This window comes from Solibacillus sp. FSL W7-1464, from assembly GCF_038004425.1.
In the GTDB taxonomy this organism is placed as follows: domain Bacteria; phylum Bacillota; class Bacilli; order Bacillales_A; family Planococcaceae; genus Solibacillus.
In genome coordinates, this window is the sequence record NZ_JBBORC010000001.1 from 282,672 (window position 1) to 340,342 (window position 57,671).

Sequence of the window (57,671 nt, forward strand, 5' to 3'; positions counted from 1 at the left end):
TCAGGCAGGTGCAACAATTGTCGGTGCCGGCATCGTAATTGAAAAAGGTTTCCAAGAAGGCGGGAAAATTTTACGCGAGCAAGGACTGCGCATCGAATCATTGGCAAATATTAAATCATTGGCAAACGGCAAAGTAGAATTTTACGATTAATTTAGCAGCTCATATTTTAAAAAGGTAATACGTTCAGACGATGTAAATTGACTCAGCAAGAGTACACATATATTGGAGGAAAACTTTTTATGAATAACACGAAAGCAACCATGCTTGGAATTCAGCATTTGTTGGCAATGTATGCAGGAGCCATTTTAGTACCGTTAATTATTGGTGGGGCATTAGGGTTCAGTTCAGCACAAATGACATATTTAGTAGCAATCGATATTTTCATGTGTGGAGTAGCAACACTGTTCCAAGTATGGAAGGGGAAAGTAATCGGCATTGGTTTACCTGTTGTATTAGGCTGTACATTTACAGCGGTAAGTCCGATTATCGCAATCGGTTCTGGCGGCGGCTTAGGTGATATTTACGGAGCGATTATCGCATCGGGTATTATCATCGTATTAATCGGTGGTCTTTTCGGGAAATTAATTAAATTCTTCCCGCCTGTTGTAACAGGTTCGGTTGTAACAATTATCGGAATCAGCTTAATTCCAGTAGCTATCAACAATATGGCTGGCGGACAAGGGGCAGCAGACTTTGCATCAGGGTCAAATGTGGCGTTAGCGTTTATTACGTTATTAATTATTTTAGTAATTTACCGCTTCACAGTTGGTTTCGTTCGTGCGATTGCCATTTTACTAGGTATGGTGTCAGGTACAGTGATCGGTATTTTCATGGGCAAAGTAGATTTTGCTCCAGTTGCCGAAGCATCTTGGCTTCACATTATGCAACCATTCTACTTAGCAACACCGACATTCAATGCTTCCGCTATTTTAACGATGACATTGGTGGCAATGGTATCACTAGTGGAATCAACAGGTGTGTACTATGCATTAAGTGATATTACAAAAAAAGATTTAACTTCAAATGATTTATCAAAAGGGTACCGTGCAGAAGGACTGGCATCGATCATCGGTGGTATTTTCAACGCATTCCCGTACACAACATTCTCGCAAAACGTGGGACTGATCCAAATGTCAGGCGTACGCGACCGCAAAGTAATCTTCATCACGGGCGGTATGCTGGTAGCACTTGGATTCCTGCCAAAACTTGCGGCATTAACAACAATCATTCCAACACCTGTACTTGGTGCAGCGATGTTGGCAATGTTCGGTATGGTTATTACACAAGGTGTTAGAATGCTGGCACCGGAAATCGCAAAATCAATGGAAAACGCAATGGTCGCAGCACTAGGCGTCGGTCTAGGAATCGGCGTTGCTACAGTACCAGGAATTTTCGAAAACCTACCATCTTGGATGTCGATTTTAACTTCGAACGGGATTGTAGCAGGGTCTGTAACAGCGATTTTCCTGAATGTTTTGTTTAATATGATCGGGACGAAGCGTGTTGATCCGATGCATGTGATGGAGTAGGAAGAGCAAGGAATAATACAGGGGAAAAATAATCCTCCAGAAAAGTTGGGTAGATAGCTTTTCTGGGGGATTTTCAATTCTATTTTTATCTTGATTTGGGAAGTGTATATTCTAGTTCATGCAACACATTTTTATGAATTGTATTAAATTATCATAATTAGTGTATGACCGGTGTGGGAAATCAAAGCTAAATCTCAATTAAATTTTGTTCTATAATTAAATCTGGAAGGCTATAATCAGGCGTTTTATTATCATTTGGGAGTGGGAGGAGGCCAGGTGCATATATTACCTTACTCCCACCGCTAGAAGAATAAGAGTTAACGATTATGACTCCTTTAAGTTCACCATCAAGATGTTCAAGGTGTGCATTTGGCGCTAAAATATACTTCCCAGTAGTTCCACTACTACCACCTACACTTATGTGCGTGCCGCCTGATATTATATTTCCTGATATAGACATACCATTATTTAATTCAAAATTAGAGGATTGAATATATAAAGAAGCGGCAATCAGTTGGCTATTATTATTTATTGTCGGGGTACTACTGCCAGCATAATAAATATTTATATTTTCCGGTTTTTTGTCTGGAGTGTTGAGCGGACCCCTAATTGTCATTTGATTTTCCACGTATATATTCAACGTCCCGGAACCGATTATTTCTATACTGCCCGATGAACCTAACGAAAAATTATTTTCAACTAGTAAATTAACATGATTGTTGCCGATATCAATTTTAATACTCCTGCCATCTGGAATAATAAAGTCTTTAAACTTTGCGTCTTCTTTCAGTAAATAATTACTTTTAGAGTTCCAATCAGCCGTAAAAGCGCCATTATTCAATATAAAATCACTAGGGTAATTAACACTCTTTAAAGCTTCCATAGTATCTGTAGGGAATTCTGGAAGTGAATATTCAGCAACTTCTACACTTTTTACTCTGTCTTCAGCAATGATTTTATTCCCGTTCAGTGAATTTGTCCCTTTTATAAAATTTTCTGGGGCAACTCCGACTATCCCAGTAATATTCACACCATCATTGTTATTCATTATAACTTTTCCATTTGAAGAGGAAACACTACCATTGATTGTAGCCCCTCCTTTTAGAAAAATATCTCCCTTTGCCTGTACTGCTAAATCCGGCAAGTTTATGGGAGGAAGTCCTCCACCATATAAAAATTTTAAATCTATAATAACTTCTATAGATTGCGAAACGGTACGTTTATTTGACTTTCTATCTGCAAAAAAACCTGTTGATTCAATGTTAATAGTTAATGGGTTTGTTTCCTCGACTGTTGCAGTGATTTCTGCATAAGGCTTAACTGAGTTCTGCAATTCGAAGCTGTCAAATTCTCTTGGTTTGATAGTTGGTGGATCTTCAGCTGATGTGTATCTTTTTCCAATATCATCAATTATTTTATTTATAAAAAAGGATTTGTAGTAGTCATCATTTTCAAAGATGTTACTATCTAAGTTAGATTTATGCTCTTTACCTGTTTCAACGTAAGCATTTGTTATTAACTCATTAATCTCTTCTTTTTCATAGTTAAGACCTGCCTCGGCGATATAAAATATAGCCTGATTAACCTCTTCATATTTCGAAGTTTTTAGCGAGTTAACATTCATTGTTAACAAACCCAAACCAATAACAGAGATAAGTGCAGTGGTGAAAATAACCAGTAACATTGCATAACCATTATCTTGTCGTAAATGTTTCATAATCAGTTACCACCTTCACCTTTTCTAAAATGAATTTCAGTACTTTGACCCTCTGAGCAATCACTTGTATTAGATAATTTAATTGAGATGACGCCATTAGCAGTAAATTCTGTACAACCTATACCATCTGTAATTAATTCAATTTTTTCTCCAACTTCTTTTATTAGTTGAGTACCTTCTAAAGAATAGGTTACCACACTACCATCGGGGAATTCTAACTCTAGTTTCTTGTCAATAATGTCAGCATTTTTAGAGCGACGAATATCCTTGGTTACTACCTTCAATGCATAAGTAACATCATTAAGACTAGCTGTTTCTCTTGTTTGTTTTACTTGTTGCGTAACGCTCAAGTGAATAATACTAAAAACTAAAACAGCTATAATTGATGTGATTACTGTGACAGCTAGAATTTCAATTAAAGTCATGCCACGGGTGTTTTTTATTAATGATTTCATGGATAAACACCCCAACGGAAAATAGATTCCATAGTTACAGAATTTAAACCATTTTCTTTAGGTACATTTACTATTACATTGACTAAATTATGGTATTTATTATTTACAGCTAATTGAACATAATGTTCTTCATTACTGACGGATAAGAATTTTTTACACTTATTTTTACAAGCAGTATCTGTTGGATCATAGATGAATTCCATATTATTTAAAGTAACTTGAGTATTGTTGGGGTCTATTAACCATTCGAGACTGCTAGCTGAGATAAACCCGTACAGCTCCTCCATTTCTTTCTGTGCCATATAAGTAGCATCTACAATTGATTCAGAAGTAACATGTGTCTTTTTAGACTGTATAAAAAAGCTAAAAAACGATATTAAAATAATCGTAATTAATACAAGTGAAGCCACAACTTCCACTAAAGAAATCCCACACTCTTCCTTTAATAATCTCATAAGATAACCCCATCCCTTTTTCTCTTAAATACAATTAATCTAAATAATGACGGTAAATACCATACTTTTAATACTTATATATATGCAAAAAACAATTTTTGAGTATTCTAAATTGAATTTTATAGGTAATTAGAATGGAGTCAAAATAAAATTTCTTGATTTAACAAAAATGAATAGTCATAAAGTAATCTATCATGTATTATAATAGTAACATAAGTAGACATTTGGTAAAAGGGATAAAAATTAGTACATATAATGAAGTTTATGAGATAATATGTAATATTTACCATAAATTATCTATATGAAATAATAGTATAAATTAAATTTTTCCATTATATATCATTTTATTAAATGAAATTTTAGTTATAAAGTCCTTAATTATATTTGAAGAATTAAATTGATCAGGCGGGGTGAGTAAATGAAAATTATTTTTAGATCAATGATCCCATTAACTTTGCTAATAGTCCTTCTATCAATCTGGATTCCTAACTTTGTAGTAAGCTCCGTAGCTTCCGCTGATAATAATGCAGTCGGTTCCACTATCGGTGGGGTAGATACAGGCGATCTAAAGGGCAAGGAGTTAGAAGCATTGCTGACTAATGCCGTAAATGAATGGTATACCCAAAACCTGACTGTCACAGGCGGGGGGACTTCTGTTGAATTGAGTTCATCCGCATTTCAGTTTGATATTGAGAGTACAGTCGCAAATTATGAAAACCAGGTACATAAGTCATGGTTTGCCTTTTGGAAAGATACGCCGACAGTGCATCTTCCTCTCATTGTATTTCCTAGTGAGATTGTAAAAAACGAGATTAGTAATGTTTCATCATGGGATACAGAATTGACATACAGCAGTGTAGAACTGAATGCCGCGTATTTAAAAACAGATCCTGTGGAAGCAGTTGTCATAGATGTCTCGGTACTGGAAACAGACCGAATTTCGTTGTCAGTCGAATTGATGCCGGAAGGGGCAATGGGCATTAATGAACTCGTTTTGGCACTGCATGAAACAGTAATAGAACCGCAGATGGCTTTTTCGATGATTGAAAAGCTAGGGGATACGATGAACTTGGCGAACCGTGAAGCAATTAATTTTGTTGCATCAAATTTATATAATGCCGCACTGAATATTAATGCGGAAATATTGGAACGTCATTCGCAAAATGAAATCCCTTCCTATTTAAAACCTGGCTTGGAAGCGAAAGTGGATGCATTTACAAATGAGGACCTCAAATTCGCAAATACTTCATCAAATCCAGTCGTTTTAAAACTGATTATGGAAGAAGGGGAGTTGAAGACCGAGGTATATATCCCTGTAAAGGAAACGGAAGTAAGTGTAATGGTTTCGCAGGATGAGGAGATTCAGCCCCGTACAATCACACGTTACTCCGCGGACCTGGCGATCGGACAGACGGAACAAATCCAGGAAGGTAAAAAAGGTTTACGCATCTCGGTCTATCGTACAGCTTTTGATGAGCAGAAGCGTGTGAGCCGCGATTACTACCCACCTGTTGACCGGATTATTGTGAAATCATCCAAACAACCGGAAGTGAAGGCACCAGCAGAAAACTTAAATAATAATCCTTCCTATGAAGTGGATTTAGTTGGAGACGGTTTCCAGGATATTGATACAACGAACGGAAATGGGCAAAACAATGCATCGACTACACCAGTTAATGGATCCCAAAATACTGGCTCTAATGAATCAAACAATTCCGCAAATGACGTTGCAGAAGGTGAAGAGAATCTACCGCCTGGCAGCTATTACGATAAAGGCGGAAATTTAATCACTCCAAAATAAAGGAGGACGTAAATTATGAAGTCGAAATCGAGAAAACGCTTAGGAGACTTGCTTTTAGAGGCACGAGTTATTACCGAAGCACAGCTTACTTACGCACTGGAAAATAAAAGCCGGGATGAAAAGCTTGGGGATTTTTTCATAAAAGAAAATATACTGACGGAACAGCAGTTAATCGAAGTACTGGAGTTCCAGTTAGGTATCCCGCATATGACCCTAAGCAACTACGTCATAGCACCTGAGCTTCTCCAGCTTGTACCGAGGGAACTGGCGAAGCGTACGAATATTATGCCGGTGCGTCGGGATAAAAACAAACTGCTTATTGCAATGGCAGACCCGATGGATTATTTTGCGATAGAAGAAGTCCGCATGGCGACAGGTTGTCAAATCGAAACAAGTATAGTTGCGAAGGACGACCTGTACCGGACGATTACGAAATACTATGATCTGCAGGCTTCAATGGACGCAGCCTTAACTGAGATTGAAGTGACTACACCGGAAGTGCAGCAGGAAATTACCGATGAAGACTCGGCTATTGTACGGCTTGTAAACCAGATTATTAACAACGGGGTAGCTCAGCGTGCATCGGATATTCACTTTGATCCGCATGAAACAGAATACAGAATTCGATATCGTGTCGATGGTGTGCTTCGTACCGAACGTTCTCTGCCAAAGCATATGCAAAATATGATGACAGCCCGCGTAAAAATTATGGGCGGACTGAATATTACTGAAAACCGTATTCCACAAGATGGCCGGTTTAAGGTTAATATCGAATTCAAAAGTGTTGATATTCGTCTTTCTACATTACCGACTGTTTATGGCGAGAAAATCGTTATGCGTATATTGGATATAAGCAATGCAGCAACAGATATAGAGCATCTAGGATTTACAGAAAATAACGAAGCAATTTTCAGGAAGATGATTGAGAAACCGAATGGTATTGTGCTTATTACAGGTCCCACAGGTTCAGGGAAATCATCTACGCTACATGCAGCGCTTTCCAACCTAAATAATGAGGGCGTAAACATTATTACCGTCGAGGATCCCGTCGAATACCAGTTAAACGGTGTGAACCAGATTCAAGTAAAAGAAGAAGTCGGGTTAACGTTCGCAGCAGGATTACGTTCAATCTTGCGTCAGGACCCGGATATCATCATGATTGGGGAAATCCGTGATCTAGAAACCGCGCAAATTTCAATCCGTGCATCATTAACAGGGCATCTTGTATTAAGTACATTACATACAAACAGCGCGATTGATTCGATTTCAAGGCTGCAGGATATGGGAATTGAACCGTTTCTCATTTCATCTTCGCTTGTAGGAATAATGGCGCAGCGTCTTGTACGTCAAATTTGCCGGGACTGTACGACAGAGATAGAACCCACAACAAGGGAAAAACAGATTTTTGCCAATAACGGATTTGAAGTTAAAAAAATTCGGAAAGGTCGCGGATGTGCGGCCTGCGGAAATACCGGCTACCGCGGGCGGCTCGCTATTCATGAACTGCTGCCTGTTGATCGCGGGTTGAAAGACCTCATTCTAAACAGTGCTAGCGGCTATGAAATTAGTGATTATATGCAAAACGCCGGGCATAATACATTACTCCAGGACGGTTTACTAAAAGTGCTGGCGGGTGTCACGACGACAGAAGAAGTGCTGCGTGTAGCGACAATCGACTAGGGAGGAATGGACATGACAATGAATATACAGGATTTACTGCAGCGTGCGTATGATGAAAATGCATCCGATTTACATGTCACTACCGGCATCCCTCCTGTTTACCGAGTAAATGGCCAGTTGAAGCAATATGGTGATGTAATTGTAACGGCAGAAATGGTAGAGCAAATGGTAAAAGATATTTTACCGGCTTACAAAGCAGAAGAGTTTGAGGGAAAAGGAGAAACTGATTTCAACTATTCTTTGAAAGACTTGTGCCGTTTTCGTGTAAATGCATATCATCAGCGAAATGTCGGAGCGATTGCAGCTCGTCTTATTTCGAGTGAAATCCCGACAATTGAAACATTGAATATGCCGAAAGTTCTGTACGATTTAGCTGAAAAACCTCAAGGGCTCATCTTAGTAACAGGTCCAACTGGTTCAGGTAAGTCAACTACACTCGCGGCAATGATTGATTATATAAATGAAACAAAATCAAAGCATATTATTACGCTGGAAGACCCGATTGAATATTTGCATTCGCATAAAAAATCGGTAGTGAATCAGCGTGAAATCGGAGTTGATACAGGATCGTTTGCGAATGGCTTGCGTGCCTCGCTCCGTCAAGATCCGGATATTATTCTAGTTGGGGAAATGCGAGATTTAGAGACGATTTCAACTGCCATTACGGCAGCGGAAACAGGTCACTTAGTATTCGGCACACTTCACACATCAAGTGCACCGACAACTATTGACCGCATTATCGATGTGTTCCCGCCGCATCAGCAAGGGCAGATTCGAATTCAGTTAGCCAATGTATTGCAAGGAATTATTTCACAGCGATTATTTATTCGTAAAGATAAAGCAGGACGGGTTGCTGCAACAGAAATTCTCGTAAGTATTCCGGCTGTCACTAATTTGATACGAAATGAAAAAATCCATCAAATTCCAAGTGTGATGCAGACAAATCGAGCGTTAGGGATGCATACATTAGAGACATCCATACAAGCGCTTGTTTCTTCCGGCAAAGTTTCGTTGGAGGAAGTACGGCCATATTTGAATGTGGGTGATTACAGTTGACCGTATTTAAATATGTAGGGCGTACAAAGATGGGGGCAACTCAAAAAGGGACAATTGATGCAGCAAATAAAGCAGCTGCCATTTCAAAGCTTCGTGAAAAGGGCATCAACCCCCGGGAAATCGAAGAATCGAAAAGTATATTGCATATGGAAGTCAGCCTTGGCAGTAAAAAAGTAAAGACACAGGATTTTGTTATTTACTGCCGTCAGTTTGCAACGTTAATCCGAGCGGGTGTTTCACTCGTAGAAGCAACGGACATTTTAGCGAAGCAGGCGACAAGCAAGCCGCTGAAAAAAGCGCTTGAATCAGTGGAAGAAGATATTCGTTCTGGTATTCCATTTTCGGATGCGGTCAGAAAGCATCCGAAAGCATTTCCCGAACTGTTCGTCAATATGATGCGTTCGGGTGAAGCGACAGGGAATATCGACGACACACTGGAGCGTCTCGCAAATTCGTATGAAAAGTCTTTCCGTTTAATAAAAAAAGTTCAGTCGACGCTGACTTATCCGGCGATGCTTTTAATAATGATTGTAGTTGTCGTGTTTTTCATGCTGATTTTTATTGTCCCGACGTTTGTTGAATCGTTTGAATCGATGGATGCGGAACTACCGACTTTAACGGTATGGACGGTTGCTTTAGGAGGTTGGCTGAGAACATACTGGTGGCTGCCGATTGGAGTCTTCGCTATCGGAGTTGTGGTATTTCAGTATTTATATAGGAATAATGAGCAGTTTCATTACACCGTCCATTATTTGATGCTGAAGATGCCGATATTTGGCCCGCTTTTGCAAAAAGCTGCGATTGCGAGATTGACGCGTAATCTTTCATCTTTATTCAGCAGTGCAGTGCCCATATTGCAGGCATTGACGATCTCCCAGAAAGTATCAGGGAACCCCGTTGTTGGAAAAGTCGTACTGGATGCACGGGCAAGTTTGGAAAGAGGAAGCTCACTGACAGAGCCGCTAGAAAAAAGCTGGATTTTCCCGCCTATGGTGACGAGTATGACACGAATTGGCGAGTCTACAGGGTCGCTTGATTATATGCTTGAGAAGATTGCGGATTTCTATGAAGAGGAAGTCGAGCGAACAGTCGATACACTGAAGTCGCTGATCGAACCATTGATGATATTAATTCTAGCAGGAGCAGTCGGTCTCATAGTAGCAGCGATTTTCCTGCCGATGTTCAGTCTATACGAAAATATGTAAAAAAGAAAAGGCGTTTTGCAAGGAGGCATCGAAGCAAATCAAAGCGTCAGTGCAAAAAACAAAACTTGATATTAAAATAAAGAGGAGGATTTGGTATGTTTAGTACATTAAAAAAGCGTATTAAAAATGAAAAAGGTTTATCTTTAGTCGAGCTTTTGGCGGTAATTGTTATTTTGGGTATTGTAGCAGCAATTGCGGTTCCGGCTATTGGGAATATTATTGATAGTTCACGTGTTAAGGCTGCGAAGGCAGATGCAGCAAATATCTTAAGTGCTGCTCAAATTTACTTCACTGAAAATTCGGGTGTAGAAACATTTTCTAATGCGACAGATGGTTATACAGACTATTTGTCAGATCTAGGTACGGTTACAACATTTACAGTAACTAAAGTAGCTGCTTCGGGTAATGACGCTGCAAAAACTACAGTTGAAACTACTGGTACTTCTGGTGGGAAGGATTATTCCATTACGGCATCAACTTTAAGCGAATTAGAAATAGATAATGGTAAGGCTGAAGCTCCATTCTCTTGGACTACTACATCAACAACACCAACAACACCGGGGGCTGATGATTAATCATCCCCCAAAGAACACCCAACCCAACAGCGTTTGGGTGTTCCATTGAGTGATGATTGCGCGCTTACAGATGGGCGCTTCTAAAATTAGGCATTACATTAAAGGTTAAAGGGGAGGATCCCTCTATGTTCAATATGAAAAGAAAATCGCATGTATCCATTGTCATCAATGATTATGTGATGCGTGCACTCGTTTTAAAAGGCGCAACAGTGGATCAGCCCGTTATATACGAAACGCCTTTACCGAAAACTGCTGTCCAGGAAGGGTCCATTAATGATGAGATGGCGCTGTATGAACTAATGAAAGCAAATGTCCAAAACTGGGGCGGAAGAAAGCAAAATGTGCGCTTCCTTGTGCCGGATACATCGATTTTATTGAAAACATTCGAACATCCTGCTGATATCAGCGGTAAAAACCTGAAAGAATATGTGCAAATGGAAGTCGGCCAGTCGATTCATCTGCCGTTCCAGGAGCCTCTTATTGATATACATGACCCGATTGAAGGAGACGGAAAGGCGGTTTTGTTTGCCGCACCGCCTGATGAAGTCGGCAAAATGATCGGTCTGCTGTTGGACAACCATCTGCATCCGCAAGTCGCCGATATTCGAGCTTTATGTAATTTAAGGCTGCTTGAACATATCGAATTTATCGATACGAAGCGAACATATTTGGTGACGGACTGGTCAATCAATGAATTGTCGATTTGCATCTATTCTAATGGAGAAGTAGAGTTTCTACGGTTTCAGACGATTGAGACGGATCCGGATAACTGGCAGCAAAATATTGTTGAAAATGGCGAAGTCGAATTTAACTATACAGCTGATTTGGATGATTTCCGTGCAGCAACTACCGACCAGGTGCTGGAAATCGATCGTATGATGAACTTCTTTAAATTCTCGCTCCATAAAGGAGAAAGAGAAGTGGATGAAATTGTCGTTATGGGGGATCACCCGCTACTACAGTCAATCGAAGTATTGCTGAGCGAAAATCTGCCTGTACCAATATGTCTTGTCAATGACGCAATCATCAGCAAGCATTTTCCGAACTGCAAAGCAAAGCATGCGACTTTGCTGGGACTTGCTTTAAAGGAGGTTAACGAATGATTCCTGATATTAACCTTCTGCCCAAAATTGAAAAGGGTACGACGAGTTTAAAGTTAGCCTTTATATTAGTTGGGATTTTATCGATATTGACACTAGGCTTGCTGGCAATCACTTATTTCAGTGCAAAAGGCGAAATAGCGAGTGCTGTACAGGAACGTGATTCGTTATTGCTGACAAGAGATGCATTAAACGCTGAAGTTGCTTCATCTCAAACAGGAAGTCAAGGTTCACTGGAAGAATCGGTTGCTTTTGTTGAACGTGTTTCATATTCGGTCTCGCCGATTATAATGGAGACAAGAAATTTATTGCCGACGGATACATATTTGCGTTCCTATTCATTTTCTGAGACGGGCGTACAAGTAACGATTGATTTCGAAACATTGAATGCTATTTCAACATATGTACGCCAGCTGGAAAAAAGTCCGTATTTTGATGACGTTCAAGTGGGAACAATCCAAAATTTTGAATTCAACCCAACTGGTGAGGAAGTTAATGAGACACAGCAATTCACGGAAGTACCGAGATATAGCGTAAGAATTTACCTCGTCATCAATCAATTGCACGTAGCTGCTGGAGGTGAAGAGTAATGAATTCCATCTCAAGTAGTAAAAACGGGACACTCCTTATCGTGATTGCATTGGCGATGGCTTTGCTGTTTGCTATGTACTACTATGTCGTCAAGCCGAAACAGGACGAGGAACAGATGATTCGTTCTGAGATTAACAGCCTTCATACAGAAATTGCAGCAATCGAAGAAACGATTGCAACAAATCAGTCACAGCAATCTCAAACGAATGTAAATGTATTTGCACTACGCCAAAAAGTGCCGGAAAACCGGGAAATTGATGAACTGATTTTATCGATTGAGGAAATGCAGTATGTAACAGATTCACGTATTCAAAGCATCGATTTCAACAACTATGATGCACTTGTTTCCAGTTCGGGACTACAAGACCCGCTTTCTGCACCGGAAACGGAAGAAGGGGCTTTATCTGATTTAACACAGAGTGCTATTGATCAAACAGAGGGTACAGGGGCTTCAGAAGAATTACCGGTTTCCACAATCGCTGTAGAAACATTACCGCCTTCACTGAAGCTGGTTACATTTAACATCAACGTCGCTGCACCAAATGACGTAAAATTGCTGCAGTTCATTGAAGAAATTGAAAAGAAGGAACGCGTGATGCGAATCGATATTATTGATTTCGCGCTTCCCGGTGAAGAAGATAAATTTACAGAAGAAGCATCGGAAATCGTAACAGCTAATATTCAAGTCACTACTTTCTACTACGAATAATAAAAGGGCAGGTACAAGTAAGGAGCATCTGAAATGGAGATTATGTATACAATATTTGCGGGGATTTTCGGATTGGTTTTCGGTTCGTTTTACAATGTAGTCGGATTACGGGTACCGAAAAAAGAGTCGATTGTGACACCGCCGTCTCACTGTGTCCATTGCAATCGACGTTTAAAGGCTTTTGAACTCGTTCCTGTTTTTTCGTACATATTTTTACGAGGGAAATGCCGGACATGCGGTGTGAAAGTATCGCCGATTTACGCGTTTACTGAACTTGTAACAGGTCTGCTGTTTGCATTTGCTACATGGCAGCTCGGCATCACATGGGAATTGGCGGTAGCCTTACTGTTTATTTCACTATTGGTCATTATCAATGCTTCGGATATTGCGTACATGCTCATTCCGGATAAAATTTTATTGTTTTTCCTGCCGCTGCTGATCATTGGCAGAATTCTTTCTCCGCTTGAACCATGGTGGGATAGTATTATCGGCGCCGCAATCGGATTTTCAATTCTACTGTTAATCGCGGTCATTTCCAAAGGCGGAATGGGTGGGGGAGACATTAAGCTGTTTTTACTGATCGGTTTAGTGTTGGGAACGTTCAATACGTTATTAACCTTATTTTTAGCTTCGGTCATCGGGATGATTGTCGGAATCGTCATATTAAAAGTTCGCGGAAAAGGGCGAAAAACCCCTGTGCCGTTCGGACCATCGATTGCCATTGCCGCCATCATTGTTTACTTTTACGGTGACCAGCTTATCGATATGTATTTAAACTTACTATAATGTTAAAAAGGGGTGTCCTGAATTCATCTTCGGGGCATCCCTTTAAGTATTTCTTAATAATCGATTATGACTTTTTCAAATGGGTGATTAGTCAGAAGTTCATATGTTGCCAGTTCCACTACTTTTTCCACAGTATCTCCTAAAACCAATATGCGGTAGTTGCCAAAATCATTATAATAGGCTTCTGCTTCAACATATTTAGTCATTTCGTTCTGTATATTCCTGCGAATATTTATGACGATTTCATAACCATCCTTTACAAATTGGATTTTTTTCAATAAAAACAACCTCCTCAACATTAGTTTATTACCGGATGAGAGTAATTGACTAAACTTGTTGGAAGGTTGTGTAGGATAGCTAAAAATTATTCGGCATTTGGATATATCATCGTTTTTGGATCAACATAACGGTCAAATTCATCTTCTGTTAAAAGACCTGATGCAATGGCTGCTTCTTTTAATGTTGTGCCTTCTTTATGCGCCGTTTTTGCAATTTTCGCCGCATTTTCATAACCGATATACGGGTTTAACGCAGTAACAAGCATCAACGAATTTTTCAGGTTTGCGTCCAACACTTCCATATTCGGCTCGATGCCGACTGCACAATTGTCGTTGAATGATTTCATCGAATCGGCCAACAGACGGGCTGATTGCAGGAAGTTGTAGATGATTACCGGCTTGAATACGTTCAATTCGAAATTACCTTGTGATGCTGCGAAGGCGATTGTTGCGTCATTACCGACAACTTGTGTCACGACCATTGTCATCGCTTCACTTTGAGTCGGGTTTACTTTACCAGGCATGATCGATGAGCCTGGTTCGTTTTCAGGGATTGTGATTTCACCGATACCCGAACGCGGGCCACTTGCCAGCCAGCGTACGTCATTGGCGATTTTCATTAAATCTGCAGCCAGTGCCTTTAATGCACCGTGCGCTGTCACGACTTCATCATGACTTGTCAGTGCGTGGAATTTGTTTTCGGCAGATGTAAATTCAATGCCTGTCAGCTTGCTGATTTCTGCGGCTGTGCGGGCACCGAATTCCGGATGGGCATTAATGCCTGTACCAACGGCAGTACCGCCAATCGCAAGCTCCTTCATGAACTGCGTGTTCACCATAATCATTTTTTCGCATTTCAACAGCATATGATGCCAGCCGCCAATCTCCTGGCCCAATGTAAGCGGTGTTGCATCCTGTAAATGCGTACGACCGATTTTAATAATATCGTTAAACGCTAATGCCTTTTCTTTTAATGTCGCTTGTAACAGCTTTAAGCGCGGCATTAAATAGTTCTCTACGATTTCGACTGCAGCAATATGCAGCGCAGTAGGGAATGTGTCATTCGAGCTTTGTGATTTGTTCACGTCATCGTTCGGATGAACTTTCTCATCGGAGCCGGCCGCCGTCAGCTTTTCATTCGCCAGGTGGGCAATCGTTTCGTTCACATTCATGTTTGTCTGTGTACCGCTGCCTGTTTGCCATACGACAAGAGGAAAGTGTTCATCCCATTTGCCTGCAAGAATTTCATCGGCTGCCTCAACAATCGCATCTTTTTTCGCATCGGACAGCTTGCCCAACTTATTATTGGCAATCGCCGCTGCCTTTTTCAAAATGGTCATGGCGCGGATAATTTCAATCGGCATTCTTTCTGTCCCGATTTGGAAGTTTTCCTTGCTTCGCTGTGTTTGTGCACCCCAAATTTTATCTGCCGGTACACGAATTTCACCTAAAGTGTCTTTTTCAATACGGAATTCCAACTAAATCATCTCCTTTAATATATGTATACCCAACTTTCCATGAAAAAATGGCAAATCGTGTGAGGGGATTTGCCATTCTTCCAGGAGAAAAGATCAATTACGCCTCGGCATAATTGTGTCCAGATTTTTTAGGCCCACCGGATGTGGGTCAGTCAGCCGTTGTCACACGATGTGACGTATTTAGGCTGACTTCATTATGCCTTTAAAAATCTATGACATCCGCCGGAGGCTTATCTTCATTCAGCGGGCATTTGAAACGCCTGCTGAATCCAATAGAACAAGCATTCACCACCCACGAACAGAGGGGAGTGTTTTCTACTGAATGAAGATAAATGTGTTATCTTTCCGAAATATGAGAAAAGTAATTAATGAGTTTCGAATCTGAACTGGGGGGAACAGTATCGAAAAGGTTTTGCTAACCTTACAATGATAATGATAATCTTTATCAATTAGGAAGTCAATGCTTTTATTGAATAAATTTTCGGAAAATTCGATTTGCTGAATCTCCAATATGTAAAACAACGTCTACAGCACCAGTGAAATAGGGTACTTTAGACGTTGTTATTTTTGGTATTCACTTAGGAAGTCATCCCCTTAATTGAATTAAACAATTTTTACATAAAAATCCCGGCCATTTGTCAGTTCAGGAATTTCCAGATTTTTTTCGTTCTTATAATAGTCTGAAATAATATTTGCAAGGCCGGCATAGCCATTTAATAATGTACCTTGCTTAATCTCTTTAGCGATATTATGGAATTCGAAATAGTGAAGCGCATCATCGCTCAACCCGTATAAAATTCTTTCGATATCTTCGAGGGGAATGTTGATGCCTCTCGTATATCTGCACTCGCGCTTATACGTGTGGTGCGCGATATTTATCGGTGTCGTCTCATTGATCATCGTCAATTGGTTCATAATGTGGCCCCCTTAAATAGTAAAATATAATTTGTTTAATATATTATACCCCAAAACAAACAGCTGTAATCAGAAAATTTACTAAATTTAGACATTTACATATTTTTTACCAATCATCTCCTTGCTGCATTTCCTCAGCCACCATTTGTAAATCATAGGCATTGATCATCAGCAGCTCGTAATCATCATGCTGCTCCATATACTTTTGGATGAGGCGAAGCACATATTTTGGGGACCCTTCATTTTCTTCATCGTAGACGAGCAGTGTCGCATCCGTGTTATCGATAATGAACTTGTCCTTTTCGATAAACTGCCATGGAGCTTCATAAGGGCGCTTCGTCACGCTTGTCACAAAATCGGCCTTACTTACTATATGCATATAGGTCTCTTGTTTATGCTCGTTCCAATTTTTTTCTTGTTCCAAGAAGGGGGTGATAATGGAATATTTGAGTACCGGATAGTCGTTTTTAAGTTCAAGTACAACTTGTGCCGCCCATGTTTCAATACCTTGCTGGCCGCTGATCACGACCCACTCGAGGCCATCTTCTATAAGGATGCGCAGCTGGTTTTCCAGCGCCTTTTTAATAACAGGGACACCGGGGTGCTTGTCATTGAATATCCCTAGTTCATGGGTACGGTAGCCCGTAATATAAAGTGATTTCATCAGTAGTCATTAGTCTCCTTTGCTTAACCATCAATAAAATAAGGGCACTATGCATAACACAGCGCCCTCTTAATATACTATTTATTCACCAAAAACAGCTTTAATCTGCTCGATTGCCCAATCCAAGTCTTCTTTTGAAATGATTAGTGGTGGGGCGAAGCGGATTACGGTGTCATGTGTTTCTTTGCAAAGTAATTTTCGTTCTGCCAGTTTTTCGCAATAGGGACGAGCTGATTCGTGTAGCTCAACGCCTATGAAAAGACCGCGCCCGCGAACTTCTTTAATAACCGGATTATCAATTGTCTGAAGCTGTGCTTTAAAGTAGTCTCCAAGCTCCAATGAACGCTTCGTCAGCTCTTCATCTAGTAATACATCAATCGCTGCGATCGATACGGCACATGCAAGCGGGTTACCGCCGAAAGTCGAGCCGTGTGAACCTGGATTGAACACACCAAGTATATCTTCATTTGCAACAACTGCGGAAATCGGATAAACACCGCCGCCCAGCGCTTTACCTAAAATGTAGACGTCCGGTGTAACATCTTCCCATTCGCAGGCAAATAGTTTTCCTGTTCGTGATAAACCTGTTTGGATTTCATCTGCAATAAACAGAACATTATTTTCTTTACATAAGTTATACGCTGCTTTTAAGAAGCCTTCAGTCGGGATGATGATGCCTGCTTCTCCCTGAATCGGCTCGACGATAAATGCCGCTGTATTCGGTGTAATGGCTTCTTTCAACGCATCAATATCGCCGTAAGGAATTAATGTGAAGCCTTCCAGCATCGGACCGAATCCGCGCTTATATTCCGCTTCCGAGGATAAAGACACAGCACCCATTGTACGGCCGTGGAAATTGCCGTTACAGCCGATAATTTGCGCTTTGTTGGCTTCGATGCCTTTTACTTCATATCCCCAGCGACGGGCTGTTTTAATGGCCGTTTCGACAGCTTCAGCACCTGTATTCATCGGCAGCACCATATTTTTGCCTGTTAGCTTACTGACCTTTTCATACCAGACACCTAATGTCGCACTATGGAATGCGCGTGATGTAAGTGTCACCGTGTCCGCCTGATCTTTTAAAGCCTGAATGATTTTCGGGTGGCGATGACCTTGGTTTAAAGCGGAATACGCAGAAAGCATGTCTAAATACCGGTTGCCTTCAGGGTCTGTCACCCAAGAACCTTCTGCTTTTTCGATTACGATCGGAAGTGGGTGATAATTATGTGCCCCGAATTTTTCCGTAGTTGAAATAAGTTGTTCTGATTTTGTTGTCATGATGAAATCCTCCTTAAGCAAATTTACTTGTAAAACAGATAAATCCATTGCAAAAGACAGAAAAAATTTACATATACGATGCAGGTTTCTTCCAAATTAATGTTAACAGAATACCGAAGAAGATGACAACCGTTGCAAAGTAATATGGATAGTTAATATCAATATCGAATAACATCCCGCCTAAAATAGGTCCGAAAATATTGGCCAAACTTGTAAACATCGAGTTCATCCCGCCGACGAAGCCTTGCTCGTTGCCGGCAATTTTTGATAAATAGCTCGTTACGGCAGGACGGAATAAATCAAAGCCGATAAAGACGATACATGTGACGAGTAAAATAGCAAAATAGGAGCTGACAACAGTCATTAAAAATACGAGAATGCCCGATAAAATCAGACTGTAGCGAATGAGTTTGATCTCTCCCCATTTTTGTGCAAGCCGGTCAAACAGCATAACTTGTGCAACTGCTCCGAAAATCGCGCCTCCTGTAATAATGATCGCGATATCCATTGGGGTAAACCCGAATTTATGATCGACAAACAGACTGAAGAACGATTCGAATGCCGCGAGTCCGAATGATGCGACAAAAATTAAAATAAACGCGATTAAGTACATCGGTTCCATAATACGTTTGAATCCGGATGTTTGTGCCGGTGCATTTTCCGTGTTTTCCGCATTACGTTCCGGTTCACGCAGTAAAATAATCGATAAAATCGCTGCTGTTGTACCGAGCGCCCCTGCGAAGTAGAAAGGCACACGTGTACCGAAATCGGCTAAAAATCCGCCGATACCTGGTCCGATAATGAAACCTGTACTAATGGCCGCACTCATATAGCCAAGTGCTTTTGGACGTGTTTCCATCGTCGTGATATCTGCAATAAATGCTGTAACAGCAGGCATAATAAACGCCGCACTGATTCCGCCTAATACACGGGAAATGAAAAGAACTTCTATCGTTTTCCCTAAACCGAATAGAAATTCCGAAATACCGAAAATAAATAATCCGAGGACGATCATAATTTTACGTCCGTATTTATCAACCGCTTTACCAGCGAGTGGTGAAACAATCAGTTGTGCAATTGCGAATGCTGCCGTTAAATAGCCGATAACCTTGCCGCTTAATTGCAGTTCATTCATTAGAGTAGGGAGTACCGGGATCACTAAACCGATTCCTAGAAAGGCGATGAACAGGTTTAATAATAGTAGCCCTAATGTTATTTTATAGTCTTTCATTGTTATTGCTCCTTATTAAGTTGTGAAAAAATCGTTAATCCGCACTTATTAACATAAACCCTGCAGTAGCTATAGAGTCAATAGAGCTGTTTTAAGTAATAGTAAAAATTAATTAAAGCAGCTTAATCTTTAATTCCACGATGAACTGGTCTTCTTCGTTTGGAGAATAGTTAAGGGGCATGAAGATTTCATAGACAACCGGAGCAACCTGTAAATGCCGCTCTTCTATATAATGATAGAGCTTTTGGTATTGTGTTAAATACGTGTCCCGTTCAAAAATAAACGCAATGCATACATAGCGTCCAGCAGGTATCGTTTTCACATCCATATCAGTTGTTAAATGGGTAATAAACCGGTCTGTAATGAGCGGTGTAAAAACATGACTGTAATGCAGGTCATTCAGACTGTCATATTGCTGATAAGGGAAAATGCATCCATACCGGTTGCTCAGCAAGCTGTTTTCAACTTCCAATGTTTTAATTAAGGAACTGTAATATGTGTTTGGAATATAGTACGGTGTCAGTTCATTTGTTTTAATCGACAAAATACGGACCGATTCTTCATTTTTGAAATAGACCGTATTCATTACATCGATCGCGAGCTGTTCTTCCATCTGCCTTTTTGTTTTATATAAGGACTGCTGAATTTCGTACATGCGATTCATTTGCTGTTCGATGACACTTTCCTGCTGCTGCAAAAAAGAGAGAAGTTCGGCAGGGGTAAACTGCTGTGCTGCTTTAATTTCCTCTAATGATACACCAATATATTTCAATGATTTAATAATGTCCAAATGATAAAATTGTGAGTCTTTATAGTAGCGGTAATTTGTTTTAGGATCGACATAGGAAGGTTTGAATAAGCCGATCTGATCATAGTAGCGTAATGTTTGGATAGAGATGTTCGTCAGTTTAGAAACCTCACCGATTGAATAATGTTTTTCTTCCATAGGATGTCCTCCGAAGTACAATGTTACCGGTATCGTAACATTAATGGGGGACAGGGGTAAATTATTTTGGGAAACCCGAAAAATCACATCTCTGAAGTTTCATGAGATGTGATTGAGTTTCAATATTTTATATCCGCAGCTAAATGAACCGTGCTTTTCCTGCTGTAGAAATACCCGATGAGTAAAAGTACAAGCGCGAGTGTAACAGTACCGCCTGCAAACAGCAGGGGAGCTTTAAACGTGCGGAAATGAGTTTCAAGACGAGATGCAATGACCGGTCCGATAATTTGTCCGGTAGCATAAAATGTAGTCAATATAGATACGACATAGTTGCTTTGCTTTGGAAACAGCTGTCTGGCATAGGCAGTCGACATCGTTACGAGTCCGACAAACGTAAAGCCAAATGACATCGCCGACACTAGTACGCTCCATGCCGATTGTGATAAAACAGGAAGCAAAATGCCGATGATCTGTAAGGAAAAGGCTGTAGTCATCATTGAAACCGGAGAGAAACGGGTCATGCATTTCATCCAGATCGGTGCTGAAGGAATAGCTGCCAGCCCGGCCAGTACCCAACTATATCCTGCATAGGCACGCAATGATTCGATATTATAAATAATGTCGACCAAAAAAGTTCCTGTAATGATATAGCCGAGCCCTTCCAAGCCATACGCAATGATCAGCCATGGCATAAATCCGCGCCAAATATTATTGTCCGCAGACTTTGGCTGTTTTGTATGATTCGCCACGTTTAGCTGTCGCCATAACAAGATGGTCGCTGTCAAAAATAAAAAAGATAATGCACCCAGTCCAAGCCAGGCCCCTTGCCAGTTAAAGAATGCTTCAAAAAATGGTACAAAAAGACCGGATAATGCGATACCTAATCCGATTCCGCTAAACAAATAGCCGCTCCAGCGTGTTAATAAATTTGCTGCTAAATAATCCATGACAATACTTGATGTAAGAACAAATATGAAGCCGCTCGTTAAACCGGCCATAAAACGCAGCATTATCCAGATTATATAAGATTCAACCAATCCCATTAAAATAATCGAGAACACATTAAGAAATACATTTATTAATAGGAAGTTCTTTTTTGATTTGGAAACAAGGCCGGCCCCTAAAGCCCCGATGAAGTATCCGATATAATTGCTTGATGCGAGCCAACCGCCTTGTGCAAACGATAAGTTTTCATCAACACGCATAAATGGTAAAACCGGTGTGAAAGCAAAGCGGCTAATTCCCATTGCAACAGCTAAAAATAAAATGCCCCCTAAAATAACACTGAAATGTTGACGGTTCATGAACATCCCCCCCTGGAAAAAACATCCCTTGCAGTAATTGTAACACTCTTAAATTCAAGAGTAATAGAGAAAATACCCGCATAAATGAGAGAAAAATAAAAAAGAGATGAACCGAAAGTAGAATACTTCCGTTTCATCTCTATATAATCCCCTTATGAATGAGCAGGTGCTCCCTGTTTCCCTTTGTTGTTGGCGCTTGCATCTTCTTTTGCACGCTGTTTTTTCATTTTGTTTAAATCTGAACGTAAAAGTAAAGATATACCTAATGAAATTGCGATTAAGAAGCTGAATAAATAGAATACTGGAATATAGCTGTTTGTCGCTTCGTGAATTGTCGATACGATAATCGGACCAAAAATACCACCAAGTGACCATGTTGTTAATAAATAACCGTGAATTACGCCAAGTTGCTTTGTACCGAATAAATCACTCGCGAATGCTGGTAAGTTCGAGAAGCCACCGCCATAACAACTAACTACTAAGAAAATGAACAGTTGTAAAAGAAGGGCATTTGTCGTAAATGGTAATGTAATAAAGGCAATCAATTGAATCGTGAAGAAAATCACGAATACGTTGGAACGCCCGATATAATCTGATCCAGCCGCCCATAGTAAACGACCGCCCCCATTGAATAATCCCATTAAACCAACCATTGTCGCAGCAGCGGCAACTGATAGACCGGCAATTTCCTGAGACATTGGCGAAGCAACAGAAATCATCATTAAACCAGATGTAACGTTAATTAAGTGCATTGCCCAAAGCATCCAGAACTGCTTCGTACGAACAGCTTCACGTGCTGACATTTGAGCGATTTCCTGAGTCTTAGTTTTACCTGTAGCAACAGCTTCCTCTACTTCACCTGGCTTAGGTGGAGCGATGTAAAGTGCACCAATCATCATTAATACAAAATAACTAATACCTAAAATAAAGTACGTGTTTGAAATTCCTACAGCATCCATTAGACTTACGGCAACCGGTGCTGTAATTAATGCACCTGAACCGAATCCTAATACCGCCATCCCCGTTGCTAAACCACGGCGATTCGGGAACCATTTAACAAGTGTTGATACTGGAGCGATATAACCGATTCCCATCCCGAGACCGCTTAATAACCCGTATGTTAACCAATATAAGACAACCGAATCCATAGCGATTGCAATCCCTGCGCCACCTTGACCTAAACCAAAAAGTACTGCAGCAACCATCGCTGCTTTTCTCGGTCCTAATTTCTCTACTGTACTACCAAATAGTGCGGCAGCAAAACCTGCTAACCCCATCATAATTGTAAACGCGATTGTAATTTGCGATGCATCCCATCCAAGCTCTGCGGCGATTGGATTTTTATACACACTGTATGCATAAGCTCCACCGATTGAAAGGTGAATAGCGATTGCTGATGCAGCAATTAACCAACGATTCTTTTTCAAAAATATTCCCCCTCACACAAAAATAAATATCAGTTATACGACATTTCTCTACTTGAAGTAGTTATGTCAAAAATATGAACGTCCATGTACATAAACTTAACACTAACTTATTATTTTGCGCAAGTAGAATTTACTAGAAATAATTATCTCGAAAAAACATATATTTCTCTTTTGTGTAATGAAATTGTGCTTAAAGTAAATATTTTTTGATGGTCAAAATGCGTTGTAACGTTGATAAATCAAGGTTTTGTGAGGTTTTAGTATTAGTTTAATATAACAATATTTGAGCGGGAGGATAATATTGTAAACTATAATAAATCGTATTTAAATAACTAAAAATACTTAATTGTGCTCATTTTTTCTCTTATATGCTTAAATGAGATGAACTGAAAATACTTTTGGATTCATAATATAACAGTTACTAATACACGTGAAATTAACTCGAAAGATACTTTATGCATTGGTAAATCAACGTTTTGCCTACAACTAAGCCCCGAAAAACTATTGTTATTATTAATTTAAAAGAATTAGGCAAAACTGTTTATAACAGTTGAAATAAAATGAAATTTTTGAAGTTAAGCCGAAGAATTTTGTTTAAAAAAGAAATTATTTTGAGAGATGAAGGAGATTCTTTACTTTATTTACCTTAAAAAAGCCTGTAAATAGGGGCTGAAATTCACATAAAAAATGGAACTGGAGGGATATGTATAAAAATGCTTAGCCTCTATTTAAACTTAAAGAAATTAATTGACGTGTTACGTTCTGTTCTCTAAAGTCAAATTAGTGATAAGAAAAGAGGCGAATTTTTATGAAAAAAATAGATCCAAAACTATTATCCGAACGTGAAAATTATAAGTTTTTGATTGGCTCCATTATTCCGAGACCGATTGCTTTTGTCACATCCGTTTCCAAAGAAGGTGTTGTAAACGCGGCACCCTTTAGTTTCTTCAATATTGTATCTTCAAATCCGCCGATGATTTCGGTAAGTATCCAACGAAAAAAAGGGGATCAAAAAGATACAGCGAGAAATATTTGTGAAAATGAGCAATTTGTTGTTCATATTGTCGATACTGATAATGTAAAGCAAGTAAATGAAACTGCAGCGAACTTGCCGCCAAACGAAAGTGAAGTAGCACTTGCGGGAATGACATTGGTAAAGAGCGAAAAAATCGATGTCCCGGGTGTGAAGGAAGCAAAAGTCCGACTGGAATGTGTCCTTGAAAAAGCATTGGAACTTGGCGGCGATGATGAAACTGTCGGCTGTGATCTGATTATCGGAAAAGTCGTGTACTATCATATAGAAGAAACTCTGTATGAAGATGGTCGAATTGATCCGGACGGTCTTGGCGCAATAAGCCGTCTTGCGGGAAATGACTATGCAAAAATCGGCGAGCAATTTACAATTGAGCGCCCGCGCTAAATAAAGGAGAACAATGGAAAATGCAAATCAAAACAATTGAATTATTTAATATTGAATTACCATTAATTGAACCATTTATCGTGAGCTACGGGACTTATCCGAACATGCCATCCATTATTGTAAAGATGACATCACAATGCGGGTTAGTCGGCTGGGGAGAGGCAGTGCCGGATGAACATGTGACAGGTGAAACATTGGAAGGCACGTATGCTGTATTAAAACATACGCTTGCCCCAGCAATGATTGGGGAAAACGCGATGAATTTTGAAAAGATCCATGCCAAAATGGACGCGCTTATCTACAGTGCTCCGGCTGCCAAAGCGGCAATCGATATCGCTTGCTTTGATCTGGCTGGGAAAAAACTTGGAATGCCTGCCTACCAGTTAACAGGCGGACGTTACTATGAGAAGTTTCCGATTACACATGTGTTAAGCATCGGAACACCTGAAAAGATGGCAAATGAAGCGGCAGAACGTGTGGAAATGGGATACAACTCATTCAAGATGAAAGTCGGACGCGATGTTGCGAGTGATGTTGCCCGCATAAAAGCAGTACGTGAACGTGTCGGAAATGAAATTGCAATTCGTGTTGATGTTAATCAAGGTTGGGTAAACAGTTCAACAACGATGCAAGCAGTTCGTGAGCTGGAGAAATTGAACATCGACTGGCTTGAACAGCCGGTACGTGCAGATGATATTGATGGTATGGTTGAAATTAAATCGAAAACATCGATTCCTGTCATGATTGACGAAGGTTTACGAGGTGTACGTGAAATGCGCGAAATTATTGCGAAGCGTGCAGCGGACAAAGTGAATATTAAGTTGATGAAATGTGGAGGAATGTATCCGGCGATGAAGCTTGCCCATATGGCGGAAATGGCGGGAATTGAATGCCAAATCGGTTCAATGGTCGAGTCATCGGTCGGTTCTGCGGCAGGTTTCCATGTAGCTTTCTCGAACAAAGTATTTACGAGTGTAGAATTAACAGGACCGTTAAAATTCTCGAAAGATATCGGAAACCTTCAATATAATGTTCCATTTATTCAGTTGAATGAACGTGCAGGGTTAGGTGTCGATGTGGACGAAGCGATATTAGCGGAATTAACACGTGAGCATAGTGTGGTGCAGTAAATGATCGCATCAGGATTTTTAGGGAATGAACGATACGAAGTGTATTTATTGGATGAAACACATATACCGGAACTGATCACTTTGCAGCAGGAAGTAGTCGATGCACTGCCGGATAAAGCAATATTGCAGCCGCTTGATCATGAAGAGCTGAGCTTTATTTTAAGCGGGAACGGGCTGATGATCGGGGTTTTCGTTGAAGGAAAGCTAATTGCATTCCGGGCACTGCTGGAACCAATGATTGATGAAGAACATTTAGGCTATGATATTGGCTTGAAAACAGAGGAAGAACTGCGAAAAGTGCTGTATCAGGAAATTTCCAATGTACATCCGGATTATCGCGGTTATCGTCTGCAGCGTACGATGGCGGACATCATTATGCAGCAAGTGGATGAATCGAAATTTAATACAGTTTGTGCAACGGTCATGCCAGGCAATATCGCAAGTTTAAAGGACAAGTTTTCGCAAAATATGCATATAGCAGCATTGAAGCTGAAGTATGGCGGGAAACTGCGCTATGTGTTTATGAAGTCTCTTCCTTATAAGGGGTATGATTGGTCTGAAGAACAGTATGTCCCGATGGAAAATACAGAGGCGCAGCAGCAGCTTCTTAAATCAGGCTATATCGGTATATCGATGAAAGCGGATGGGCCGGACTGGCTGATACAATATGTAAAATAATAAAGGATGTGGCGATAATCAGTTAATCGCCACATCCTTTATCGATTTAATTCCGTCCATGTCGTATGAATACTCCTTTAAATATCATTGTCGTCAAAGCAATCTAGATCGTAGCAATCACCGTTATCTTCGTATAGGTAAGATACGTCATTTTCGTCAGATGCAATGTAAGTATAGTTTGGCATGTGTATCAACTCCTTTTCATAATTATAAAATATTCAGAAAATTAAGTAAAGTGTTTTTTTAAAGGTCGGCAGCTTATAGAAATTACGAAGAACGCCGTGAAATCTATATTTAAAGGCATTGGTTTCGCTTTCATTTCTATAAAATTATTATAAATTTAATTCGTTTTCATACAGGTTTTCATACATAAATGGCTGAGCAGTTGTGATGTAAAGGACCAAAATGTTGAAAAATGGATATTTTGGTCTTTTCTATTGAATTGATTTATCGGAAAGTTTATATGAAGTTCATATAGCTCCTTTATAATGCAGAGGTGTTAAAAAGGAGGATATCGATGAACAAGTTTTTAAATCCAATTACAGATTGGGTCTCAACAAAACGCGGTGCCTGGATTACACTCATTGTCTGGCTTGTGTTGATGATTGGCTTAAGCGCCGGTCCAATGCTAAGTGAATATAAAGTGACAAACTTCCAATCACTGCCGGATGATGCACAATCAATTATCGCTGAAAATAAGTTAAGCGAGTACTTCCCGAATGATGAAGGAACACCCGGTATATTGGTTTTCCATAATAAAAACGGGGAAATTAACGTCGACAGCGTAAAAGAAATTTTAAATGCAGTGATTGAGGAAAACATTGAAGGTGTTGACCAAATTGTTGACATTTCAAACTTGCCGCCACAAGCTTTAGCAGGGTTCACGTCGGAAGATAAATCGACGATGATCGTGCCGATGACGCTTGAGCAAGGTCTTGGAAATTCGGAATATGCGGAAATTAATGATTTTGCATCTGAAATCGGAAATGAAGCTGCCGAAAAAACAGGAGATACACAGTTCTATATTACTGGTCCAGCAGGGATTGCCGGCGATACAGTAAAACTGTTTGAACAAGCAGACTTACAGCTATTATTCGCAACAATCGGGATTATTTTAGTTCTATTAATCATTATTTACCGTTCTCCGCTTTTAGCGATTATTCCGTTACTGGCAACGGTTATTGTTTATCAAGTAGTAAATCAGTCGGTTGCATTAATGGGGGCAGCTGGTCTAGAAATCAATAACTCTACAACATCGATTATGAGTATCCTATTGTTTGCTGCAGTAATCGATTACTCATTATTCGTGTTCTCGCGCTACCGTGAAGAACTGAACCATTACGAAAACAAATATGAAGCGATGAAATATGCGATGCGTGCAACTGGCGAGCCGGTATTCTTTGCGGGCGGAACAGTATTGGCAGCAATGCTTGTATTATTCTTCGCAGATTTCCGTGACTACCAAAACTTCGCGCCGATCTTTGGTACAGCCGTATTTGTTATTATGCTAGGTTCAATTACATTAGTACCGGCGCTATTCGCGTTATTTGGCCGTAAAGCATTCTGGCCGAAAGTACCGAAATTTGGTGAGACAAAAGAAGTAAAGCATGGAATTTGGGGAGCAATTGCCAAGTTTGTCGTAAACAAACCTTATTTATCAGGTGGATTAGTCCTGATATTCATGATTATTACTTCATTAAATGTGTTCAATTTAGATTACGAATTTGATACGGTAAAATCTTTCCCTGAAGAATTGCCATCACGTGTCGGCTATGAAATCGTCGAGTCGCGCTTTGATAAAGGGGAACTTGCACCGACTTCACTATTGGTCGAAAGTGAACAGGCATTAACAGAACAGCAAAAGCAAGATTTAACGGAAGCGTTATTAGCTGAAGATGAAATTGCGTCTGTTCGTCCATCAGCCGTTTCGGAAGATGAAACAAAGCTGAAATTATCAATGGCTTTTGATTTAAATCCATATGATCCGGAAGCGATCGATAAGCTTGAAGAAATGCGTGAAAACAGCGCGGATTATTTAGCGGCAGCCGGCATTGACGGTGAGCTGCACTTTGCTGGAACAACAGCAAAACTGCTGGATGAACGCGATGTAAACAACGGTGATATTATTAAAATTGTAGTTTTAGAGACGATTTTAATTCTAGTATTATTATTTGTCCTTACGAAGTCTTGGAAAATGCCGATTTACATGATGGCCACAATTTTAGTTTCTTATTTATCTGCATTAGGATTGGGCATCTTCCTTGTTGATGTATTATTTGGCTATGATGCGATCAGTACGCGTGTGCCTGTCTATGCATTCGTATTCCTAGTTGCGCTAGGTATTGATTACAACATTATTTTAGTGTCTCGATTCCTTGAAGAGCGTAAACGTTCAACAGTGAAACAGGCGCTGGAGATTGCTATCCGTAATACTGGCGGCGTTATTTCGTCAGCAGGTATTATACTCGCAGCAACTTTTGCGGCATTAATGACAATGCCGATTGCCGATCTATTCGTATTCGGCTTTATCGTTGCGGTAGGTATTCTTATTGATACATTCCTAGTACGCGGTATGTTATTGCCAATGCTGATATTAACATTTGAAAAAGACAAGAAGTAATGGTTAGATGAAGGGACATCGAGAAATTCGATGTCTCTTTTTATGGATAGAATGATAATAAATTTAGATGTAAGAGAAATTAACATATAAAAGGCGGTGATTCAATGCGGATATTAGTTGTAGATGATGATGCATTTATACGAAAATTAATCGGCATCCATTTGAAAAAAGAAGGGTTCGAAGCGCTGTTTGCAAGTGATGGTATGGAAGCATTAAATATATTGCAGCAGGAGCCGGTCGATTTGGCGATTGTCGATGTAATGATGCCGAAAATGGATGGCATAAGTTTGACGAAAAATCTTGCTGAAATCGGTGTACCCGTATTGATGCTGACTGCAAAAACAACGCTTGATGATAAGGAAAAAGGTTTTTTGGCAGGGGCAGATGATTATATGGTGAAGCCATTTGAACCGAAAGAACTGCTGTTTAGAGTGCGCGCGATTTTACGACGCTTTCAAAAAGTTGAGCGCAGCCAAATAAAGATTGCCAATATGCTCATTGACCGGCAAACGTATGAAGTGAAAGTAGGAGAGCAGGTATCGTTATTGCCTCTTAAAGAGTTTGAGCTATTAAGCATACTGTGTTCAAGACCGGAAGTCGTATTTACACGTGATCAGCTGATGGAACAAGTATGGGGCTATGATTATGACGGCGATGATTTTACACTGACAACACATATTAAGCGTCTGCGCAGCCGTTTGGAAGAAGTGAATGCACAGGTGAAAATTCAAACCGTACGTGGAATCGGCTATAAAATTGAGGAATTGAAATGAAAACATTATACAGGCAATATATTATCGTGACACTGGCTGTAATCGTCATAAGCATTACGATGTCGATGCTGTTGATCGGACAAATTTATAAAGCGCAAATTCGGCCTGATACAGATGCTAAAAATTATGGGGTAGCCCAGGAAGTTCAGCAAATTTTAAAATCAATGCCGAAAGAAAGTGCGGACGCCTACTTTGAGTCTATTGCAAAGCTCGGCTACCAAATAGGGGTTATCTATCCTGATGGTAGTTTAAAATCATATGGAAGTGCATTTAAAAAAGCACAGCTCACGCCGGAAATGTCAGGTATTGTCGGTACCGATGATGTTTATCACGGCATTCGTGATTATAATGGTTCTTCCTACTTTATGAATCATTTCGCAAATGATATTCGAAATACAATCGGTATATCGTTTCAACTTAATGATGAAAGCTATGCATTTTTTATTCGTCAGGAAAATGCCACACTGTTTTCGGAAATGCATTTATTAATCGTTAGCTTTATTATTATTACTGCTGTCGTTATTTTAATGACAATGATCCTGCTTGCCCGCCAGCTTGTAAGACCGTTGAAGCAATTGCAGCAGGCGACAAAGCAAATCGCTCTTGAAAATTATGATATCCAATTAACGATTGATCGTAATGATGAGCTCGGGCAGCTTGCAACACAATTTCAAAAGATGGCCAATCGTCTCGCTGAAAATGATCAGATTAAGAAAGATTTCATCAATAATGTATCACACGATTTTCAATCACCGTTGCTCAACATTCAAGGCTATGCGAATGTACTGAAGGACGCGGACAATACAGAAGAAGAACGTGTGCAATATTTGGAGATTATTGAGCAGGAAACGAAGCGCCTTTCCGCATTAACAAAGCAATTGCTTTTACTGAGCTCGCTTGATCAGAAAAATTTACCGGTTCAAAAAAAGACCTATTCGTTAGACAAACAGTTGAAGGAACGGCTATTTTCAAAGCGATGGAAACTGGACGATAAGCAGATGGAGCTTGTATACGAACTGGAACCGGTTGAAGTTTTTGCAGATGAGCAATTAATGGAGCAAGTTTGGGACAATCTGCTGTCAAATGCTATTCGCTACAGCGAGGATAAAGGGAAAATTATTGTAACATGCAGTAAAAAGGACAATCAGATTTTTGTAACGATAAAAGATAACGGGATCGGTATTCCTGAAGAAGCACTTGAAAAAGTGAAGGAACGATTTTACCGGGTAGACCCATCACGCTCAAGTCAAAGCAGCGGGTTAGGTTTGGCGATTGTAACAGAAATCGTTAACCGGCATGCGGGACAGTTTACAATTGAAAGCGAGCTTGGAAAGGGAACTATAGTGACAGTTGTTTTAAATGTCCATTAATAGAAGAAGGGCGCGTTAAAAGTGGAGTGAGACTTTTAACGCGCCTCTTTTATTATTGAAGTTCTTTTAATGAAGATAGTGCTTCGATTGCACCGACTTTTTCGCATACTTTTGCTGCAGCACGGTTGGCAAATTCGATAACGGTTATCCATTCATTGAACGATAGATTTGTATCTTCATATTTACTTAACTGATACAAAACAGCACCGACAAAAGCATCACCGGCGCCGGTAGTATCAATGGGGTTTACGGGAAATGCCGGGACGGTTGTAGTTTGCCCGTTTTGAATAAGCATTGTACCGGAAGCACCTTGTGTAATGGCGATTGTCTTATCAGTAAACTGTGTCAGCCATTCGATTGCCTGTTTGAAGTTATCCGTCCTTGCGAACAATAACAATTCCTCATCGCTCATTTTTATGAAGTGTGCGGCCTCGACGAAAGGTTCGCATTTTTGAATGAAAAGATCAGAATTATGCTTCCATAAGTCGGCACGGTAATTAGGATCGAATGAAATAAAATGATTTTGCATTAGCAACGTTTGCATTAATTGTTCGTATGTTTTACTAAAAGGTTCACTTAAAAGGGCAGTGGCTGAGCCGAAATGAATCATATCCATTGCCATAAGCTGCTGCAGATTCACATCTTCGATACACAATAATTCATCTGCGCCACGATTGAAAATAAAATCCCGCTCACCATCTTTCTGTCTTGAAACAAAAGCCAAAGTAGTCGCTGCAGAAGGATCCAGTATCAGCTGATCTGTATGAACCCCTGTTTGCTCCAGCGTTTGTTTCAAAAAGTGACCAAATACATCATCGCCCACTTTTCCGCAAAAATGTGCCTGTCCTCCCAGCATTGCGATTGTTGCTGCTACATTTGCTGGAGCACCGCCTGCCTGTTTTTCAAATGTTTTCGCCTCTAAAATGGATACTTCGGTATGAGTTGTAAAAAAATCGATGAGCAACTCGCCAATACAAAGAATTTTTTTCATTTCCATTTCCTCCAAATATATGTGTTTCACTAAATATTGGCATAAAATTACTGGAATTAAAAATATTTACCCTAATGATTGTAAATTGAGGCGCCTGCTCAATTGTTGGATAGTATTAAATTCCATTCGCTCAACAGGGGCGGGTTGGGACTTCTTTCGGAAAGGGCATGACCGAGAATAGGACCAAAAGCTAAGAAATTCACGCCCTGTGGCAACGCTTTTGTGACCAACATTGTGTTGGCTTCATACTCTTGGAAAACGTCCCGAATGGTGATTAATTTTTAATGCTCAGCAAAAAACGCTATTTTTCTCTGAGAGAAGAAAAATAGCGTTTTTGGGTTATGTCCCACCTTTCTGCTTTTTATTTTTTATGGTGAAGCAGGCTGATCGATTTTTTTGATTGTGCATGCTGTACAAAATTTGGAAAGTGTTAGCCGTATAGTCGTCACTTCAGCCCAATTCAGCTTTATTGTTTGAACAGTTACGATATATGTAACAAATCACCTAAAGAAAAGGAAGTGTTGAGTATGATACGTATTGGTGTAGACGTAGGAGGTACTTTTACCGATTTAATTTTAGTGAATGATGCAACAGATGAATTGTTCGTATACAAAACGCCAAGTACCCTGCATGATCAGTCAAAAGGTGTTATCGAAGGGATTCAGGAAATTTGTAAGTTAGCAAACATTGCCGTTAGCGATGTGGATTATGTCTTACATGGTACGACGGTTGCGACGAATATTACGATTGAAAACAATGGTGCAAAAGTAGGGATGCTCACAACACGGAATTATCGTGATATTTTGCATATTGCACGTCATAAAAAACTTGAAAATTTCTCGATTCAGCAACAACTGCCATGGCAAACCAACCCCCTTGTCAAGCGACGTCATCGTATCCCTATTACGGAAAAACTCGCTGCACCGAACGGAAATATAAAAACCCCTTTAAATGAGCAAGAAGTTATTGATGCGGTTCAGCAATTAAAAGCGGACAATGTAGAATCGATTATTATTTGTTTCTTATTTGCTTTTCTAAATAATGTCCATGAAAAACGTGCCAAGGAGATCGTGCTGGAACACTGGCCTGAAGTACAGTGCTTTACATCGAGTGAAATTGCTTCACAAATGCGTGAATATGAACGTTTCAGTACAACTGCTATGAATGCATATGTCGCGCCAAAAGTGAATTTATACTTGCAAAATCTAGTGTGCTCGCTGGAGCAAATCGGTGTCAAAGGCGAATTGCAAATCATGCAGTCCTCCGGCGGTATGGCGACAACAACGATGGCATCGGAACGCCCCGTAACCCTTCTGAAATCAGGTCCTGCTGGAGGTGTACTTGCAGCTGCTTGGTGCGGCAAGATGGAGAAGGTGCCGAATTTAATAAGTGTAGATATTGGGGGTACCTCTGCCGATATTTCACTAATTCCTGAAAATCAGCCGAAAATCATTAATCCGCGTGATTGTGAAGTCAACAGCTATCCTGTATTGGTACCAATGATTGATGTTGAAACAATTGGTGCAGGTGGGGGCTCTGTTGCCTATATCGATGAGGGCGGTGCATTCCGAGTGGGCCCGCGAAGTGCTGGAGCCACACCTGGACCTGCCTGTTACGGATTAGGCGGTGATGAGCCATGTGTAACAGATGCCAATGTCGTATTAGGACGTCTGGATCCAGAGCAATTTTTGGGGGGCGATAAAACGTTACATGATGAACTAAGTGTTAAAGCCATTGAAGAAAAACTAGGTAAGCCACTTCAAATGACAAAGGAAGAAGCGGCACTTGGTATTTTAAAAATCATTAACAACAATATGGCCTTGTCCATTCGTGCCAACTCTGTACGCAAAGGGATTGACCCGCGTGAATACGCAGTGTTGGCTGCTGGAGGTGCAGGGCCGCTGCATTCGGTTTCTCTAGCAGAAACAATTGGTTCTAATCTGGTTGTTGTCCCGAATTTTCCTGGAATTACTGCAGCAACAGGTCTGCTGGCAGGTGATATTAAATACGACTTTATTCAATCACATGTAAAAAAACTTTCGGTGACAGATGCAAGCCTTGCTGAGTCAATTGATCAAACATTACAAAAAGTAGTGAATGGTGCGATCACTCAATTAACAGCGGATGGTATTACAACGGATAATATTGTGTTAGAGCGAATTGCCGAATGTCGTTATGCTGGACAAGGCTTTGAATTGCGCGTTGCGATTCCTGACGGATCAGTTACACCTGAAAGTATACAAGAAATTGCGAATGCCTTTCATGAAGCGCATCATATCGAATACGGGCATAGCTTCCCGACCAATGAAGTGGAACTTATTACACTTCGAGTGATTGCGACAGGAAAAACACCGGAACTGGTGATGCCTTCATTAGAAAAGGGAGGACGTACAAATCCTGAGGATGCCATTTTATATGAACGTAGCACAACATTTGAAGTAAACGGCATTGTCGATACGTATCCAACGCCACGTTATGCGCGCGAGAAACTATTAGCTTATGACATCGTAGAAGGACCGGCCATTATTGTGCAACGCGATTCCACAACACTTATTCCACCTCATTGGCATGTGGCGATTTCTGAAAAGGGCACATTATTTGCTAAACCTAAAATAACAACAGGTGGTGCTGCTGTAGATGTACAACATTACTTTGAGAAAGCAGGTGTATCTGTATGATAAAACAAAAAACGATGGATCCGATTACCCTTCAAGTTATTGGTGGTGCTTTAACGACGATTGCAAAAGAAATGTCGCATTTAATGCAACGTATGGCGTATTCTTCCCTAATTAGAGAATCAGAAGACTTGGGCGCAGGGGTGTTTGCAAAGAATGGAGATACGTATGCAGAAGCAGACTCTACGCCGATGCAACTAGGTTGTTTACCTGGCTATATCCGAGGATTCCAGCAAATTCTCGGCGATAATCAACATCCCGGGGATATTATTTGGAACAATGACCCGTATGCTGGGGCTTCACATGCCCCGGACATCTCACTTACAATGCCGATTTTCTATGATGATGAATTAGTCGGCTATGCTGGGACAACAGCCCATCATTTAGACATTGGTGGTGCGCAGCCTGGACTGATTGTTGATGTGCCGGATATGTATGCGGAAGGCTTAATTTTAAATGGCATGAAGTTTTACGATCGTGGAGTTCGCAACGAAGTGTTAATAGATGTCATTCGGCAAAAAAGCCGAATGCCAAACGAAGTAATCGGTGATTTAGAAGCCCAGGTAGCAGCGTGTCGATTAGGCGCAAAACGTTTCACTGAATTAATGGACAAATATGGTAAGGATACTGTCCTCATCGCTTGTGAAGAACTACTGAACTATTCGGAACGTATGATGCGTAAAGAAATTGCTAAAATGCCGGACGGGGTATACGAGGCAGAATCATGGCTGGATAATGATGGTCGGAACTTAGATCAACGCCTTCGTGTTCATGTTCAGGTTACGAAAATAGGGGACGAAATTGAAGTAGATGTATCGAAGTCAGCGGACCAAGTATCGACCGCATTTAACGTGGCTTTCTCAGGGGCTCTCTGTGTAAGTGTTTATAGTGTTGTCCGTTCGATATTCCTGGACACTTATACACACGAATCATTTGTCCCTGCGAACCAAGGTGTATTCCGCCCGATTAAAGTAAAGGCTCGTAAAGGATCGATTTTTAATCCGAATCGTCCTGCCGCCACTTTTAGTCGTGCTAATCAAGTAAATACGGTGGCAGACCTTATTATTAAAGCTTTAGCACCCATTTTACCGGAACAAGTATGTGCAGGAAGTTCAGCCAATATTCAATTTGCCTCGTATTCAGGTTTAGATGAAGATAATGATTACTGGGTGTATATCGAAGTGAACGAAGGTTCCTACGGTGGTCGCCCAACCAGCGATGGCATGGATGCAATGGATTTTAGTTCCTGGAATACACGGAATAACCCAATTGAAGATTTGGACATGCATGTACCGATTGTTTGCGAACAATATGAACTTCGTGAAGATACAGGGGGTGCAGGTAAATACCGCGGCGGCTTAGGTATTGTTCGCTGGAACCGCTTTTTACAAGATGGATTTATGACGATGGAAGGCGATAAACATACGGTCAAACCATGGGGCTTTAAAGGGGGGCTTAGCGGTGAAAGTGCGCAACTTATTAAAAATCCGGATACAAACCCTGAACAGTTACCATCAAAATTAAATGGCTATCGCTTTGGAAAAGATGAATCAATTCAAATTTTTGTTCCTTCCTCCGGTGGTTATGGTGACCCATTAGAACGCCCCATGGATAAAGTATTTGAAGATGTTTTAGATGGTTTTATAACTGTAAAAACCGCTTATCGTGATTACGGTGTCATTATTGAAAATGATGAGTTGCAAACAGAGGAAACGATGAAAAACCGTGAACAATTGCGTGCGACACGCAGTGCATTACCATTGTACTCAGAATAACCATATTGAAATTATAGGCGTCGATGACAGACGTCTATAATCTTTTATCTTTTCTACTTAAAAGGGAGGAATCTAGTATGGAAAAACATAAGGATTATTTAAAATCCCCTGATTTATTGCCAACGTCTATCGAAAAACGGACGATCGGTTCGTTCGGTTTTGTAATTGTGTGGATTGGTATGGCAGTTGTATTAGCTGCCTTTACACTTGGAGGGGCAGGTATCCAACAGCTACCATTAGGGATGGTCATTTTGGCAACAGCAGTCGGTTCCGTGTTACTCGGTATTTTAATGACATTAACGGGTGATATCGGGGTGGAGCATGGTTTATCCTTCCCTGTTTATATGCGAGCACCATTTGGAACAGTTGGCACCCATATTCCTTCTATTTTACGAGGTTTTGTAGCGGCTGGTTGGTTTGGGGTAAATAGTTATTTCGGAGCACTTGCGATGAACTCCATTTTATATACGCTAACAGGCTTTGATAGTTGGGAGCTATGTTTTGGTTTATTTGTCATTGCCCAATTGATTAATACTGCCATTGGTATTAAAGCAATCGAGCGATTCGCCGATTTAGCCGCCCCGATTATTATTTTGATTTCAGGTTGGATGTACATTACATTATCGGATCAAGCTGTTTCTACAGGAAAGGATATCTGGTCTTGGGTTGAAAGCCCTGCAACGGGTACGGTCGCTTTTACAGCATTTATCGTCGTTGTAATGGGGAATATGGGTTTTTGGAGCGCGCTTGCTGCGGATATGCCCACAATTTCTCGTTTTATTAAAGCCCCTGCGCATAATAAAAATTGGTTTAAACGTAACAAAAATGCTATTCTCGGCAATATTGTGGCCTACCCGATAACACAGATGTTTATGGTCGCGATCGGTGCGGTTTCTTATATTGCATTGGGCAATGCTGATCCAATCGCTGCAATTCAACAATCCGCAAACGGTCTCATTTTAGGGGTATTATTAATGATGATTATTTTGGCACAGTGGTCAACAAACACTACCGCTAATTTAACGCCTGCAGCTACTATATTTTCCAATATCGGTGGTCCGCGTATGCCGTTTTGGCTCGGAGTAATTGTTGCTGGTATTGTTGGGGTCGTCATTCAACCGTGGAATTTGTTTGAATTCATTAACAGCACATTACTTTATATCGGCGCTGTATTATCGGGGATTGTCGGTATATTAATCGCAGACTATTATTTCATTCGAAAACGTCGCGTAAATGTTAAAGATTTATATGAACTAGATGGACAATATCACTATAAAAATGGTGTGAACTACGCTGGATTTATTGCTTGGCTTGTTGGGGCTATCTGCGCCATTATTTTCATGAACTATTCCTTTATTGTAGGATTATTCGTAAGTGGCGCAAGCTATTTCGTATTAGCGAAGTTCTGGTGGTTTAAAGTGTATAAACAAAAAGAAATTGAAAATCCAAGCGATGATTTATATTTAGGCATTTCAGTTGGACGTAGTTGGGAAATTCCATCGCAGGCTCCGCCTATTGACGTGGAGGACACGGTGCTGGAGTGGCGCCAATAAGGAAGGATCTAAATGATACAGCATTTAATCAGGAAAGCATTTTTTATTATTACGTCAAAAGCATTGAAGGTCGTATATAAAGTGAATCTGTCCTATGTAAAACCGGCGAATTATTGTGAATGCGCCGGTTTTTGTGTTTTCTTCGACATAACATGAAAAAAGTAGGAATAACCGCAGGAAGTGTAAAGAGGTGCATTTCATATTATCAGTTAACATATTTAATAAAGGAATCCCAATTCGCTAATTACATATTCATGTCAGTAAAAAAATAGAGGCCGTTTGTATTTGAATATATTTTTTAATACAATATGTAAAATTTTATTCGGAGGGGATGCTGGATGCTAACGGTTAAAGAATTATTATATTTACCTCAAATGAATGAAGCAAAATTAATTGCAGGTGAGCATGGTGTTGATCGTATTATTAAATGGACACACATCATTGACCATGAAGAAGTTGGCTACTTTTTGGAAGGTGGCGAATTATTGTTTACTTGCGGACAAATTTGGCCTGAGCATAGCTTACCTTTACTGCAATCGATTATTGCCAATCGGGCATCTGGAATTGTTTTTGCTACCGGACGTTATTTGAAACAAGTACCCGAGGAAGTCATCAAATTTTCAAACACCTATAACCTACCGATTATTGAAATGCCTTTCCATGTCTATTTTGTACAGTTAATTAAGTTGATTCACCAAGCGATCATTCAGAACCAATTAACAAAAGCACAAAAACTTCAGCACATATCGAAGACATTGGTACATACGATGTCTACTGCAAATGATATTGGCGAGCTATTAACGTATGCAGCAGAAGAATTCCGTAACCCGTTACTTTTTACATCCAATACAAATGTATTAGAGGCAAGTCACTTTCCAAAAGACCAAGTTTTATATGCCTCTTCCATGAAAACGAAACTGTTGCAGCGTATTCAGGGGATAGACAACCCTTTCCAGCACTTCGCCCACGGTAAAAATATGTTGGATCAAGCATATTTTAGCCTGCAGATTGGTAACTTACCGCCACTTTACGGCTTACCAATCAAAAACTCTTCCCATTACTTCGGTACGCTCTGGATGTTTGATATCTCACAAAAAGGGATTCATGCTTATTTGTCTGTACTTGAAAGTATCGTAGATGTCGTTATAGATTTATCCTTCGCAAAACTCGAGCAACAACTCATTCATCAGCAAGAATGCACACAAATTTTCCAAATGATTCTCTCACAGCACGAGCTTTTACCACTCATCGTTCCGAAAAAACTTGAAAAATTAAATATTAAGTACCACTCCAAATGGATTGCGATGATCATTCAAGGACAGCAGCAAAATTCGCTTGCGATGAAGCAACACGCCTTGCACTGGTTATCTCAAACGCCTCACATATGCGGGCTAATCGATATTATTGATCAGAATCTAGTTTTTCTTCTAAGTTATGATGATGAGGAACAATTTAATGAGGAAATCAAGATAATTCAAAATCAGCTTTCATCCGGTTATTTAAGACCGGTATTTTTAGGCACCATTGTAGAATCTGTTACAGATATTATTAAAAGTTATGAGCAAGCAAAAATTTTGGAGACATTTATTCCGTCAGAGCATACGCCTAAACAAATTTATTTTGCCAACAACTATTTAAAGGAAATTTTGCTGTTCGGTACATTTGACTATGAACGGGCGAGCGCATTGCGAGGCAGTATACTTCCTAAAGAAATTCTTCAAGATGAAGTATTGATTGAAACACTGAGTACACTCGTAAAAAACGAATATAATCGTGAATATACAGCGAAGCAACTGTTCATACACCGAAATACGCTGCGCTATCGTCTACTCAAAATTGAAGAGATTTTAAAGGACAGTCTATCGTCCCTCATCTGTCAATTTTGGCTGAAAGTTGCCTTTGAAATCGAACATGTCGCAAATGTTAGAAGTAATTGTGCACCAAGTACAAAAACAGAGCTGATTGAGCAAAATAGTTAACACTGACAGCCAATAGTTCCTCCGCCTGTTCTAAATTATACTTTTTTTAACAAGTTGGTTAACACCCAACTAAAAAAGGAGGAACTCTAATGATTCAGGAACAGGTGATCGAAAAACTATCGGAAGATGTGAAGCTAAAGGTAAAGGAATATGTTCAAAAAAACCGTCAGCGTTTATTGGACGAACTGCAACAATTAATTCAAATCCCAAGTGAAACAGGCTATGAAGGGGATGTGCAGGCACACATTGAAAAATACATGCAAAACGTTTTAAGTTTGGAAACATCGACGTTCACAGCGGATCCTGAAATCGTGCGTCAACATCCGGAATATACGGAATCTGAGGTTGAACGTAAAGTAGGGTTTGCAAACCGTCCAAATGTTGTTGGTAAGTGGAATTCAACTGGGGAAGGACGTTCCTTATTAATGTTTACCCATGTCGATACGGTGCCGGTTGGTGATTTAGCACATTGGAAATATGATCCGTTCGAAGGCGAAATCGAAGGGGATATTATGTATGGTCGTGGCACGGCGGACAATAAGGGTGGATTTGGCTCTATTTTAGCCGCGTTAAAAGTAATTCAAGGGGCCGGTTTTAAGCCAAAAGGTGATATAACAGCTATTTCGGTTGTCGATGAAGAAGTAGGTGGTGCAGGGGGTGCAGTGGCAATGGTACAGCAAAATTTCACGGCGGACGCCTGTGTATACCCCCACCCATTAACAAGTGGTTTAGGAGCACAAATAGCGTGTGCAGGCGGGTTGATTTTTAAAATTAAAGTAGTCGGCCGTGCCGCTCATAACTTAAATGGCCAAATCGGTATTAATGCCGTAGGGAAGATGTTGAAAATCTATAATGCATTAGTCGAGCTTGATGAATTCCGTGCAGAAACAGTTAAATACGAACCGTTTGAACGTTATTACGAAGCATCCGATATGCCTATTCGTTCCACTAACCTGACTCCTGCTATTATTCAAGGTGGAGACTGGGCATACAAAGTACCAGCTGATTGTGAACTCACAGGGACAGTTGGTTATCCGCCAAATGAAACACCGGAAGAAGTCAAAGCACAAATTCAGGCTGCAATTGATAAAGTTGTTGCGGAAGACGAGTGGTTACAACAGAATCCGCCTGTTTTAACTTGGGAGTGGCATACAAATGCATCAGAAATTTCACCAGATCACCCTTTCGTTCAATTAGTGAAAGGCAATATTGACGAAGTAGCCGGCTATGAAACACCAATCTACGGTATGCCGACATTTAGTGATATTCGTTTCCCTATGCTTTATATGGGTATCCCGGCACTAATTTATGGTCCTCGTGGCGGCAATCTTCACGGTGCAAATGAGTGGTTGAACATCGAGGATTGGTTGAAGTGTGTAGAAATTACAGCGTTGAATGTTCTTCAATGGTGTGGGTATGAGTCTTTGGATTCGTAAACCGTTTGAGTAACCCGCTTTAAAAGTACTTTTTCAGAAATTAAACGGAGGAGGGAAAGTGGAATGGAGAAATATGATGTTATTATCGTAGGTGCAGGCTCTATGGGAATGGCAGCGGGCTACTATTTAGCCAAAAAAGGTGTGCACACATTGCTTATCGATGCATATGATCCACCGCATAATCAAGGGAGTCACCATGGGGACACGCGCATTATACGCCATGCCTATGGAGAAGGGCGGGAATACGTGCCGCTTGCATTGAGAGCGCAAGCGTTATGGTATGAGCTCGAACAAAAAAGCGGAGAAGTACTGTTCGAAAAAACAGGGGTACTCGGCTTCGGCCCAGTCGGTTCTAGTTTTATTGGAGAAGCAATTGCCAGTTCCAATGAGTATGATTTAGAGCTTGAGCTATTAACGGGCGAGGAAATTAAAACTCGGTGGCCAGGTATTACAGTGCCAGAAGATTATGTGGGTTGTTATGAACCGGCTTCGGGTGTTTTATATAGTGAAAAATGTATTAGTGCTTATCGTCAACTGGCAGTGGAAGAAGGTGTTTCATTGCTTATAAATACCCCCGTTACAAATATTGAAATCAAAGAGTCTGAAGCAATCATTTCTACTAAGGAACAAGCGTATACAGCTGCGAAACTGATTATTTGTGCAGGTGCATGGAACGGGAAATTATTGGCTGATTTAAATTTACCGCTTCAGCCGACACGCCAGACGGTTGCATGGTTTGAAGGGAATGAAAATCTCTATAATGATCAAGTATTCCCTGCTTTCTTTGTTGATACACCTGAAGGTAAATATTATGGGTTCCCGAGTTTTGAAGGGAGTGGTGTGAAGCTTGGACGCTTTGATGACAACCAGCCCATTGACCCTGATGATGAGAGACTTGCATTCGGTTCGATGGAAGAAGATGAAGGAGAAGTCCGTCGTTTCCTTGAAACCTACATGCCACAATCCGCAGGTAAATTAAACCAAGGGAAAGTTTGTATGTTCACAAGAACACCGGATGAACACTTTATTATTGATCATTATCCAGGTCACACTCATGTCATTATGGCAGCAGGCTTTTCAGGTCATGGTTTTAAATTCTCAAGTGTGGTAGGGGAAATATTATGTCAAATTGCAGTAGAGGGAAAAACGGATCATGATATTTCACTATTTTCCTTAAATCGAGCAGCGCTGCAATCGACCGTTGGCAGTTAAATCAAATCAGGCAAAAAGGGAAATTGCGTGATGCAATTTCCCTTTTTGCCTTATCTTACGTTGAATTAAAAAGAAAAATAAAACCCCCACACTAATTATTACTAGTGAGGGGTATCAAAACTTATGGCTCTAATGCTTATGTAAGCAGCCACATTGCCGTAGTTATTATAGAAAGTTTTAAACCACCACTCCTCAAAGTGGGTGTTCGCAAATGCTATCCTGTCTATCCTGAAGTCAAAAGAGTCCAGGCACGCCATTCCAACATCGATGTAAAACTCCCTGTATAAGTATAAAGGTTAAAACTTAATATTCGTACGTACAACGTAGCCTTATTGTTATCTTATAGTAAGTTAATGTGGAATGCAATAAAGTATGTTTTAAAAAAAAAGTCAAATGATTTGAATGGATTTATTGAAGATTTTCGGGGATAAAAAATGGAGTTATTTTAAGAATAAAAAAAGCCTTCCTTATATTCGGAAGCCTTCTGTAATTATTCTGTATGCTGTTGTAAAATGTTTTCCGTTAAAAGCGCGATATCGATAACCGTCTTTTCTGTTACAACATCCGATAAAATTTCGTTGCGGAAATAGTCTACAGATACCGGAAGATCAATCAGCAGTAACTTGCTAAGAGCAGTTTCATACATATGAACAAATTCCTTGTCTGTATTCCCTCGCTTCAGCTCTGCAAATGATTCGTAAAACTGATCCAGCTTGTCGGCAAATTCAAGCAGTCGTCCCTCAATTGTATGGTCTTTGCCTTCTTTCATGCGGTCAAAGAAAACATCCTGTAAATCATGCGGAATTTCTTCCAGGATAAATTTCTCCATCATTTTTTCTTCAACATGCGAAAGCATCTGTTTTAGTTCGACGCTTGCATGTTTGACTGGTGTTTTAATATCCCCGATAAACACTTCTGCAAAGTCATGATTAATCGTTTTTTCGTATAACGACTTCCAATCAATTTTACTGCCTGCACGTTCCTCCAAAGTTGCAAAGAACATCGCATACTGGGAAACCTTCCATGAGTGTGCTGCCACATTATGCTCTTCAAATTTAAAGCGGCCAGGGCAGCGGATGATCCGTTCTAAATCATTTAAACTTGTAAAAAAAGTATGGATTCCTATAATAATCACTCCTTAACATTTATATGTTCAGTGTACTATTAGTTATACCCGAAAAATGTTTTTTTAAAAGTGTTTAACCGAAATTTAACGATGCGTTTACATTAATTGATAATGTTTTCAAATGAACCGAAAACTTTTAAATCTAATTCAAATGTCCATTAAAAGTTGGACTATCTAATATAGTATGAAAAATTTCTAAAATGTCTCCTCGTTTTCTAATAACCTCCACTGCCTAACTGCCATACATATATTGACAAACGGAAAGGACGCTCACATAAAATTGTGAGCGTCCTTTCTTGATTTTAAAAACTAAACTTGGACGTCAATCATTTGTCCTTTATAAGGGTGGGATGCTGGAGTTGCTTGCGATTGAGGCATTGATTCAATCATTTGAACAGCAGTTGCCGCTCCGGTATTCATTGCCTTGTCTAAAATACTCATTTGTACAGTTTGCTGTAACGATGCTAGCTGAGCTGACATCATGGCGTTTAATTCCATAGTTATCCCTCCTTTTCATTTGTATCGTCAAAATAGAAAGAATTATTAAAGAAACAAGGCGGTTTGTAATAAGTCAGAAAATGAATTCCCATTTATTATTCCTTCCTTTCCTATCACTCCGCAAAAAAATGGTAACTCTATGTATAAATCGCTTCAAATTTAGTAATAATTATCCAAAAGCTCTGCAATGTGCTTGTAATGGAGGGTTCATATCCGCGTCATCGTGTTGCAATGTGTTTGCTGTAAGGTTAGAGCAGAGTGAAAATAACTTAAATTTATTTGGAAAATATGGAGGGACAGAAATTTGACAAAGAAAAAATTAATGGCAGTTCTATTAGCAGGAGTATTCGCTACAGGGGGGCTATTTGCATCTCAAGCTTCTGCAGATACTTATACAATCCAACCAGAAGATACACTTTATAAAATAAGCAAGCAATTTCAAACATCAGTAGAAGAGATAAAGGAATTGAATAATTTAACGAGCAATACAATTTATATTGGAGATACATTAAAAATTGGCGGTCATGACCAGAAAGTATATACGATTGCACCAGGCGATACATTATTCCATATTGCCTTGACACATGATGCAACAGTTGACCAGCTGCAGAAATGGAATAATATCAAATCGGATTTAATTTATCCTGGTGACGCCATTGCAGTATCCGGACCTCAACAGGAATACGCCAAGAGTGAAGTGAAAAGTGCGACAGGCGGAACACAGGCAAAAACGTCAACAAGTTCAGCTCCTGATACAGGAAGAACAATGACTGTTGAAGCGACAGCTTATACAGCCTATTGTGAGGGATGTTCAGGTACCACGGCAAACGGTACGAATTTACGTGCCAATCCAAATTTAAAAGTAATCGCAGTAGATCCACGTGTCATTCCGCTAGGGACAAAAGTTTGGGTTGAAGGATATGGGGAAGCAGTTGCAGCTGATACAGGCGGGGCAATCAAAGGGAATAAGATTGATGTATTTATTCCAGACCTAGGTAACGCCTATGAATGGGGCCGCCGCACAGTAACAATCAAAATTTTAAACTAATAAGAAAAGAAGCCACTCAAATTTGGCTGGCTTTTTGTATATTCATCCTTCTTTATTGAAATACTAGCTGCAAGGAGGGGATAGTGTGCGAGTAATTAGCTTATTTGTATGTGCGCTACTATTAAGCGGATGCAGTTTATTTCAAAAGGAAACTTTTCCGGTAAGTGCACCGGAAGCTTTGTCTGCAAAGGCGCAGATGTATGATACCAAAAACAACTTAGTCGGTGAAATTTTATTTGAAGAAACTTCTAAAGGAGTCGAACTGACTGCTGTTCTAAATAGTTTACCGCCCGGCGATCACGGAATCCATCTGCACGAAGTCGGGAAGTGTGAACCACCTAGCTTTGAATCGGCAGGTGCCCATTTCAATCCAACGAAAAAGCAGCATGGCGTGGATAATCCAAAAGGTCCGCATTTAGGGGATTTACCGAATATTACAGCCGATGAATCGGGTGAAGTGGAATTGAATTTCGTGACAGCTGATTTTACACTGGAAAAAGGGAAAGAAAATTCGCTGTTTGATGCAGATGGCACGTCTGTTGTCATTCATGAAAAAGCGGATGATTACAAAACAGATCCATCAGGAAATTCAGGCGCACGAATCGTTTGTGGGATAGTCGAATAAAACTAAATGTAAAACACGAAAAATACCATTTTCTCAAAAAAAGAGAAAGGGTATTTTTTTGTATTAATCAATAAAATGGAAAGGTAGAAGCAAATTGGAAGTGAAATATCATATATTAGAAAAATAAATTTATTCATTTTGTATGCATATTATTCCATGAATTTGCAAAGGGAATTGATTTTATAAGTAAGGGAAATTAGTGAAAAACATCATTCTATAGCACTTTTATGCTTTTAATAGAATATTACACAATACTGAATAATTAGATTTTTAAGATATTAATTGACTTTTGAATATTTGTGTATGTAAAATGAATTCTATAATAAGGTAAAAAGGGGGATAATTTCATGTTTAAATCTAAAAATATGCTTTTTTTATTAGTACTAAGTGCTTTCATTTTAGTCCTGGCTGCATGTGGTGGGGAAGATGATGCTGAAACATCAACTGGTACTGAAACATCAACTGAAACTGATACAACGGATTCTGGTTCTGAAAAGGGAGATTTCGGGAATGTTAAATTTTTAAGTATTTTAACAGGTGGTACGCAAGGGACTTACTATCCATTAGGAGGTACTTTTGCGGATCTAATCACAACAGACACAGGGGTAAAAACAACTGCCGAGGTATCACAAGCTTCTGCAGCCAACATGACAGCTTTAGCTGCTGGAGACGGTGAAGTTGCATTCGTTCAGACAGATATCGCTTACTATGCAACTCAAGGGACTTTAATGTTTGAAGGTCAAAAAATTGACTCAGTAGTAGCGTTAGGAGCTTTATATCCGGAAACTGTTCAATTAGTAACTTTAGCGGATTCAGGCATTAAAACATTTGCAGATTTAAAAGGTAAAAAAGTTTCAGTAGGTGCACCAGGTTCTGGTACTTATGCAAACGCTGAGCAATTACTGGAAATTCACGGATTATCAATTGAAGATGATATTCAAGCACAAAACTTAGACTTCGGTGAATCTACTGATGGTATTCAATCAGGTCAAATTGACGCGGCATTTATTACAGCTGGTTACCCAACTAGTGCTGTTGAAGCTTTAAATGCAACAAATGGTGTACACATAATTCCAGTAGAAGCAGACAAAGCGGCAGAATTAATCGAGAAGTACCCGTACTATGCTGTAGATAATATTCCTGCTGGCACATACGGTTTAGAAGCAGAAGTTCCTGCTGTTTCTGTAGGTGCAATGTTAGCAGTAAATAAAGACCTGCCGGAAGATTTAGTGTATGCAATGACAAAAGCCATCTATGATAATACAGATAAAATTGGTCACGCTAAAGGCGAATTTATTAAAGCTGAAACAGGCTTAGACGGAATCGGTATCGACGTACACCCAGGTGCACAAAGATACTTTGATGAAGTAAAGTAATTAGGGAAAACGAAGGGCCTCTGTCGCAAAAAAAGCTTCAGAGGCCTTTATTGTATTTTCTATTTAAGCGAGTGATCATCTAAATGAAAAAATGGATTTTTATCATCCTAGTTTTTCTTAGTGTAATCGTATGGTTTATTCCTTTTGAACGGAGCATAACTTTTACAGAAACAAGAGTTCAGGATCCTGTTCAGCATTTTTTGCCGTTAAAGAATGAAAACGAGTTCCAGTTGATTTTTACTCATTCCATACATTTAACGGATGTGACAGAGAGTTATAACGTGCTGCCTACAAATGAATTTCAGCTGCTTGCAATGGAATACACAGATGTGGCAATAGGGATGCCAGGGCATGCAGAAGAAGGGCAGACACTACATTATGAAGATGGGATCTATACACTTCAATATAACAATGCAAAATTAGAAGAATTTACGTTACATATCGGGAATGTCGACTATAAATTAAATCTTCAGCATAGAGGGAAAGTCATTCCTTTAAAAAAGGAATTAATACGAGGGAAATCCTATATGGTAACAATTCAAAAATTGTCTTTATATGACAAATTGAAAGGAGTCGAATTAGATGGCTGACAAAAAAGCGGCTGTAGATACAGGAGCTTTACACGAATCACTTACTTTGGAACAGCAGAAGGAATTACTTGAAAAATATGATCTGGAATCAAATCAGCGTAACCCGCAAAATATCATGAAGCATTTCATCTATTTTGGTTTGCTGGCATTTACACTATTCCAAGTTTATACAGCAATTTTCGGACAGTTTCCTGCGCAAATTCAGCGTACGGTCCACATTGGTTTTGCACTAACGTTTGTGTTTTTATTATTCCCGGCAAGTCGTAAGTTATCAAAACGTACTATCCCATTTTACGACTATATCTTAGCGGCTATTGCTATTTTTGTAGGGAGTTATTGGGTAATTAATTATGATCGACTGGTACAAAGCTTAGGTCAACTACAAACAATGGATTTCTATGTCGGGCTTTTGGCAATTATTTTAGTATTGGAAGGTGCCCGTAGAGCGGTCGGTTTGCCAATTGCTATTATTGCCGGGCTGTTTTTACTTTACGCATTTTACGGCCCGTACATGCCTGACTTTATGGCACACCGCGGGCAAAGCTTGGATAGTATTGTGAATTTAATGTTCTTCTCGACAGACGGTATTTTAGGGACACCATTGGCAGTATCTTCTACGTTTATTTTTGCGTTCCTATTATTCGGCGCGTTCCTTGTAAAAACAGGGGTAGGGGAGTACTTCAATGACTTGGCGATTTCTGTCGCCGGGAAATTAGTAGGTGGTCCTGCAAAAGTTGCGATTTTCTCTTCTGCACTGCAAGGGACAATTTCAGGAAGTTCTGTAGCGAATGTAGTAACTTCCGGTTCCTATACGATTCCGATGATGAAACGTCTCGGCTACAACAAAAACTTCGCAGGTGCTGTAGAGGCATCGGCATCTACAGGTGGTCAGTTAATGCCACCGATCATGGGTGCTGCTGCGTTCTTAATGGTTGAATTTATCGGTCGCGGCGTCACGTATTGGGATATTGCCAAGGCTGCTGCCATTCCGGCAATTTTATACTTTACAGGTATTTGGATCATGACACACTTTGAAGCGAAACGTTTAGGATTACGCGGCTTAAAAGATGAAGAAATGCCGGATCGCTCGAAAGTATTCAAGAAAATTTATTTACTTATTCCGATTGTACTGATTATCATTTTAATGATGTCAGGTGTGCCGGTAATTCACGCGGCACTTTACGGAATTATTTCTTGTATAGTTGTCGGGTTTATTAATCCGGATGTTAAATTCGGTTTTAAAGAAATTATCGACGGAATGGTTGATGGTGCACGCTCGGCATTAGCAGTTGCTGCTGCAACAGCTTGTGCGGGTATTATCGTCGGCGTTGTTGTAAAGACAGGATTAGGGCTGTCTCTTGCAAACAGCTTAGTAAAATTAGCAGGAGGAAGTATTCTCCTTACATTATTCTTTGTAATGATTGCTTCGTTAATTTTAGGTATGGGTGCACCGACAACGGCAAACTATGTTATTACTTCAACGATTGCTGCACCAGCAATTATTGCATTACTGGCACCGGATGTACCGGCAAGTGCAGCACCGCTTGTTATTGTTTTATCAGCGCACTTCTTCGTGTTCTATTTCGGTATTATTGCGGATATTACACCGCCTGTTGCGCTCGCCGCCTTTGCAGCATCCGGTATTTCAGGAGGAGACCCGATTCGTACCGGCGTAAACTCAGCGAAACTTGCTATTGCGGCATTCATTATCCCGTATATGATTATCTTCTCACCGGCGCTGCTTATGATTGATGTGACAGTATGGCAAATTTTATGGGTAGTGTTCACCGCAATCATGGGTATGATTGCTATAGGTGTCGGAGTTATCGGCTACTGGTACCGCCCTGTAAGCTGGATCGAACGCATCGTTTTACTTGGTGCAGGTTTAGCGATGATTTACCCTGAATCACTATCGGATACAATTGGGCTTATTGTATTTGGAGTTATGTTCGTGATTCAATATACTACTAGAAATAAAGGAAATGGTTCAAAAGTGGCCATTTCATAAAAAATGAGGCGTCTGAAGATTTAATTCAGGCGCATTTCTATTTATCTCAAAAATAGATAGATTTAATACTTTTTATGCATTAAGTGCATTTATTTGTTGATTTTCTTGAAAAACCATTATATTATTTAAATTAATTAAAAATTCAAATAATTTAAAGGGGAGAAATGATATGTCAACACTTTTAAAGTCGACGTTCGAAACATACTTGTTTGATGAAGAGGTGGAGTTTGAGTTAGCCGAACAGCAAGAGGTAACGGAAAGTGAAGAACGCACGCAATATCCGCAAGGGTTTTTTTCAAGTTTATAAAGGAGTTTTTAAAATGGATCTAAAAATATTACGGCGTCTATCCAACAAAACTGATTGGATAGATGTCGTTTTTTTAGGCACTAATAATGTAGTATGCAAAAAATGTACTGTATAATAGAAGTACTAAATAATATTCGAGGTGCGTTTCATGTTAGCGGTTAATTCTACGGAACAAATGATTTTTGATTGGTTTCAATATTTCCATGCAAACCCTGAAGTAAGCTGGAAAGAGATAAAAACAACAGCAAAATTAGCAGAAATCTTAGATGATATGGGCGTCAGCTATAAAAAATTTGATGATGTGACTGGCCTTGTAGCGGAAATTGGAAAAGGTGAGGAAACAATTGCGGTTCGCGCTGATATAGATGCACTATGGCAGGAAGTAGATGGCGTTATGCAGGCAAATCATTCTTGCGGACATGATGCGAACATATCCATTGTTTTGGGTGCGCTTTATGCATTAAAAAATGAACCTTTGAAAAAGAAAATACGTTTTATTTTCCAACCGGCTGAGGAAACAGGCGGCGGTGCATTGGCGATGATTGACCGTGGTGTAATGGAAGATGTTACCCATTTATTCGGTGTTCATTTGCGTCCGATGGAAGAGTTGCCATTAGGAAAGGTATCACCCGCAATTTATCATGGTGCTGCAGCATTCTTAACTGGGACAATTACCGGCATTGATGCACATGGCGCTCGTCCACACCAGGGGAAAAATGCAATTGATGTCGTTGTAGCGATTCAGCAAATGTTGAAGAACATCCATGTTGATCCATTTGAAGTATACTCCGCGAAGTTAACGAAAGTTGTAGCAGATGGCGGAAGCGTCAATATTATTCCAGGCAATGCGACCTTCTCTATCGATGTACGTGCACAGAAAAATGAAGTATTGGCACAAGTACAACGTGATGTTGATAAAGGCTTGAAACAAATTGCGGCCATGTTTGATATTGGGGTTGAATGGGATTGGATGGACATTACACCAGGAGCGGAAGTATCATCGGAAGCTGCTGCAATTGCAGAACGCTCAATTGTTGAAGCACTTGGAGAAAAAAGTCTGGCGCCGGCAGTAATAACACCGGGGAGCGATGATTTCCACTTCTATACGATTAAAAATACACAGTTGAAGGCGACGATGATCGGTATTGGCGCAGATCTAGGTCCGGGACTTCATCATCCGAAAATGACCTTTGATGCAAAGGCATTGGTTGATGGCGCCAAAGTAATGGCGACTACATTGAAAAACAGTGCAACGAAATAGAATGTCAGGGCGATGCTATGAAGTTTGTAGCGTCGTTTTTTTTTGCTTTGAGTGTTTGTTCTGATATTAGAAAAGTTGAACCGGATATTAGAAAAAGGGGGATACTTATTAGAACTTTTCATGTTTTATTAGAACAAGTGAGCTATAAATTAGAAAATCGCCCCTGGCAAAAAAGAATTGTGCCTGTTCACCGGACCTTTACTAAAAGGTCAGCGCTTTATTAGAACTTTTTAAGCGATATTAGAAAAACCGGGTTACTTATTAGAAGATCGGATACCTATATTTGAACTTCTGTAACTTTTATTAGCACATCGGCCTACTTTATTAGAAGATCCGGAATTTATTAGAACTTTTCAAGTTTTATTAGAAAAAGCATGCTCTATATTAGAAAATCTTCCTCAGGACAACCAAACTCAGCCATATAAAAAGTGCCGCTATCATTCAGCGGCACTTACAAATCAAAACCCTACTTCATCGGGCAAAATCCGCAAGCCATTAAGCCGGGGATGTCTTTTGAAAAACAGCAGCTTTTGCGAACAGGCTGATTGATGAGAGCGGAAGGGCTTTTTCCGCCTGTATAATTCAAGAACAGTGATTTATCCGAGAAGTATCGCCAAATATTTTTATCTTCGAGCATGTCCAAATCCTCAAAAGCACGGTCAGCCAATGCCGGGTTTTCAAGTAATGTATGGAAGTGCCAAAGCATGTAACCGAAAATATTTTCCCATAAAGTAAGCGGCGAAATGGACGTTGTTTTCCGTAACTGGCCAATAACGACCGATGTCTTGTATAAAATGTCCGTCATTACTCGTTCGCGCTCATCATCTTCCACATAGCGGAAATCATTTGGGTTTATATACATCCCGAGTGTATGAATGCCGAACTCCTGAACAATAGCAAAACGCAGATCTTCCGGCTTTCCGTCCCAAACTTCATCATACGTCGTCAGCATATAAAACTGCATCGCGACAAACATGCCGTAGCGACGCCCGAAGTGGGAGATGGCCGCAGCTTCCGTAGCAGCATTCGTTATGCCCATCATCAAATTGCGGAAATCGGTCAAATAGAAGTCTTTATGTAGATTCGCCAATGTAAATAATGGGCGGTCAGGTTCTTCGGTAAAAATACTATAGGAATTCAATTGTCGTACTTGATCATAGGAAAGTGCAGGCATACGTATCACCTTTTCTAAAAAAATATTTATATTTACTATACCATTTCTCTTCCCAAACGAGGTGAAAAACGCTAAAATGAATAAAACATATAAGAAAGGTTGGTTTTTATGACTAAACCGATTTCTGTACCAAGACCATTAGTGCGTGTAAATCAATGGGTTATATTTTTATCAGTTGTAATCACATGGATTACAGGACAGTACTGGATTTTAGCGATACCGTTAGTTGCAAATTTACTTGGGATTTTCACCGGGTTTAATCCGATAATGCGCTTTGCGAAAATATTTTTAACGAAAGACATAAAATCGTATATTCCTGAAGATATCGGACAGCAAAAGTTCAATTCAACGATTGCGAGCATTTGTCTGGCAGGCGGAATAGTAGGGTTTGCCTTTAATTGGCAGGTCGTTGCATATAGCTTTACGATTATGGTGGCTGTCGCATCCTTTGTCGCAATCTTAGGTTTTTGCATTGGATGCTTTATGTTATTTCAATTCAAACAGTACCAATATCGTCGTTCACTAAAAAATTCTTAAAAAGATTATTGGAAATAGGTTGACAATGATACTGATAATCATTATCATTATAACTGTAGCAAGAGCTTATTTGTAATACAGTACAAATAAGTCTGAGCTAACAACTTTTCTCCAGGAGTTTGTTAGTTCAGCCATAGCGTTCTAAACCCCCTCATTTAGAATGTAAGTTTGACCATGTCAGACACTGAGTTTTTCACCCTTTATATTTTTCTTCTAGTTTTTCTTCCTTTGTTGGGAGACCCATTGCCCGTGTCGCATACAGATACGGGTATTTTTGTGTTTGGAAGTGGGGGTGCAGGAAAAAAGGGTAGGGACGAAAATGCCGCTACCCCTATTCATTTGCTGATTGTAATCTTTTATTCATAAGTACTGTATGATAGCTATGCAGCAGCATGCCGATAATAATGACCGCAAGTCCGATTAAAGCGATTGGCTTCGGAAGCGGCACACTGAGTAAAATCATTTCACCTACCATTGCAAAAAGAACTTCTGTCGATTGTGTTGCTTCAACAGCCGCCAATTTCCCTTGGTCATGGCGAACACGGTCTGTTGCAATAAAGAAAAGTATTGTCGCGATGACACCGGAAGAAACCGCAACGAGCAGTGATTGATACACTTGGCTCGCAGAGGGCAGGCCAACAGTAAACGATGCATAAATGGCAAGTAAAATCCAGGCAGGCAAGGAAGCGATTGTCATGCCTAGAACTCGTTGAAACGGATCGACTCTCCCCCCGCATAGCTCCATCATTTTCCGGTTGCCGAGCGGGTAGGCAAAAGCCGCAATCATTACAGGCAGTATACCGAGCAGCAGGCTTTTCGTGGAAACTGACTGTGCCTGCGGGATTTGAATAAGCAAAATCCCAAATAAAATAATGCCCGAGATACCTAATGAAATAAGCGGGATTTTTGCCCTGACGTCTTTTCCGGCGATAGTTGTAATAAATAGGGGAGCCAACAAAACACCAGCTACAATCGTAAATTGCCATGTACCTGATACAAGCCAGCCCGGACCAAATGCCGCAGCAAATGTAAGAGGCGCATAAAATAATACAAACCCGACAAAGCTCCAAATGAACCATGCAGCCGGATGTTCTTTCATTTCATCCGATAAAGTTCGAAATCCGGCTTTTCCACGTATGGCGACAATGGCGATGAGAAAGGGAAGCATAAAGAAGTAACGGAGCGAGGAACTCCATAACCAGCTGCCGCCTTCCAATTCCATTGAATGGTTCAATACAAATGTAACCGCAAAAAATAAAGCCGCTAAAATGCCAATCAGTATTTCCTTCATCACACACCTCACTCGATTATATTGAATTTTCTGTTTAATAAGTATACAAAAAAATGGAGCGAAAGTAATCGCCCCATTCAAAAATTTCCATTTTGTTCTAACGCTTTTCAAATAACTGAACGATTTCGATAATGACTTCCGTCGCTTTTTCCATTGTTTCAGCTGATACAAATTCATATTTACCATGCATATTTTCGCCGCCCGCAAAAATGTTCGGTGTCGGCAAGCCCATATATGAAAGCTGGGAGCCGTCAGTACCTCCGCGAATCGGTTCGACAATCGGTGTAATGTTAAACTTGGCAAACGCTTCTTTTACGATATCGACGATTTCCATAACAGGCTCGATTTTTTCGCCCATATTGTAATATTGATCCTCGATCGCTACAGTAATTGCTTCTTCACCGTATTTTGCCTGTAACTCTTTGCCGGCCTTTGCCATATACTCTTTTTTCTCTTCGAATTTAGCGCGGTCATGGTCACGGATAATGTATGACATTGTTGTTTCTTCAATTCCACCATTGAAATGCATTAAGTGGATAAAGCCTTCATAGCCGTCCGTTTTTTCAGGTACCGCATCTTTTGGCATTTCGTTTTGGTATTCAATCGCCATTGTAATCGAGTTCACCATTTTATTTTTTGCTGAACCTGGGTGGATGTTCGTGCCGCGTGTCGTTACTTTTACGCCAGCTGCATTAAAGCTTTCGTACTGTAACTCACCAAGAGGACCGCCATCCATTGTATATGCATAATCTGCACCGAATTTCTCGACATCGAACTTGTGCGGACCGCGCCCGATTTCCTCGTCCGGTGTAAATGCTACACGAATTTTTCCGTGCTTGATTTCCGGATTGTTTACTAAGTATTCCATCGCCGTCATAATTTCTGCGATACCGGCTTTATCATCCGCACCAAGCAATGTATTGCCGTCTGTCGTAATTAACGTTTGACCAACATAATTTTTCAAGTTCGGGAAGTAGTCCGGTGCCATGACTAAACCATTTTTTAATGTAATCGCTTCACCGTCATAGTTATCGATGCGCTGAGGCTGTACATTTGTTCCTGTGTAATCCGATGTCGTATCAACATGCGCCAAAAAGCCAAGTGTCGGCACGTCTTTATCTGTATTTGATTCAAGTGTTGCAAAAAGGTACCCGTTTTCGTCCAGCGTAATGTCTGTTAAACCGATTGCAGCCAATTCATCCTTTAATACATGTAATAAATCGAATTGCTTCATTGTTGAAGGGGTTGTGTCAGAGTTGAAATCTGATTGTGTATCAATTTTTGCATAGCGTACTAAACGTTCAATTACTTTCTCTTTCATACGAAAAAGACCTCCTAATACTTATTGCTTTTATTCTACACTTTTTATTTCGGTTTTTGAACTAATTATCTTCACTCAGCGGCTACTTTAAGTACCCGCTGAGTGAAGATAAGCCTCTGGCAGATGTCACAGATTTTTTAAGTGATATATTTTGAGAGTACTCAAAAAAATCTGGACGCGATTACGCTTTAGCGTAATCGATTAGAGTAGTATTCAGTAATACTAAGCATGAGGAAAAACTGTGCGCCGTAATACGTGAACATGATCAGAATATGGGAAGCGGGAACATCAAACATAAAGCGATTAATGGCCAATACCGAATCCGACATGATAAAGAGGATGGCGCCGATGACAGCAAATTTACTCCCTGTTCGAAATGATGTCCATCCCATCGTTAAAATAACGAAAATATAAGCGGTCACTGCAATGGCAAGTACGGTGTCGCCTTTTTGCAGCAGGCTTCCCGCAATCCAGAACATCATCACCGCACCGTATAAAGCTAAAAGAATTTTTACATACAGTGGTGTGTACTGCTGATTTGTTGAACGGAAAGCAAAAATATAGAAAATATGGCCGATCAGGAAAAAGCTCAACCCAACGATGAACCACTGCAATGTATAATCGCCAACCGCACAGAAAATTAAACCGATGGAGATGAGCCAATAATACGGAGATTTCACCTGTACTTTCGTTGAAAATGCGAGTGCTATAAGCAAAATCATTGGCAAAAGCTTAAAGACCATTTTCAGTGAACTATCAATCGTTTCGAAAAAGAATACATAGTACAAGCCAAGCGCGAAGAACAGTAAAATCAGAACTTTACGTGCCATCCATTAACCCCCTAAGTTAAAATGTTTCATCTAACTAAACTATCATTCTGGAAAAAATGCAATATATGCTCTATTATGCCAGAAATTATGCAGTTTTACTTGTTTATGAATCTTTTGGGGAGGTTATTCGTACATAATAAGTAAGAGAGGGTGATTGTTATGGGACAATTATTGCTAATAACGGCAATTGGATCACTTTTGATCACATTGTTATTAATGCCGTTATCAAAAAAAGTTCGCAATAAGGAGCTTTCATCAAAAACATTTACGAGCTTATTCATTACAACATTTATAATAAGTTTTATTTCAGTATTCTTAACAGTATATATTTCTAAAATCGATCTAAGCTGGACGATTTTTTTATACGTAATACCTGTTGTAGCGATTATCGGGGCAATATTTGCTGTTGGTAAGGAGCAAAAAATCAAATCGGCGATCGTGCTTATCAGTATTATTGGGATTGGTTATTTAGTGAGTGCGCCATTTTTAAATGCAGATGAAAAATTCAAGTCTTCAGAGATGAAGGAAGAGACGGAAATTTCGGCTTTTGATGAGACGAAAACACCGGCAAGTGTACCGCCGAAGTTTGTTAAAAATAAAATGAAAAAAGCGTTTGGGCAGGTGCCAAACACGAGCTACTATGAATTAGGAAATCTGCAAATTCAAAAAGTGAATGATCAGTATGTTTACATTGCACCTGTAGAGTTTTCAGGATTCTTTAAATGGTTTAACGGAAAAACAACACCTGGTTATTTCACGATGAGTGCAACTGACTCAAGCGATAATCCAAAGTTTGTGAATGCTGAAATGAGCTATGTTCCGTCTGCTTATTTAAATAAAAATCTGGAGCGTCATATCCGTCTTCAAAATCCGGCTTTAATTTTCT

Annotated in this window: 51 protein-coding genes and 1 other RNA gene (2 of these 52 cut by a window edge); 32 read left to right on the plus strand and 20 right to left on the minus strand. The window is 40.0% G+C overall.

Going from position 1 to position 57,671, the window contains the following annotated elements:
* Together MKZ25_RS01410 and MKZ25_RS01415 are read left to right on the plus strand one after the other, a co-directional pair.
* A protein-coding gene (locus tag MKZ25_RS01410) for a xanthine phosphoribosyltransferase (protein WP_014824940.1) crosses the window boundary here: on the plus strand, window positions 1-151 show its 3' end. Its footprint begins 422 nt before the window's first position; the window shows 151 of its 573 coding nt (coding positions 423-573); the start codon falls outside the window, past its left edge; its stop codon occupies window positions 149-151.
* A gap of 89 nt (window positions 152-240) precedes the next feature.
* The gene (locus MKZ25_RS01415) at window positions 241-1,530 is read left to right on the plus strand and encodes a nucleobase:cation symporter-2 family protein (protein WP_340799807.1); all 1,290 of its coding nucleotides are present in this window, start codon (window positions 241-243) and stop codon (window positions 1,528-1,530) included.
* 187 nt (window positions 1,531-1,717) lie between these two features.
* Here MKZ25_RS01415 and MKZ25_RS01420 read toward each other — a convergent pair whose 3' ends face one another.
* The 3 genes from MKZ25_RS01420 to MKZ25_RS01430 are packed head-to-tail and all read right to left on the minus strand — an operon-like array spanning window position 1,718 to window position 4,157.
* Complete coding sequence (locus MKZ25_RS01420; protein WP_340799808.1) at window positions 1,718-3,247, minus strand: DUF7305 domain-containing protein; 1,530 nt, start codon at window positions 3,245-3,247, stop codon at window positions 1,718-1,720.
* Between the two features lie 2 nt (window positions 3,248-3,249).
* Window positions 3,250-3,702, minus strand: coding sequence for a PulJ/GspJ family protein (locus MKZ25_RS01425; protein WP_340799809.1), 453 nt, complete (start codon window positions 3,700-3,702; stop codon window positions 3,250-3,252).
* The gene (locus tag MKZ25_RS01430; RefSeq protein WP_340799810.1) at window positions 3,699-4,157 is read right to left on the minus strand and encodes a type IV pilus modification PilV family protein; all 459 of its coding nucleotides are present in this window, start codon (window positions 4,155-4,157) and stop codon (window positions 3,699-3,701) included. The genes MKZ25_RS01425 and MKZ25_RS01430 overlap by 4 nt, the downstream gene beginning before the upstream one ends.
* A gap of 418 nt (window positions 4,158-4,575) precedes the next feature.
* Here MKZ25_RS01430 and MKZ25_RS01435 point away from each other — a divergent pair, with 418 nt between their 5' ends.
* From MKZ25_RS01435 to MKZ25_RS01475, 9 genes are all read left to right on the plus strand, one after another.
* A complete protein-coding gene (locus MKZ25_RS01435; RefSeq protein ID WP_340799811.1) occupies window positions 4,576-5,958 on the plus strand; it encodes a VanW family protein in 1,383 nt (460 codons plus the stop codon).
* 15 nt (window positions 5,959-5,973) lie between these two features.
* The gene (locus MKZ25_RS01440) at window positions 5,974-7,638 is read left to right on the plus strand and encodes a GspE/PulE family protein (RefSeq protein WP_340799812.1); all 1,665 of its coding nucleotides are present in this window, start codon (window positions 5,974-5,976) and stop codon (window positions 7,636-7,638) included.
* A gap of 12 nt (window positions 7,639-7,650) precedes the next feature.
* Window positions 7,651-8,694, plus strand: a complete 1,044-nt coding sequence (locus tag MKZ25_RS01445; RefSeq protein ID WP_340799813.1) for a type IV pilus twitching motility protein PilT — start codon at window positions 7,651-7,653, stop codon at window positions 8,692-8,694.
* Entirely contained in the window at window positions 8,691-9,899 is a 1,209-nt protein-coding gene (locus tag MKZ25_RS01450; RefSeq protein ID WP_340799814.1) for a type II secretion system F family protein, read from the plus strand. The genes MKZ25_RS01445 and MKZ25_RS01450 overlap by 4 nt, the downstream gene beginning before the upstream one ends.
* A 95-nt stretch (window positions 9,900-9,994) precedes the next feature.
* Window positions 9,995-10,474 carry a type II secretion system protein gene (locus tag MKZ25_RS01455; protein WP_340799815.1) on the plus strand — a complete coding sequence of 160 codons (480 nt, stop codon included), beginning with the start codon at window positions 9,995-9,997 and terminating at the stop codon, window positions 10,472-10,474.
* Between the two features lie 125 nt (window positions 10,475-10,599).
* Window positions 10,600-11,577 (plus strand): type IV pilus biogenesis protein PilM, encoded by a 978-nt coding sequence (pilM, locus tag MKZ25_RS01460; protein ID WP_340799816.1) that lies wholly within the window; start codon window positions 10,600-10,602, stop codon window positions 11,575-11,577.
* Window positions 11,574-12,164 (plus strand): PilN domain-containing protein, encoded by a 591-nt coding sequence (locus tag MKZ25_RS01465; RefSeq protein WP_340799817.1) that lies wholly within the window; start codon window positions 11,574-11,576, stop codon window positions 12,162-12,164. The genes pilM and MKZ25_RS01465 overlap by 4 nt, the downstream gene beginning before the upstream one ends.
* A complete protein-coding gene (locus MKZ25_RS01470; protein ID WP_340799818.1) occupies window positions 12,164-12,874 on the plus strand; it encodes a potassium transporter in 711 nt (236 codons plus the stop codon). Before MKZ25_RS01465 ends, MKZ25_RS01470 begins: the two co-directional genes overlap by 1 nt.
* Window positions 12,875-12,907: 33 nt before the next feature.
* On the plus strand, window positions 12,908-13,660 hold the full coding sequence (locus MKZ25_RS01475; RefSeq protein ID WP_340799819.1) for a prepilin peptidase: 753 nt from the start codon (window positions 12,908-12,910) through the stop codon (window positions 13,658-13,660).
* A 53-nt stretch (window positions 13,661-13,713) separates the two neighbouring features.
* Here MKZ25_RS01475 and MKZ25_RS01480 read toward each other — a convergent pair whose 3' ends face one another.
* From MKZ25_RS01480 to MKZ25_RS01520, 9 genes are all read right to left on the minus strand, one after another.
* The gene (locus MKZ25_RS01480; protein WP_340799820.1) at window positions 13,714-13,938 is read right to left on the minus strand and encodes a hypothetical protein; all 225 of its coding nucleotides are present in this window, start codon (window positions 13,936-13,938) and stop codon (window positions 13,714-13,716) included.
* An 86-nt stretch (window positions 13,939-14,024) separates the two neighbouring features.
* Entirely contained in the window at window positions 14,025-15,416 is a 1,392-nt protein-coding gene (gene fumC / locus MKZ25_RS01485; protein ID WP_340799821.1) for a class II fumarate hydratase, read from the minus strand.
* A gap of 603 nt (window positions 15,417-16,019) precedes the next feature.
* The gene (locus MKZ25_RS01490; RefSeq protein WP_340799822.1) at window positions 16,020-16,331 is read right to left on the minus strand and encodes a hypothetical protein; all 312 of its coding nucleotides are present in this window, start codon (window positions 16,329-16,331) and stop codon (window positions 16,020-16,022) included.
* 106 nt (window positions 16,332-16,437) lie between these two features.
* Window positions 16,438-16,995 carry a DUF1273 domain-containing protein gene (locus MKZ25_RS01495; RefSeq protein WP_340799823.1) on the minus strand — a complete coding sequence of 186 codons (558 nt, stop codon included), beginning with the start codon at window positions 16,993-16,995 and terminating at the stop codon, window positions 16,438-16,440.
* A gap of 81 nt (window positions 16,996-17,076) precedes the next feature.
* A complete protein-coding gene (locus MKZ25_RS01500; RefSeq protein WP_340799824.1) occupies window positions 17,077-18,273 on the minus strand; it encodes an ornithine--oxo-acid transaminase in 1,197 nt (398 codons plus the stop codon).
* 67 nt (window positions 18,274-18,340) lie between these two features.
* Window positions 18,341-19,504 (minus strand): multidrug efflux MFS transporter NorA, encoded by a 1,164-nt coding sequence (norA, locus tag MKZ25_RS01505; RefSeq protein WP_340799825.1) that lies wholly within the window; start codon window positions 19,502-19,504, stop codon window positions 18,341-18,343.
* Between the two features lie 112 nt (window positions 19,505-19,616).
* A complete protein-coding gene (locus tag MKZ25_RS01510) occupies window positions 19,617-20,450 on the minus strand; it encodes a MerR family transcriptional regulator (protein WP_340799826.1) in 834 nt (277 codons plus the stop codon).
* Between the two features lie 119 nt (window positions 20,451-20,569).
* On the minus strand, window positions 20,570-21,754 hold the full coding sequence (locus MKZ25_RS01515; protein ID WP_340799827.1) for a YbfB/YjiJ family MFS transporter: 1,185 nt from the start codon (window positions 21,752-21,754) through the stop codon (window positions 20,570-20,572).
* Between the two features lie 152 nt (window positions 21,755-21,906).
* Window positions 21,907-23,181: an L-lactate MFS transporter gene (locus tag MKZ25_RS01520; protein WP_340799828.1), complete on the minus strand. Its 1,275-nt coding sequence runs from the start codon at window positions 23,179-23,181 to the stop codon at window positions 21,907-21,909.
* 808 nt (window positions 23,182-23,989) lie between these two features.
* On the opposite strand from MKZ25_RS01520, the gene MKZ25_RS01525 reads away from it, so the two are divergent.
* The 6 genes from MKZ25_RS01525 to MKZ25_RS01550 all read left to right on the plus strand — a co-directional run bounded on the left by MKZ25_RS01525 (window position 23,990) and on the right by MKZ25_RS01550 (window position 31,172).
* A complete protein-coding gene (locus tag MKZ25_RS01525; RefSeq protein ID WP_340799829.1) occupies window positions 23,990-24,601 on the plus strand; it encodes a flavin reductase family protein in 612 nt (203 codons plus the stop codon).
* A gap of 20 nt (window positions 24,602-24,621) precedes the next feature.
* Complete coding sequence (locus MKZ25_RS01530; protein WP_340799830.1) at window positions 24,622-25,731, plus strand: mandelate racemase/muconate lactonizing enzyme family protein; 1,110 nt, start codon at window positions 24,622-24,624, stop codon at window positions 25,729-25,731.
* Window positions 25,732-26,409 (plus strand): GNAT family N-acetyltransferase, encoded by a 678-nt coding sequence (locus MKZ25_RS01535; protein WP_340731343.1) that lies wholly within the window; start codon window positions 25,732-25,734, stop codon window positions 26,407-26,409. It begins immediately after the preceding gene.
* 517 nt (window positions 26,410-26,926) lie between these two features.
* Complete coding sequence (locus MKZ25_RS01540; RefSeq protein ID WP_340799831.1) at window positions 26,927-29,029, plus strand: MMPL family transporter; 2,103 nt, start codon at window positions 26,927-26,929, stop codon at window positions 29,027-29,029.
* A 104-nt stretch (window positions 29,030-29,133) separates the two neighbouring features.
* Window positions 29,134-29,802, plus strand: coding sequence for a response regulator transcription factor (locus tag MKZ25_RS01545; RefSeq protein ID WP_340799832.1), 669 nt, complete (start codon window positions 29,134-29,136; stop codon window positions 29,800-29,802).
* Window positions 29,799-31,172: a sensor histidine kinase gene (locus MKZ25_RS01550; RefSeq protein WP_340799833.1), complete on the plus strand. Its 1,374-nt coding sequence runs from the start codon at window positions 29,799-29,801 to the stop codon at window positions 31,170-31,172. The genes MKZ25_RS01545 and MKZ25_RS01550 overlap by 4 nt, the downstream gene beginning before the upstream one ends.
* Before the next feature lie 52 nt (window positions 31,173-31,224).
* Here the strand turns inward: MKZ25_RS01550 and MKZ25_RS01555 are convergent, their stop codons facing one another.
* Entirely contained in the window at window positions 31,225-32,163 is a 939-nt protein-coding gene (locus MKZ25_RS01555; protein ID WP_340799834.1) for a carbohydrate kinase family protein, read from the minus strand.
* A gap of 527 nt (window positions 32,164-32,690) precedes the next feature.
* On the opposite strand from MKZ25_RS01555, the gene MKZ25_RS01560 reads away from it, so the two are divergent.
* From MKZ25_RS01560 to solA, 6 genes are all read left to right on the plus strand, one after another.
* On the plus strand, window positions 32,691-34,841 hold the full coding sequence (locus tag MKZ25_RS01560; protein WP_340799835.1) for a hydantoinase/oxoprolinase family protein: 2,151 nt from the start codon (window positions 32,691-32,693) through the stop codon (window positions 34,839-34,841).
* The gene (locus tag MKZ25_RS01565; protein ID WP_340799836.1) at window positions 34,838-36,613 is read left to right on the plus strand and encodes a hydantoinase B/oxoprolinase family protein; all 1,776 of its coding nucleotides are present in this window, start codon (window positions 34,838-34,840) and stop codon (window positions 36,611-36,613) included. The genes MKZ25_RS01560 and MKZ25_RS01565 overlap by 4 nt, the downstream gene beginning before the upstream one ends.
* A 77-nt stretch (window positions 36,614-36,690) precedes the next feature.
* The gene (locus tag MKZ25_RS01570; RefSeq protein WP_340799837.1) at window positions 36,691-38,166 is read left to right on the plus strand and encodes an NCS1 family transporter; all 1,476 of its coding nucleotides are present in this window, start codon (window positions 36,691-36,693) and stop codon (window positions 38,164-38,166) included.
* A gap of 338 nt (window positions 38,167-38,504) precedes the next feature.
* Entirely contained in the window at window positions 38,505-40,145 is a 1,641-nt protein-coding gene (locus tag MKZ25_RS01575; protein ID WP_340799838.1) for a PucR family transcriptional regulator, read from the plus strand.
* An 89-nt stretch (window positions 40,146-40,234) separates the two neighbouring features.
* Window positions 40,235-41,581 (plus strand): ArgE/DapE family deacylase, encoded by a 1,347-nt coding sequence (locus MKZ25_RS01580; RefSeq protein WP_340799839.1) that lies wholly within the window; start codon window positions 40,235-40,237, stop codon window positions 41,579-41,581.
* Between the two features lie 63 nt (window positions 41,582-41,644).
* Window positions 41,645-42,793, plus strand: coding sequence for an N-methyl-L-tryptophan oxidase (gene solA / locus MKZ25_RS01585; protein WP_340799840.1), 1,149 nt, complete (start codon window positions 41,645-41,647; stop codon window positions 42,791-42,793).
* A gap of 141 nt (window positions 42,794-42,934) precedes the next feature.
* Here solA and ssrS read toward each other — a convergent pair.
* The 3 genes from ssrS to MKZ25_RS01600 form a co-directional block, all read right to left on the minus strand.
* Window positions 42,935-43,126, minus strand: a non-coding RNA gene (ssrS, locus tag MKZ25_RS01590) — 6S RNA.
* Between the two features lie 157 nt (window positions 43,127-43,283).
* Window positions 43,284-43,928 carry a YfbR-like 5'-deoxynucleotidase gene (locus tag MKZ25_RS01595; protein ID WP_340799841.1) on the minus strand — a complete coding sequence of 215 codons (645 nt, stop codon included), beginning with the start codon at window positions 43,926-43,928 and terminating at the stop codon, window positions 43,284-43,286.
* A 300-nt stretch (window positions 43,929-44,228) separates the two neighbouring features.
* Window positions 44,229-44,417 (minus strand): putative motility protein, encoded by a 189-nt coding sequence (locus MKZ25_RS01600; protein WP_340799842.1) that lies wholly within the window; start codon window positions 44,415-44,417, stop codon window positions 44,229-44,231.
* A gap of 304 nt (window positions 44,418-44,721) precedes the next feature.
* On the opposite strand from MKZ25_RS01600, the gene MKZ25_RS01605 reads away from it, so the two are divergent.
* The 7 genes from MKZ25_RS01605 (at window position 44,722) to MKZ25_RS01635 (ending at window position 51,632) form a co-directional block, all read left to right on the plus strand.
* Window positions 44,722-45,465: a LysM peptidoglycan-binding and 3D domain-containing protein gene (locus MKZ25_RS01605; RefSeq protein WP_340799843.1), complete on the plus strand. Its 744-nt coding sequence runs from the start codon at window positions 44,722-44,724 to the stop codon at window positions 45,463-45,465.
* Window positions 45,466-45,550: 85 nt separating this feature from the next.
* Window positions 45,551-46,090: a superoxide dismutase family protein gene (locus tag MKZ25_RS01610; protein ID WP_340799844.1), complete on the plus strand. Its 540-nt coding sequence runs from the start codon at window positions 45,551-45,553 to the stop codon at window positions 46,088-46,090.
* Between the two features lie 347 nt (window positions 46,091-46,437).
* The gene (locus tag MKZ25_RS01615) at window positions 46,438-47,466 is read left to right on the plus strand and encodes a TAXI family TRAP transporter solute-binding subunit (protein ID WP_340799845.1); all 1,029 of its coding nucleotides are present in this window, start codon (window positions 46,438-46,440) and stop codon (window positions 47,464-47,466) included.
* 83 nt (window positions 47,467-47,549) lie between these two features.
* Window positions 47,550-48,056 carry a DUF1850 domain-containing protein gene (locus MKZ25_RS01620; RefSeq protein ID WP_340799846.1) on the plus strand — a complete coding sequence of 169 codons (507 nt, stop codon included), beginning with the start codon at window positions 47,550-47,552 and terminating at the stop codon, window positions 48,054-48,056.
* A complete protein-coding gene (locus MKZ25_RS01625) occupies window positions 48,049-50,064 on the plus strand; it encodes a TRAP transporter permease (RefSeq protein WP_340799847.1) in 2,016 nt (671 codons plus the stop codon). The genes MKZ25_RS01620 and MKZ25_RS01625 overlap by 8 nt, the downstream gene beginning before the upstream one ends.
* A 169-nt stretch (window positions 50,065-50,233) precedes the next feature.
* Entirely contained in the window at window positions 50,234-50,371 is a 138-nt protein-coding gene (locus MKZ25_RS01630; protein WP_014824892.1) for a hypothetical protein, read from the plus strand.
* Window positions 50,372-50,519: 148 nt separating this feature from the next.
* Window positions 50,520-51,632, plus strand: a complete 1,113-nt coding sequence (locus MKZ25_RS01635) for an amidohydrolase (RefSeq protein ID WP_340799848.1) — start codon at window positions 50,520-50,522, stop codon at window positions 51,630-51,632.
* A 466-nt stretch (window positions 51,633-52,098) separates the two neighbouring features.
* Here MKZ25_RS01635 and MKZ25_RS01640 read toward each other — a convergent pair whose 3' ends face one another.
* A complete protein-coding gene (locus MKZ25_RS01640) occupies window positions 52,099-52,806 on the minus strand; it encodes a Fe-S oxidoreductase (RefSeq protein WP_340799849.1) in 708 nt (235 codons plus the stop codon).
* Window positions 52,807-52,914: 108 nt separating this feature from the next.
* On the opposite strand from MKZ25_RS01640, the gene MKZ25_RS01645 reads away from it, so the two are divergent.
* A complete protein-coding gene (locus tag MKZ25_RS01645; RefSeq protein WP_340799850.1) occupies window positions 52,915-53,343 on the plus strand; it encodes a DUF4395 domain-containing protein in 429 nt (142 codons plus the stop codon).
* A gap of 331 nt (window positions 53,344-53,674) precedes the next feature.
* Here MKZ25_RS01645 and MKZ25_RS01650 read toward each other — a convergent pair whose 3' ends face one another.
* The 3 genes from MKZ25_RS01650 to MKZ25_RS01660 all read right to left on the minus strand — a co-directional run bounded on the left by MKZ25_RS01650 (window position 53,675) and on the right by MKZ25_RS01660 (window position 56,785).
* Window positions 53,675-54,634: a DMT family transporter gene (locus MKZ25_RS01650; protein ID WP_340799851.1), complete on the minus strand. Its 960-nt coding sequence runs from the start codon at window positions 54,632-54,634 to the stop codon at window positions 53,675-53,677.
* A gap of 97 nt (window positions 54,635-54,731) precedes the next feature.
* Window positions 54,732-55,955 carry a peptidase T gene (pepT, locus tag MKZ25_RS01655; RefSeq protein WP_340799852.1) on the minus strand — a complete coding sequence of 408 codons (1,224 nt, stop codon included), beginning with the start codon at window positions 55,953-55,955 and terminating at the stop codon, window positions 54,732-54,734.
* A 188-nt stretch (window positions 55,956-56,143) separates the two neighbouring features.
* Window positions 56,144-56,785 (minus strand): lysoplasmalogenase, encoded by a 642-nt coding sequence (locus tag MKZ25_RS01660; protein WP_340799853.1) that lies wholly within the window; start codon window positions 56,783-56,785, stop codon window positions 56,144-56,146.
* A 159-nt stretch (window positions 56,786-56,944) separates the two neighbouring features.
* Here MKZ25_RS01660 and MKZ25_RS01665 point away from each other — a divergent pair, with 159 nt between their 5' ends.
* On the plus strand, window positions 56,945-57,671 hold the 5' end (the start) of the coding sequence (locus tag MKZ25_RS01665) for a hypothetical protein (protein WP_340799854.1). Its footprint extends 953 nt past the window's final position; the window shows 727 of its 1,680 coding nt (coding positions 1-727); it begins with the start codon at window positions 56,945-56,947; its stop codon lies off the right edge, out of view.

What these genes read in the sequence shown, in the direction of transcription:
- solA (WP_340799840.1), top strand. Translation starts at nt 41,645, where the DNA reads ATGGAGAAATATGATGTTATTATCGTAGGTGCAGGCTCTATGGGAATG.
- MKZ25_RS01425 (WP_340799809.1), bottom strand. Translation starts at nt 3,702, where the DNA reads ATGAAATCATTAATAAAAAACACCCGTGGCATGACTTTAATTGAAATT.
- MKZ25_RS01455 (WP_340799815.1), top strand. Translation starts at nt 9,995, where the DNA reads ATGTTTAGTACATTAAAAAAGCGTATTAAAAATGAAAAAGGTTTATCT.
- MKZ25_RS01650 (WP_340799851.1), bottom strand. Translation starts at nt 54,634, where the DNA reads ATGAAGGAAATACTGATTGGCATTTTAGCGGCTTTATTTTTTGCGGTT.
- MKZ25_RS01420 (WP_340799808.1), bottom strand. Translation starts at nt 3,247, where the DNA reads ATGAAACATTTACGACAAGATAATGGTTATGCAATGTTACTGGTTATT.
- MKZ25_RS01635 (WP_340799848.1), top strand. Translation starts at nt 50,520, where the DNA reads ATGTTAGCGGTTAATTCTACGGAACAAATGATTTTTGATTGGTTTCAA.
- MKZ25_RS01640 (WP_340799849.1), bottom strand. Translation starts at nt 52,806, where the DNA reads ATGCCTGCACTTTCCTATGATCAAGTACGACAATTGAATTCCTATAGT.
- MKZ25_RS01600 (WP_340799842.1), bottom strand. Translation starts at nt 44,417, where the DNA reads ATGGAATTAAACGCCATGATGTCAGCTCAGCTAGCATCGTTACAGCAA.
- MKZ25_RS01445 (WP_340799813.1), top strand. Translation starts at nt 7,651, where the DNA reads ATGACAATGAATATACAGGATTTACTGCAGCGTGCGTATGATGAAAAT.
- MKZ25_RS01550 (WP_340799833.1), top strand. Translation starts at nt 29,799, where the DNA reads ATGAAAACATTATACAGGCAATATATTATCGTGACACTGGCTGTAATC.
- MKZ25_RS01415 (WP_340799807.1), top strand. Translation starts at nt 241, where the DNA reads ATGAATAACACGAAAGCAACCATGCTTGGAATTCAGCATTTGTTGGCA.
- MKZ25_RS01530 (WP_340799830.1), top strand. Translation starts at nt 24,622, where the DNA reads ATGCAAATCAAAACAATTGAATTATTTAATATTGAATTACCATTAATT.
- MKZ25_RS01615 (WP_340799845.1), top strand. Translation starts at nt 46,438, where the DNA reads ATGTTTAAATCTAAAAATATGCTTTTTTTATTAGTACTAAGTGCTTTC.
- MKZ25_RS01510 (WP_340799826.1), bottom strand. Translation starts at nt 20,450, where the DNA reads ATGGAAGAAAAACATTATTCAATCGGTGAGGTTTCTAAACTGACGAAC.
- MKZ25_RS01645 (WP_340799850.1), top strand. Translation starts at nt 52,915, where the DNA reads ATGACTAAACCGATTTCTGTACCAAGACCATTAGTGCGTGTAAATCAA.
- MKZ25_RS01580 (WP_340799839.1), top strand. Translation starts at nt 40,235, where the DNA reads ATGATTCAGGAACAGGTGATCGAAAAACTATCGGAAGATGTGAAGCTA.
- pepT (WP_340799852.1), bottom strand. Translation starts at nt 55,955, where the DNA reads ATGAAAGAGAAAGTAATTGAACGTTTAGTACGCTATGCAAAAATTGAT.
- norA (WP_340799825.1), bottom strand. Translation starts at nt 19,504, where the DNA reads ATGAAAGACTATAAAATAACATTAGGGCTACTATTATTAAACCTGTTC.
- MKZ25_RS01440 (WP_340799812.1), top strand. Translation starts at nt 5,974, where the DNA reads ATGAAGTCGAAATCGAGAAAACGCTTAGGAGACTTGCTTTTAGAGGCA.
- MKZ25_RS01465 (WP_340799817.1), top strand. Translation starts at nt 11,574, where the DNA reads ATGATTCCTGATATTAACCTTCTGCCCAAAATTGAAAAGGGTACGACG.
- MKZ25_RS01565 (WP_340799836.1), top strand. Translation starts at nt 34,838, where the DNA reads ATGATAAAACAAAAAACGATGGATCCGATTACCCTTCAAGTTATTGGT.
- pilM (WP_340799816.1), top strand. Translation starts at nt 10,600, where the DNA reads ATGTTCAATATGAAAAGAAAATCGCATGTATCCATTGTCATCAATGAT.
- MKZ25_RS01555 (WP_340799834.1), bottom strand. Translation starts at nt 32,163, where the DNA reads ATGAAAAAAATTCTTTGTATTGGCGAGTTGCTCATCGATTTTTTTACA.
- MKZ25_RS01430 (WP_340799810.1), bottom strand. Translation starts at nt 4,157, where the DNA reads ATGAGATTATTAAAGGAAGAGTGTGGGATTTCTTTAGTGGAAGTTGTG.
- MKZ25_RS01570 (WP_340799837.1), top strand. Translation starts at nt 36,691, where the DNA reads ATGGAAAAACATAAGGATTATTTAAAATCCCCTGATTTATTGCCAACG.
- MKZ25_RS01620 (WP_340799846.1), top strand. Translation starts at nt 47,550, where the DNA reads ATGAAAAAATGGATTTTTATCATCCTAGTTTTTCTTAGTGTAATCGTA.
- MKZ25_RS01630 (WP_014824892.1), top strand. Translation starts at nt 50,234, where the DNA reads ATGTCAACACTTTTAAAGTCGACGTTCGAAACATACTTGTTTGATGAA.
- MKZ25_RS01545 (WP_340799832.1), top strand. Translation starts at nt 29,134, where the DNA reads ATGCGGATATTAGTTGTAGATGATGATGCATTTATACGAAAATTAATC.
- MKZ25_RS01525 (WP_340799829.1), top strand. Translation starts at nt 23,990, where the DNA reads ATGAAAAAAATAGATCCAAAACTATTATCCGAACGTGAAAATTATAAG.
- MKZ25_RS01660 (WP_340799853.1), bottom strand. Translation starts at nt 56,785, where the DNA reads ATGGCACGTAAAGTTCTGATTTTACTGTTCTTCGCGCTTGGCTTGTAC.
- MKZ25_RS01490 (WP_340799822.1), bottom strand. Translation starts at nt 16,331, where the DNA reads ATGAACCAATTGACGATGATCAATGAGACGACACCGATAAATATCGCG.
- MKZ25_RS01515 (WP_340799827.1), bottom strand. Translation starts at nt 21,754, where the DNA reads ATGAACCGTCAACATTTCAGTGTTATTTTAGGGGGCATTTTATTTTTA.
- MKZ25_RS01495 (WP_340799823.1), bottom strand. Translation starts at nt 16,995, where the DNA reads ATGAAATCACTTTATATTACGGGCTACCGTACCCATGAACTAGGGATA.
- MKZ25_RS01535 (WP_340731343.1), top strand. Translation starts at nt 25,732, where the DNA reads ATGATCGCATCAGGATTTTTAGGGAATGAACGATACGAAGTGTATTTA.
- MKZ25_RS01475 (WP_340799819.1), top strand. Translation starts at nt 12,908, where the DNA reads ATGGAGATTATGTATACAATATTTGCGGGGATTTTCGGATTGGTTTTC.
- MKZ25_RS01500 (WP_340799824.1), bottom strand. Translation starts at nt 18,273, where the DNA reads ATGACAACAAAATCAGAACAACTTATTTCAACTACGGAAAAATTCGGG.
- MKZ25_RS01560 (WP_340799835.1), top strand. Translation starts at nt 32,691, where the DNA reads ATGATACGTATTGGTGTAGACGTAGGAGGTACTTTTACCGATTTAATT.
- MKZ25_RS01575 (WP_340799838.1), top strand. Translation starts at nt 38,505, where the DNA reads ATGCTAACGGTTAAAGAATTATTATATTTACCTCAAATGAATGAAGCA.
- MKZ25_RS01625 (WP_340799847.1), top strand. Translation starts at nt 48,049, where the DNA reads ATGGCTGACAAAAAAGCGGCTGTAGATACAGGAGCTTTACACGAATCA.
- MKZ25_RS01470 (WP_340799818.1), top strand. Translation starts at nt 12,164, where the DNA reads ATGAATTCCATCTCAAGTAGTAAAAACGGGACACTCCTTATCGTGATT.
- MKZ25_RS01540 (WP_340799831.1), top strand. Translation starts at nt 26,927, where the DNA reads ATGAACAAGTTTTTAAATCCAATTACAGATTGGGTCTCAACAAAACGC.
- MKZ25_RS01435 (WP_340799811.1), top strand. Translation starts at nt 4,576, where the DNA reads ATGAAAATTATTTTTAGATCAATGATCCCATTAACTTTGCTAATAGTC.